This is a genomic window from Proteiniclasticum sp. C24MP (assembly GCF_043951855.1).
In the GTDB taxonomy this organism is placed as follows: Bacteria; Bacillota; Clostridia; order Clostridiales; family Clostridiaceae; genus Proteiniclasticum.
In genome coordinates this window covers 115,344-155,820 of record NZ_JBINJW010000004.1, presented here as the reverse complement: position 1 = coordinate 155,820, position 40,477 = coordinate 115,344, and the positions used below count along the sequence as shown (strand labels likewise).

Annotated in this window: 32 protein-coding genes; 8 read left to right on the top strand and 24 right to left on the bottom strand. The window is 42.6% G+C overall.

Going from position 1 to position 40,477, the window contains the following annotated elements:
• The 20 genes from ACHAL6_RS05605 to ACHAL6_RS05510 all read right to left on the bottom strand — a co-directional run.
• Positions 1 to 510: hypothetical protein (locus ACHAL6_RS05605; protein WP_395269262.1), on the bottom strand; the 510-nt coding region annotated here is incomplete at its 3' end.
• 357 nt (positions 511 to 867) lie between these two features.
• On the bottom strand, positions 868 to 1,602 hold the full coding sequence (locus ACHAL6_RS05600; RefSeq protein ID WP_395269261.1) for a nucleotidyltransferase family protein: 735 nt from the start codon (positions 1,600 to 1,602) through the stop codon (positions 868 to 870).
• Positions 1,603 to 1,611: 9 nt separating this feature from the next.
• On the bottom strand, positions 1,612 to 2,796 hold the full coding sequence (locus tag ACHAL6_RS05595; protein WP_395269260.1) for a galactokinase family protein: 1,185 nt from the start codon (positions 2,794 to 2,796) through the stop codon (positions 1,612 to 1,614).
• A gap of 20 nt (positions 2,797 to 2,816) precedes the next feature.
• Complete coding sequence (locus ACHAL6_RS05590; RefSeq protein WP_395269259.1) at positions 2,817 to 3,983, bottom strand: nucleotide sugar dehydrogenase; 1,167 nt, start codon at positions 3,981 to 3,983, stop codon at positions 2,817 to 2,819.
• Between the two features lie 68 nt (positions 3,984 to 4,051).
• Positions 4,052 to 5,065 carry an NAD-dependent epimerase gene (locus ACHAL6_RS05585; RefSeq protein WP_395269258.1) on the bottom strand — a complete coding sequence of 338 codons (1,014 nt, stop codon included), beginning with the start codon at positions 5,063 to 5,065 and terminating at the stop codon, positions 4,052 to 4,054.
• A gap of 79 nt (positions 5,066 to 5,144) precedes the next feature.
• The gene (gene galE / locus ACHAL6_RS05580; protein WP_395269257.1) at positions 5,145 to 6,146 is read right to left on the bottom strand and encodes a UDP-glucose 4-epimerase GalE; all 1,002 of its coding nucleotides are present in this window, start codon (positions 6,144 to 6,146) and stop codon (positions 5,145 to 5,147) included.
• A gap of 324 nt (positions 6,147 to 6,470) precedes the next feature.
• Positions 6,471 to 7,373, bottom strand: a complete 903-nt coding sequence (locus ACHAL6_RS05575) for a glycosyltransferase family 2 protein (protein WP_395269256.1) — start codon at positions 7,371 to 7,373, stop codon at positions 6,471 to 6,473.
• A gap of 24 nt (positions 7,374 to 7,397) precedes the next feature.
• Positions 7,398 to 8,846: a lipopolysaccharide biosynthesis protein gene (locus tag ACHAL6_RS05570; RefSeq protein ID WP_395269255.1), complete on the bottom strand. Its 1,449-nt coding sequence runs from the start codon at positions 8,844 to 8,846 to the stop codon at positions 7,398 to 7,400.
• Between the two features lie 52 nt (positions 8,847 to 8,898).
• Positions 8,899 to 9,852 carry a glycosyltransferase family 2 protein gene (locus tag ACHAL6_RS05565; protein WP_395269254.1) on the bottom strand — a complete coding sequence of 318 codons (954 nt, stop codon included), beginning with the start codon at positions 9,850 to 9,852 and terminating at the stop codon, positions 8,899 to 8,901.
• Between the two features lie 3 nt (positions 9,853 to 9,855).
• Positions 9,856 to 11,307: an O-antigen ligase family protein gene (locus tag ACHAL6_RS05560; RefSeq protein WP_395269253.1), complete on the bottom strand. Its 1,452-nt coding sequence runs from the start codon at positions 11,305 to 11,307 to the stop codon at positions 9,856 to 9,858.
• 22 nt (positions 11,308 to 11,329) lie between these two features.
• The gene (gene pssE, locus ACHAL6_RS05555; RefSeq protein ID WP_395269252.1) at positions 11,330 to 11,797 is read right to left on the bottom strand and encodes a PssE/Cps14G family polysaccharide biosynthesis glycosyltransferase; all 468 of its coding nucleotides are present in this window, start codon (positions 11,795 to 11,797) and stop codon (positions 11,330 to 11,332) included.
• Entirely contained in the window at positions 11,794 to 12,258 is a 465-nt protein-coding gene (pssD, locus tag ACHAL6_RS05550; protein ID WP_395269251.1) for a PssD/Cps14F family polysaccharide biosynthesis glycosyltransferase, read from the bottom strand. The genes pssE and pssD overlap by 4 nt, the downstream gene beginning before the upstream one ends.
• A gap of 31 nt (positions 12,259 to 12,289) precedes the next feature.
• Positions 12,290 to 13,330 (bottom strand): glycosyltransferase, encoded by a 1,041-nt coding sequence (locus ACHAL6_RS05545; RefSeq protein WP_395269250.1) that lies wholly within the window; start codon positions 13,328 to 13,330, stop codon positions 12,290 to 12,292.
• A 695-nt stretch (positions 13,331 to 14,025) separates the two neighbouring features.
• Entirely contained in the window at positions 14,026 to 14,883 is an 858-nt protein-coding gene (gene rfbD / locus ACHAL6_RS05540) for a dTDP-4-dehydrorhamnose reductase (protein WP_395269265.1), read from the bottom strand.
• Positions 14,884 to 14,885: 2 nt separating this feature from the next.
• Positions 14,886 to 15,446: a dTDP-4-dehydrorhamnose 3,5-epimerase gene (gene rfbC, locus ACHAL6_RS05535; protein ID WP_395269249.1), complete on the bottom strand. Its 561-nt coding sequence runs from the start codon at positions 15,444 to 15,446 to the stop codon at positions 14,886 to 14,888.
• 21 nt (positions 15,447 to 15,467) lie between these two features.
• Positions 15,468 to 16,490 carry a dTDP-glucose 4,6-dehydratase gene (gene rfbB / locus ACHAL6_RS05530; protein ID WP_395269248.1) on the bottom strand — a complete coding sequence of 341 codons (1,023 nt, stop codon included), beginning with the start codon at positions 16,488 to 16,490 and terminating at the stop codon, positions 15,468 to 15,470.
• Between the two features lie 14 nt (positions 16,491 to 16,504).
• Positions 16,505 to 17,383: a glucose-1-phosphate thymidylyltransferase RfbA gene (gene rfbA / locus ACHAL6_RS05525; protein ID WP_395269247.1), complete on the bottom strand. Its 879-nt coding sequence runs from the start codon at positions 17,381 to 17,383 to the stop codon at positions 16,505 to 16,507.
• A 389-nt stretch (positions 17,384 to 17,772) separates the two neighbouring features.
• Positions 17,773 to 18,339 (bottom strand): sugar transferase, encoded by a 567-nt coding sequence (locus ACHAL6_RS05520; protein WP_395269246.1) that lies wholly within the window; start codon positions 18,337 to 18,339, stop codon positions 17,773 to 17,775.
• Between the two features lie 694 nt (positions 18,340 to 19,033).
• The gene (locus ACHAL6_RS05515) at positions 19,034 to 21,670 is read right to left on the bottom strand and encodes an SH3 domain-containing protein (RefSeq protein WP_395269245.1); all 2,637 of its coding nucleotides are present in this window, start codon (positions 21,668 to 21,670) and stop codon (positions 19,034 to 19,036) included.
• A gap of 318 nt (positions 21,671 to 21,988) precedes the next feature.
• Positions 21,989 to 26,104 (bottom strand): S8 family serine peptidase, encoded by a 4,116-nt coding sequence (locus tag ACHAL6_RS05510; protein ID WP_395269244.1) that lies wholly within the window; start codon positions 26,102 to 26,104, stop codon positions 21,989 to 21,991.
• A gap of 457 nt (positions 26,105 to 26,561) precedes the next feature.
• Between ACHAL6_RS05510 and ACHAL6_RS05505 the strand changes: the two genes are divergently transcribed.
• The 8 genes from ACHAL6_RS05505 (at position 26,562) to ACHAL6_RS05470 (ending at position 33,151) form a co-directional block, all read left to right on the top strand.
• Positions 26,562 to 27,413 carry a hypothetical protein gene (locus ACHAL6_RS05505; RefSeq protein WP_395269243.1) on the top strand — a complete coding sequence of 284 codons (852 nt, stop codon included), beginning with the start codon at positions 26,562 to 26,564 and terminating at the stop codon, positions 27,411 to 27,413.
• A 240-nt stretch (positions 27,414 to 27,653) separates the two neighbouring features.
• Complete coding sequence (locus ACHAL6_RS05500) at positions 27,654 to 27,911, top strand: hypothetical protein (RefSeq protein WP_395269242.1); 258 nt, start codon at positions 27,654 to 27,656, stop codon at positions 27,909 to 27,911.
• Positions 27,912 to 27,933: 22 nt separating this feature from the next.
• Positions 27,934 to 28,596: a prolyl oligopeptidase family serine peptidase gene (locus tag ACHAL6_RS05495; RefSeq protein ID WP_395269241.1), complete on the top strand. Its 663-nt coding sequence runs from the start codon at positions 27,934 to 27,936 to the stop codon at positions 28,594 to 28,596.
• Positions 28,597 to 28,816: 220 nt separating this feature from the next.
• The gene (locus tag ACHAL6_RS05490; RefSeq protein WP_395269240.1) at positions 28,817 to 29,401 is read left to right on the top strand and encodes a sigma factor; all 585 of its coding nucleotides are present in this window, start codon (positions 28,817 to 28,819) and stop codon (positions 29,399 to 29,401) included.
• 177 nt (positions 29,402 to 29,578) lie between these two features.
• Positions 29,579 to 30,322 (top strand): NAD-dependent protein deacylase, encoded by a 744-nt coding sequence (locus tag ACHAL6_RS05485; RefSeq protein ID WP_395269239.1) that lies wholly within the window; start codon positions 29,579 to 29,581, stop codon positions 30,320 to 30,322.
• A gap of 238 nt (positions 30,323 to 30,560) precedes the next feature.
• Positions 30,561 to 31,601 carry an LCP family protein gene (locus ACHAL6_RS05480; protein WP_395269238.1) on the top strand — a complete coding sequence of 347 codons (1,041 nt, stop codon included), beginning with the start codon at positions 30,561 to 30,563 and terminating at the stop codon, positions 31,599 to 31,601.
• Positions 31,602 to 31,812: 211 nt separating this feature from the next.
• Positions 31,813 to 32,295, top strand: coding sequence for an ECF transporter S component (locus ACHAL6_RS05475; protein ID WP_395269237.1), 483 nt, complete (start codon positions 31,813 to 31,815; stop codon positions 32,293 to 32,295).
• A 178-nt stretch (positions 32,296 to 32,473) separates the two neighbouring features.
• Positions 32,474 to 33,151 (top strand): sortase, encoded by a 678-nt coding sequence (locus ACHAL6_RS05470; protein WP_395269236.1) that lies wholly within the window; start codon positions 32,474 to 32,476, stop codon positions 33,149 to 33,151.
• Between the two features lie 349 nt (positions 33,152 to 33,500).
• Here ACHAL6_RS05470 and recJ read toward each other — a convergent pair whose 3' ends face one another.
• The 4 genes from recJ to ACHAL6_RS05450 form a co-directional block, all read right to left on the bottom strand.
• Positions 33,501 to 35,258: a single-stranded-DNA-specific exonuclease RecJ gene (recJ, locus tag ACHAL6_RS05465; RefSeq protein WP_395269235.1), complete on the bottom strand. Its 1,758-nt coding sequence runs from the start codon at positions 35,256 to 35,258 to the stop codon at positions 33,501 to 33,503.
• Between the two features lie 217 nt (positions 35,259 to 35,475).
• Positions 35,476 to 38,280, bottom strand: coding sequence for an SH3 domain-containing protein (locus tag ACHAL6_RS05460; protein ID WP_395269234.1), 2,805 nt, complete (start codon positions 38,278 to 38,280; stop codon positions 35,476 to 35,478).
• Between the two features lie 369 nt (positions 38,281 to 38,649).
• Positions 38,650 to 39,231 (bottom strand): DJ-1 family glyoxalase III, encoded by a 582-nt coding sequence (locus tag ACHAL6_RS05455; protein ID WP_395269233.1) that lies wholly within the window; start codon positions 39,229 to 39,231, stop codon positions 38,650 to 38,652.
• Positions 39,232 to 39,377: 146 nt separating this feature from the next.
• Positions 39,378 to 40,328: a Gfo/Idh/MocA family protein gene (locus tag ACHAL6_RS05450; RefSeq protein WP_395269232.1), complete on the bottom strand. Its 951-nt coding sequence runs from the start codon at positions 40,326 to 40,328 to the stop codon at positions 39,378 to 39,380.
• Positions 40,329 to 40,477 lie beyond the last annotated feature (149 nt).

Here is a 40,477-nt window from a genome sequence, read left to right as displayed (position 1 = left end):
AACTTTAATTCCAGTCCCATTAACTTTGACCCCAGACACACTGCTTCCGTTACCATTATCAATGATTACGCCCTTATATGATCCGCCTATCATGGTAATAGTTCCGCTAGATTGGACTATGGTGTCATGTGCTTCAATATTTGAAATATTTCCCCCGTAGAAGTAATTCAGATTTAATGTGTCACCAGATATGATATTCAAGTCAGAAAGCAAATCAATTCGAAGATTGAAGTTAACATTAGTTTCATTCTCTGAACTGATATTCCATGAAAATCCATTGCCATTGATTCTCTTTTGATCTCCGTTAACCTCTATATTCGGAATCTCATTCGTTATGATATCATCCCCAAACCCAACAGCTGAAATTTCAGGATTGGATAACGCTTCAATAAGCTCAGCAGAATTGGTTACTATAGTTTCAGTATTAGCGTATACTTTACTGTTAGAAAAGAGAAAGGATGAAAAGAGAAGCAGCACCAACATAAGAGATACAACTTTTTTGACTTTCATAAATGCCCCCTTAAAATATATGATAGAGTCAGGCTTCTGGAGTAGATAAATTGCCCACTTAGTGACACATGAATAGCATGAACCCTAAAGAAAATGAGTGAATCTTGATATACGATTCTTTCTGATAAACATAAGCATACCCTCTCGTGAATTACTAAATCATGTTTATTTTACCAGAATATTTGATTTTTATATATAATCATACGTCACCAGATTAATAAAACCTAAGAATTGCAAAGTGCTATTCTACTCTCATATTTATCTCTACAGAATAGTAAAAATTGAAAGAGCATTCAAAGCTCCTTGCGTGGTCTTTCAATGCCCTTCTCATCAGTATGAATTTATACAAATATTAAATTACTTTTCCGAAAATACTCTCTGCACTTCCTTATAGCTTTCCAGTGTTCCGATGTCATATCGGTTTCCCTGAAAATGAAAAGCATGTACGGGCACTTTCTTCAGAAGCCACGATATAAGCATGCCAGGGGCATCCCCGTGGTTTCCTTCTTCGATGAAAGCACTGATGAGCGGCAGTGTCTTTTTCTGATAGATGTAGAACGGTGGCACTGCATGATTAGATTTTGGCTGTTCCGGTTTTTCTTCAAAGCTCAAGAGTCTCATATTCTCATCCAGTTCCGCAACACCGGTTCTTCTGATTCTCTCCATATCGTTGATGATATGGGTCGTGATGCAGTCCGTTTTCTTCTCCTTATAGAAAGAAACAAAGTCATCCAGCTCGAAATCAAAAAGATTGTCCCCTGCCAGAACCATGATGTCTTCGTTTATTTCCAGATCATCCACCGCCACCAGAATATCTCGTACTGCGCCCAGACGATTCTCATTGCTGGTGGTTCCATCATCCAGAACCGCCACTTTCTTTCCTTTGTATCTCTGCGCCCATGCTCTAAAAGAATCTATGAATTTATGGTTGGAGACAATGATGATTTCATTGATTTCTTCCACCTTTTCGATCTTTTCACAGATGCGGTCCAATATGCTCCTGCCCGCTACTTCCAGCAGCGGTTTCGGCATATTCTCTGTCAGAGGGTAAAGCCTTGTGGCATATCCCGCTGCTAAAATAATACACTTCATCTCATTCTCCTATATCTTCACGTATCTTGCGCCATCTTCCACTTTGCAGAAATGGACATCGTAGACATCCTTATACTGTGGATGCTTCACCGGATACACCGCATCCATTTTCGCTCTGATGCTCTCTTTATACTTCGGATCGATGAGGCCGATGCAGCATCCTCTGTATCCGGCTCCGCTGAATCTGGCACCATAGACCCCTTCAGTACTCTTCAGTGTCTCGTAGATGGTGATCAGTTCCGGACATCCGCACTCATACTGATACACAGAACTTTCTCCTGATTCATTCATGAGCTGCCCAAATGCCACCAGATCTCCACGGCTCCAGGCATCAATTCCCTTCTTCACTCTTTCCTGCTCGGTGAAGAAATGCGTCGCTCTCTTTCTGAATCTTCCAGGAAGCTCCTCCTGATGATTCAGAAAGACTTCTGGCGAAATGTTTCTCAGCTTCGCTTCCTTCAGATTGGGCACCTTGTTTTCCGAAACTTCATGAAGAAGCCAGGAAGCCACTTTGCATTCATCCACACGGTTGTTGTAGTCCGTTCCGATGAGTGCAGTGGAAATGCCGGAGTAGACCACCACGAATTCAAACTCCGGAGTATCTTCCGCCTTGTCCACCAGCTTGTATTCATCGGTGCTGCAGTCCATGACCATGAGTTTATCCTTCTCGCTTAAGATGTTGGCCGCCTGATCCAGAATGCCGTTCTTCAAGCCGATATAATCTGTTTCCACCCAGTGGCTGTAATGGACCAGATCCATTTTCTCCACCTCGATACCGTTCACATCGCATATGGCCATAAGATAGGCTGTGGTCACCGCAGCAGACGAACTTAACCCTCCTATAGGAAGTTTTCCGCTGATGATCGCACTGAATCCTGTCTTGATCACAAAATCTCTCTTAAGAGACAGAACAGCGCCTCTGATGTAGTTTCCCCAGGCACCTGGAACCATATCCGGGATATTGTCCACATGGAAGTATTCTTCATCAGGAAAATCCATGCTCTGGATTCTGATGTATCCATCCTCATTGGGTGTATACACCAGGTTCACACTGGAATCCAGCGCAACTCCTGTAACGATCCCACCCTGGTGGTCCACATGGGCACCCAGGGGGCATATTCTCAGTGGAGAAACCACTGCTCGAATGTCTTCTCCTCCGTATTTTTCAATCAGTCTGTCTTTTAAATCCTGCATATTAAACCCCTTCTGAATCCTTAATCTCTGCTGAACAGGTCTCTGGTATAGACTTTGTCCACCACATCTCTGATTTCATCAGAGAGTCTGTTTGCCACGATGACATCGGAGATCTTCTTGAATTCATCGAAATCCTTGATGACTCTGGAATTATAGAAATCATCCGCATCCAGTGCCGGTTCAAATACAACCACTTCAATGCCCTTCGCTTTGATTCTCTTCATGACACCCTGTATAGCGGACTGACGGAAGTTGTCTGAGTCTGTCTTCATGGTCAGTCTGTAGATTCCTACGATTTTAGGGTTTCTCTTCACGATCATATCTGCCACATGGTCTTTTCTCGTTCTGTTGGCATCCACAATGGCAGACATGATGTTCTGCGGAACATCCGCATAGTTTGCCAGAAGCTGCTTGGTATCCTTAGGCAGGCAGTATCCGCCGTATCCGAAGGATGGATTGTTGTAGTGGCTTCCAATTCTTGGATCAAGACCAACCCCTTCGATGATCTGCTTGGTATTAAGCCCTCTTACTTCCGCATAGGAATCCAGTTCATTGAAATAAGCTACACGTAGAGCAAGATAGGTATTAGCGAACAGCTTGATGGCTTCCGCCTCTGTGGAACCTGTGAAGAGCATCGGAATATCTTCCTTGATGGCTCCCTGTGCAAGAAGCTCAGCAAAGATCTTTGCACGATCGGACTCTTCTCCTACTACGATTCTGGAAGGATACAGGTTGTCATATAAAGCTTTTCCTTCTCTCAGGAATTCTGGACTGAAGATGATGTTCTGTGTATCGAACTTCTCCTTCACAGACTCTGTATACCCTACAGGTACTGTGGACTTGATGACCATCACCGCGTCCGGATTGATGGACAGTACGCTGGCTATGACCGCTTCCACGGTTCTCGTGTTGAAGTAGTTTTTTTCCGGATCATAATTTGTGGGAGTAGAAATAATTACATACTCTGCATCCTTAAAAGCTTCAAAATTATCTGTGGTAGCTTTGAGATTCAGCTCCTTTGTAGCCAGATACTCTTCAATCTCCGGATCCGCAATGGGAGATTTTCTGTCGTTGATCATATCCACTTTCTCTTTGATGATATCCAGGGCGATGACCTCGTTATTCTGAGCTAATAATATGGCGTTGGATAACCCTACGTACCCAGTACCTGCAATTGTGATTTTCATATGATATTTCCTCCTCAAATTATATAAGTCTTATATTATATAAGACTTATCATTGCTATTTCTTTTATTTATCCTTCTACATTATAATACGTCAGATACCAATCCACAAACCTTTTCAGGCCTTCTTCTATTGTGGTCCCTGGTTTAAAACTGATTTCTTTTTCCAGATCCGATACATCGGCATAGGTTCTCAGTACATCTCCAGGCTGCATATCCATGAAGATCTTGTCCGCTTCCTTTCCTAACGCCGCTTCCAGAGCATTGATGAATCTCATGAGTGGAACCGGATTGTTGTTCCCGATGTTGTAGATCTTATAGGGAGCAAAGCTTGAACTCAAATCATCCTTGCTTTCATCCCAATCCTTATTGGCTTCTGGTACATGAACTATGAGCTTTCTGATTCCTTCTACGATATCATCGATATAGGTGAAGTCCCTTTCCATCTTCCCATGGTTGTAGACTTTGATGGATTTTCCTTCCAGAATATCTTTCGTAAAGGAAAAATAAGCCATATCCGGTCTTCCATAAGGACCGTACACGGTGAAGAATCGAAGTCCTGTTGTTGGTATACCGTAGAGATGACTGTAAGTATGCGCCATCAGTTCATTGGATTTCTTTGTGGCAGCGTAGAGGGATACAGGGTGGTCCACATTATGATTGGTGGAGAATGGGGCCACCTTATTGCCGCCATAAACGGAACTGGATGAAGCGTAAAGAAGATGCTTCACCGGATAATTTCTGCAGGCTTCAAGGATATTCATAAATCCTATGAGATTGGAGTCCACATAAGCATAGGGATTCTCGATGGAATATCTTACCCCTGCCTGTGCTGCGAGATTGATCACGTAGTCTGGTCTATGGGATTCAAATAAAGCATCCAGCTCCTTTTTGTCCTTCAGATCCATCTTATGGAAAGTGAAATTCTGGTACTGATTCAGGATCTCCAGTCTGGACTTCTTCAGTTCAGGATCATAATAATCGTTGAGATTATCAAGTCCTATGATCTCGTTGTCTTCCTGCAATAGTCTTTTTGAAAGGTGGAAACCGATGAATCCGGCTGCCCCTGTTACTAGTATTTTCAATGTTCTCCTCCATTACGTACACTCAATTGAGATGAGTGGTCTTTCATTTTTTTCTGCAAATCAGTTAACCTATTTATTGTCACTTGCCTTCTGCCTGCTTCTTCTCAAATCTCCAGGCATCTCTGACCATATCCTCTATGGTCTTCTCTGCAATCCAGCCAAGCTCTATTCTGGCTTTTGAGGCATCCGCATAATAGGATGATATATCCCCCTGTCGTCTTTCTCTGATCTCATAGGGTACATCCAGTTCATTGACTTCCATGAATGTATGGACCAGTTCAAGTACTGACGTTCCTCTTCCTGTTCCCAGGTTGTAGATCTCAACTCCCGGTTTCAGCTTTTCAACAGCCATAACATGTCCTTTAGCCAGGTCCACTACATGGATGTAGTCTCTCACACCAGTACCATCAACCGTATCGTAGTCATTTCCGAAAATACTGAGCTTCTCTCTTCTACCACTGGCCACCTGCGTAATGAATGGCATCAGATTATTCGGCGCTCCATTTGGTTCTTCTCCGATGAGCCCGCTCTCATGAGCCCCTACCGGATTGAAATACCTTAACAGTGTTACACCGAAGCTCTGATCTGCTTTTACGGTATCCATAAGAATCCGCTCACTCATGGCTTTCGTTTCTCCATATGGATTGGTGGTCGGCAGAAGTTTCATGGTCTCTTTGAACGGAACTGTATTGTCTCCATACACGGTGGCGGAAGAACTGAATACAAATCTGTTCACGTCGTATTTCAGACTCATCTTCGTAAGGATCATGGTACTCACAAGGTTATTGTAGTAATAGCTCAAGGGTTTTTCTAATGACTCCCCAACAGCTTTAAGACCAGCAAAATGAATCACTCCATCAAGTCTGTGACTTCTGAAGATCTTTTCCACTACCTGTTCCTCTGTTACATCCACTTCATAAAAGAGGACGTCTTTTCCTGTAATCCTTTTGACCATTTCAAGAGATTCCTTCCTGCTGTTGCACAGATTATCAGCAACAATAACTTCATGACCTGCCTCAAGCAGTTCAACACAGGTGTGAGAACCTATATAGCCCGCTCCACCAGTAACTAAAATTCGCATTATCTTTTCTCCCTATTGATTATTCATCAGGCTATCACAAAGTGCACTGTTGTGATAGCCTGATTGTGCTATTACTCTTTCTCTATGATACAGCAAAATGCAAAAAGCGGCATCCCTAAGTAATGAAATAGATATATTATGTTTTATTCATCTACGGATTATCCTATTTTGAGTAAGTCTATAGATTCATTGATATTATTACTATACTTTGGTGATGTATTTCAAATCTTATAAGGTGAAATGCGATCATAACTGTAACATCAGTTCTAACCGCATTTTTAAACTTATTTATTCTCTTCCTTGCTTACTCCTATTATCATTCAACTAATATTCCACGTTTTTTGATTCCATGATCTTGAGATAAACATGAAGACTGTCGATATGATGTCTGTACTTGAACCTGCGCCTGTCTATACTGGAACTGAAGGAATTCTTTGTGGATGAATCCTCCTTATGATAGATTCTGATCTTAGGATAATATACTGTCTTAAGATTTTCCTTCTTCATGAGATGGAACAGAATATCTTCTTCCAGATACATGAAGGTACCAGGGTGCAGTCCATCATGGCGCTCTATGAAAACTGGAGAAAAAACCAGTGCACTTCCATGCAGCTGAATATTCTCCTGCACTTCTTCCGGATTTCTCTTCCTGCTGGTTTTAGATTTCCCTCTTCTTCTGATCTTGTCCTTTACTGCATAGAGAAACTTGATCGCCCTGAACGCATACTCATCAGCATGGATATAGCTTGTCCATAGACAGATCCGATTGATGACTAACGCAATCTTTGCACCTTTTCGATCCATTCCCTTGACTGAAGCCGGGTTCTGGTGGCCCTGATCCACCAGAGAGATGATATCAGGTCCAAGAATCGCAAATGGAGATTCTTCATAGTATGCAAAAATTCCCTCAATGAAATCTTCCTGTTCGATCACGGTATCATTATTGATCATGGCAATGAAATCCGTATGAAGCACATTCTTCGCATACTGGAATCCGACATTGTTTCCTCGAGCGAACCCCATATTCTCCCGTTGCAGTAGAATATGAACATGCTCATTTCCCTCATATCGTTCAGCAAGAATCTTTCCTGATCCGTCAGGTGAACCATTGTCTACAACAACCAGATCTTTTTCCTCATAACGGATATGATTCAGAATGGATTCAATGCACTCAATAGTGTCTTCAACGGCCTGGTAATGTAATATTACAAAACTGAAATGTCTCATATCTCTTCTCCCCATCTTCACTGGTTACTTCCGTCTCTTCAGGATCTTACGCAGATCCATACTCTTAATATAGGCAATTCCATCTTTGGTATCCTTTTTATAAAGCAGAAGCATAAAGAGGAACAGGGCAAATCCTGCGCCCATATTCAGCAATATACTTCTGGTATAGATGGAAAAAGTCGCATAGGCGAAGATCAGCGCAAGCATAAAATAAAACTGCAGCAGGTTCTGCTTCACTGGATAGAATCTGTTTGAAATCACTGTCCTAAGCGTAAAGAAAATCACATAAGCAAGGGCAGTAGAGATTGCTGCCCCAATAGCGCCATACTCCGGCACCAGAATTGCATTCCCGATGATATTACTGACGCAGGATGTTCCAGCGATGAAGATATGCCATTTGGGTTTCTTCATAAAGTTGATTCCCATGACTGTAGTTTCAGAAATGGTATGAAGCATCGGCATGAAAATGAGATAAGGCATGATGTTTGCCGCTGCTCGATAGTCCGAGCCTAAAAAAGCGATGATGATATCTTTCCCTGCTATACTTCCGATACCTACAGTAAACATACCTAGAGAGATTACTCTCATCATGCGTGCGTAAAACTCCGTATCATCTGGTTTTTTCTGATAATGCTCATAACAGACCGGTGTCCAGAAATTATTGAATGTGATCTGGAATACATGAACCAGCGCTACAATCTTAAACGCAGCAGAATATAATCCCAGCTCATCCAGTGTACTCCAGCTTCTGATTGCAATTTTATCAAAGGATTCAAATAGCCAGGTTATAAGAGAGGTGACCATGAAAGGCATACCAAAACGAAGAATTCTTCTTCGGCTATATGTTTCGGCCAACGGTTCACCCGTTTTCACGAACCAGAACCTCTTCTCCTTGAATACAGCAATTGCGAAAATTGCAAGAAGACTGATTACTGTGGAATAGATGATGATCTCATAGCTGGGTCCCAATAAATAGTAGAATCCAAGAAGTGAAACAAAACTGATGACCTTCAACAGCACTTCAAGAAAAGAATAGAGTGCTCCCTTCTGCTGCATTCTGATGACCAGACGAGAAAACCGGTCTCCCAGCTGCGCAGTGATTCCTATGACAAGCATTACTACTGCCATGGGGTTCTTCTCATCGAAAAGAAGTTCAGAAATACGCACTCTGAAGATCAGTAAAACCGCTGCCGTTATCAGAACAGAAATGACCGGTGTCTTCATGGTACGATAAAGAAGTCTGCCCCGCTGTTCTTCCTTCACTTCATAGAAGTAACGAATGAACGCCTGATCAGAGCCGAACATGATGAAAATCATTATGATATTGACTGCCAAGGTGAACATGGATGCCCGTCCGAAGTCTTCTGTAGCAAGAAGCCTTGTCGTGACCATGGTTGTCCCAAAGCCTATGATTAAACCTAGCCAGTTCCCATAGGAGAAGGCTAAAAACTTTTTAAATAAACTGTCTTTCAATTTTCTGCCTCTATTCTTTATAAACTTGAATCACTTTGCACATAAACATAATCTAATGAAGGATGCGATTTTTCAGCTGAAAAAGGAACGTATTCTTCATGAAATATCGCACTTCCTTATGTCCAGCCATTGCTTCTGCAAGAAGCTTCACTCCTTTGAGTTTCTTTCCTGATGCAATGGATTCTTTCCCTGAAATGAATTTTTTCTGTGCCTTATAAAACTGCTTCTTTTCATTTTCATCGTAATATCCATTCTTCATCAGGAACTTCTCCAGAGCTTCTCTCGTATGTTCTTTCTGAGTGTCCTTCCTGAATAGATTCTGCTGATATCGAACAATAAGATACAGTTTGAAAAGATCCTTATGAGAGACGCTTTTCTCTCGAACACGGTACTGAATCAGTTTTTCATTCATGACTCCGATTTTAAAGCCTTTCTTGACAGCCCTCAACCAGAGATCATAATCAACTGACATAGGGAAATCACGATAGCCCCCTGCCGACTCGACCAGTTTTCTTCGATAAAGGACACTAGGATGAATGATGAAGTTCACGTGTTGTATGAGTTTTGCCGCTTTCTCTGGTATTTCAGGCAGATTACGCGTTACATCTGCAGTGACTTCACTATCTTCATTGATGATGGTACGTTCTCCCGCAACCATATCCAGCTGATGCTTCTTTAGAAATGCCATCTGCCTCTCGATTCGGTCTGGAAGAGAAACATCATCCGCATCCATTTTGACTATGAAGTCCCCCTTCGCTTCAGCCAGGGAACGGTTCTGACTGGCAGATATACCTATATTCTTTTCATTGACGATGATGCGAACACGACCGTCCTTTTCCGTGTAGTTTTCCAGAAATACCAGAAGCTCTTCATCTGCCGGGTTATCATAGACAATAATGAACTCCAGATTTTCATAGGTCTGAAGCAGTATTGAATCAATGGCTTCCATAATCCATCGCTTTTCTTCGTTATAGACATTCATTGTGACGGAAACTAAATTATTCATATTTCACCTTCTATACGCGCTGTAGTTTAATTCTGATGATTTCGAATGAAATGACCGATCCTGACTTTCCACCCAGCTTACGATGATCATGGAAACAAAGATACTCACCGCGGGAGACACCAGCACATGTCCGGTTATCAGTGCGAAGGCCAGCATATACATCACCGACAGAAGAAGAACAAGAATTTCAGGACTTCCTATGACTTTTCGCCAATGCTTAAAAGCCCTTGTCAGTTCATTCAGAATAATGTATCCCATGGGTAACAGAATAATGAGCATGCCCAGGAATCCATGTCTGTAAAACAATGCCAGAAAGTCTATTTCAATCTGTGTCGATAGATCAATCTTTCCTGTTTCCCTGAAATATCCGATGCCAAGCATCTTCGCCGCTGCGCTCTGATCCATATAATGGATATGAACGGGCAGCGCCTTATCCAATCGATTGCTTAACAACCAGTTTGCAACACGATAGGTGGAACTTTCAGTGACTTCTTCCATCTCTTCATTTTCAGCATCCGTGAAATCATCCTTATCTATGACTTCTTCAATAGGATCTTCTACCACAACAGGTGGTGTCTCTTCCGTGCTTTGTTCAAATTTGAACTGCAGGACATTGAAGCTTTCTCCAATAGGTGTAAATTTCATGCTGACAAGCATCAATGCAACTAAGATCAGAGAAGTCGTGGATACTCCAATCTGAAAGACTTTTTTCTGGGAAAGAAATTTTATGCCATGATAGACTCCATAAATAAAGAAGAAAACCAGTGTACTGAAATAGATGGCTTTCGTCCCTATGTGCGTAGTGGAGAATACAATGAGAAAGAAATAGAACAGGATGAAAAGCCTCTTAGTGAGACTTCTGCTGTCTATAAACTGTGTCACAGTAACATGAAATCCTAGTGGAATCAGAAGTGACAGGATTGCCGTCAGATCATTTCCCGCAAAAAACCACCCCTTGTTTCCTGAAACTCTCGTACTATAAGCTGAAAAACCTGTTCCCGAAATAAATCCAAGGAAAATGATGAACATATAGATGAAAAGAACCTTAGAAAGTAGTTCTTTTCTGATGATGATTCTGCCTTCCTTGTACATCTGATAGAAATAGACAAGGGTCAGAGGGAAATATACGATTTTGAATAATTGCTTAATATTAGTGAATATAGTCCCGTTATCAGGTGTAATAATAATCAGACCTAAAAAAGAGATACAATAAAGGGCAAGAATGACGACATAAAAAACCGCCGCTTTTCTCTTCTTCCAATGTGGAGTGATGATAAGATCCCACATAATAAGACAGAGAAACAGGCTTCGTGCAACTACACCCACTGTTACACTCATCTTGAAATATATGATACCAAGTGATGTCAGAATATCAACCAAAGGCTGTAATAAGACGAACCATATGATAAACTGATTTCTTCTGGAGTTTTTCTGTATTTCTATTTGATTGTTCATAATGCTACACCTCTTCTTTTTGTCAATACGAGTCTATCTTCTCCTTCAACTTCTGGTTGAAGTTTGTGGAATTGCTGATGAATTCCTTCGGTTTAAAGCCGGGCACTTTTTCCATTACTTCATCCAGAGATTCGTTATCATGAAGCTCGAGTATGTAGCCATTCTGAGACAATGTACTGACAATTTCCAGCTGATGATCATCAAGATGCTCACTGTACTTCTTTAACCTTGCACAGGCAATGACGGTTTTCCTCTTCTTCAGTCCTCCAATGATGGAACCTGTCCCTCCATGGGTTATGATGATTCTTGCTTTCTCCGTAAGACTTTGCATTTCATCCATATCAATAAAGCCCCGGATTTCCATTTTACTGCTCTCGTAGGATGTATGTCCTGCCTGAACAATAATTTCTTCCTCAATCATGGATTTTTCGATGAGATCAAGTAGTCTTGTAAATGGCTGTATCTGTGTTCCTAATGTAACCAAAATCAATAAATCCACCCCCAACATTCCGCTTTCGGATAGAGTTCCTTCATGGATTCCCACTGCACTACAAACGTTGAAGCAATGGGGTAAACCATACGCCCGGAAAGGTTTCTTGAATGCTGCTTGGAAAAACTTTCAATAAAGATTATTTTTTTTCTGAAAAGCCATGCGATGTAGCATAGCGGAACCGCTGTATGCGTTCCTGTTGTAACAATGACATCCGGATTAAAGCGAAGAAAATACCACAGCGATTTGATGATGTTCCATGAAAATATGAATAAATAGGATAATAGGTGCTCACGTGTTCCGTGAACCAGATACCGAGTATCATATTTACCACTTAAACTTCCAGTGGAACCATTTTTTTCTGTAATTAGTATTGATTTATAGTGATTAAAAGATGGCGCCAACTGGAGGAGTTGTGCAAGATGGCCTCCTGCGCTGGCTACAAAAATAACTTTCTTCAATGAGATTCCTTCTTCCATTATTCATTATAGTTTAAAGCATCAATTCCTGTATTTCTTTTCGTACCTCTGAATTGTACTCTTTCAACTGCTGATATTCTTTTGTTTTTTTTGCTGCTTCAATCAGAGCCTTCTCAAGATCATCCACCCCGGATATCATCACATTGAACTTCTCCATCTGCCGGGTGGTAAAGATCTCAAGTCCAAGTATTTTTGCTTCTAGAAGTACAAGCCCTTGGCCTTCATAGCGTGGAGTGAATGCAAATCCATCCATGCGATCCATAATTGCATAGGGGTTCTTCTGATTGCCCCAGAATACAACGGAATCTGCTAACCCCAGCCTTTCTGCTTGTGCCTCAAGCTTATCCTTTTCCTCTCCATCTCCTATTAAATGAAGAACCATGTCCTTTCTGTGTTTCAATACACTGCTGAAAAGCTCCAGAAGGAGATCAAACCCTTTGCTGTGCACCATTCTTCCCATGGTAACCAGATGATACTTACTCGCATCCAGATTCATTTTCACTTGTTCTTCTTTCATTCGGAGAATTTTCTCTGCATCTACAAGATTCGGAAGGATTCGTGTTGGAATCTTATCTCCCAAGAGTCTCTTGAAGCTTTTTTCTGCTCCAGGTGAAACTACTACTGCCTGATCAAAACGAGCATACTTGCCTTTCATCATTCTCCACAGTATTCTGAACTTTTTATTGTACTTTATTCTTGTATCATAATCGCTGTGAACCCAGATAACGTGCTTTTCTGCATTGCAGCTTAGGGAACCATGGGCAGTATCGAAGGCATATCCATTGTAATCAATGACCAGATCATACTTTTCCTTATCAAACCTGCGTTTATTCATTGCGTGCGCAAAAGAAAACGGAATAAACTTAAATAAGGAGGAATATCTTCTCATCTTTCTGATACTGATATTGTTCCATCCTGAATGTGGTTCGATCATCTCACCTAAGAACAGGTCTATCTGCACTTCTTTGTGACTGAGCTCATCCAGTAATGAAATAAGTGAATTCTGAATGCCTCCGATTTTAAGATCTGTTTGAAAAACAGCTATTCGTTTCATCTCTATACCTTATCTTTCATCTATACAAAGTAGAATTTTTTTCTTTTTGTGGAATCATCTTCAGAACACATTATCCCATATGAGTACATCATTTCAAGACAATGCTTCTATTCATCGTGCTGCCGGTATCCACTTGAATACACTATAACTTGACTATTATGTATGGGTAGTGATTCAAAATCAAATTATAACATGATGATCATCAATAAAAGAGACAATACGATGACGTGATTTACTGCAATTCATACTCCTGATCCATTCTAAATAACAACATTCAGATCAGATCCTGATTTTTAAATGGTTAGTTCAGTAATTCATATCTTCTAATATTACTCTAACAGTCCAATTGACTTCTCATAATATTATACAGACAATTTCTGATAAAACAATAAATAATCAGAGTGTACTAAACTGAATAGTGAAGCTTCATGAAAAAAGGTCCTGTATTTGAATGCTTCTCCTTTAGAATCAGCTACAAGAAACAGAAGTCCTTGTCATATTTATTGTCAATACAGTTCCTTTCGTTTATAAGAAAGAACCGAAACAAATACTCCTATCTGATTTGTTTCGGTTCTCCTGTTTCATATCAGGAATTGCCCTGGATTGAATGAGCAAACTAATTAATCACTTCGTAGTGCGATTCAGATTCATTGGGATTATTTCCTGATAAACACGGAGTATAAACTACTATGCTCTTACTTATTATGATCAGAGATTTCTGAAAGAAATCTTTCCAGAGCATTTTCCCAGGTAGGAAGCTTTGATAGTCCGCTTCTCTGAAGATTTTCCTTGCTCAATCTGCTGTTCAGAGGCCTTTTCGCCTTTGTTTTGTACGCACTGCTGGGTACAGGCTCCACTTTAATATCCTTCATATCTGACAGTTCAAAAATCGTTTTTGCAAACTCATACCAGCTGCAGTACCCTTCATTGGTTGCATGATATATACCATAAACCCTGGAATCCAACAGACTCATCAGAAACTCTGCCACATCTTTTGTATAGGTTGGTGATCCAACCTGGTCATTAACCACCTGAAGCACTTTCCTGGTTTTTCCCACTTGAAGCATGGTTTTCACAAAATTCTTTCCATGAATACCGAATACCCAGGAAATTCGAACTATGAAATATTTATCAAGGAGGTTTTCTACGAAGGCCTCTCCCTCCGCTTTGGTTTTTCCATATACATTCTGAGGATTTCTGATGTCATTAACTTCAAAGGGCTTTTCACCTGACCCATCAAAAACATAGTCCGTACTGATGTAGATCATAGGAATGTCAAGCTCTTTACATGCCATAGCCACATGCTTTGTACCCAATGCATTCACTTCATGACATCGCTTCTCATCCTCTTCCGCATCATCTACAGCTGTGTAGGCTGCACAATGAATCACCGCATCCGGTGCCAGTTCTCTGAGCGTATTCAGTGTTTTTTCTTCCTCGGTGATATCCAGAAGTTCTCGGGTCAGACCAAGAGCCTGATGATCATGACGAAGTAGTGATCTCATCACATCATAGCCCAGCTGTCCTTCTGATCCAGTTACTACTACTTTCATCATCAAACCTCTCCATAAATGAAATTAACGTCAGAATCTGATAATAAGGGTGCATGAATGTCCTTTTCAGAAAGAACAGGCTTACTGTCGCCCCACTCTACCTGAAGTTCTGAGTCGCTGTATAGAATGCTTCTATCGTGCTCTTTGCTGTAAAGCTCATCCACCTTATATTGGACCTCCACGTCTTCTGTTAATGTGAGAAATCCATGCGCAAATCCCTTCGGAATCCATAACGCTCTCTTGTTATCTGCTGAAAGCTCCACTGCAACCCATTTCTTGTATGTAGGGCTACCTCTTCTTAAATCAACAGCCACATCCAGTATCTTGCCTCTCGTGCATCGCATCAGTTTGGACTGAGCTTTGGGCTGGTTCTGAAAGTGAAGACCTCGCAGCGTTCCTTTTGCTTTAGAATATGAGTGATTGTCCTGTACAAATTCCACCGTGATTCCTGCTTTGTGGAATACATCCTTATTATAGGTTTCCATGAAAAAACCACGATGATCCCCGAAAACTGCAAACTCAATGATTTTCACATCTTCTATTTCTGTATCTAATACTTTCATCTCAGTACCTCAATAGAGATATTAATACTTATCTCCATATAACCTTTCATAATCTTTCTGATATTCTCCACTTAGAATATTTTCCCACCAGTACTTGTGATCAAGATACCACTTTATGGTTATTTTAATTCCCTCCTCAAATGTGGTGTGCGGTTCCCACGATAATTCCCTTGAAATCTTTGCAGGATCTATAGCATATCTCATGTCGTGGCCTGCACGGTCTTTGACAAATTCAATGAGGGATTCCGGTTTGTCTAGCTCTTTGAGAATAGTCTTCACCACTTCAAGATTTGTCTTTTCATTGTGTCCACCAATATTGTAGACTTCTCCGACTTTTCCTTTACGAATGATCAGGTCAATGGCTTCACAATGATCTTCCACATAAAGCCAGTCGCGTACATTCTCTCCCGTACCATATACCGGAAGTTTCTCATCACGCAGGGCTTTGGAAATAATCAGTGGAATCAGTTTCTCTGGGAAGTGATACGGACCATAATTATTGGAGCATCGTGATATGGTCACTGGCAATCCATAAGTTCTATGGTAGGCCTGCACGAGAAGGTCAGCAGCTGCTTTCGATGCGGAATAAGGCGAAGATGTATGAATTGGAGTTTCTTCTGTAAAGAACAGATCCGGACGATCCAGAGGCAGGTCTCCATAAACTTCATCAGTGGACACCTGATGGTATCTCTTGACATCATATTTTCTAGATGCATCCATCAGTACCTGAGTACCTAATATATTGGTTTTGAGAAAAACATCAGGATTCAGAATGGATCTATCCACATGAGATTCAGCCGCAAAATTCACCACAACATCAAATTTCTCTTCGCGGAACAGTTTATCCACCAGTTCCATGTCCGTGATGTCTCCCTTCACAAATCTGAATCGCTCCACTTCAAGTGCTTTTTGCAAAGTAGAAAGACTTCCAGCGTAAGTCAGTGCGTCTAGACAAACCACTTCATCATTCTGATGATTTTCTAAAACATGATATATAAAGTTACTTCCTATAAAACCGGCACCACCGGTAACTAAAATTTTCATCTTCTCCTCCAATATCAATACTGTATTTCATTATTTGCAACCTTCTGAAGGTGAAGACCGTATGGAGATTTTCCATACTTTTTCGCTGCCTCCAGTAGTATATCCCGATCAATCCATCCATATCTATATGCGATTTCTTCCAGTGCAGATATCTTGATACCCTGTCTCTTTTCCACCATCTTCACGAACTCTGCCGCTTCTACAAGTGAATCCATGGTTCCAGTATCAAGCCATGCAAAGCCTCGGCCTAATAGTTTAACATCCAGGTCTCCTTGTTCAAGGTAGATGCGGTTGAGGTCTGTAATCTCAAGTTCTCCCCGTTTGCTCGGTTTAAGTTCTTCAGCGTATTTTATGACTCTATTGTCATAAATGTAAAGACCGGTAATGGCATAATTCGATTTTGGGTTTTCAGGTTTTTCTTCTACGGAAAGCACTCTCCCATTCCCATCAAACTCCACAACCCCGAATCTTTCAGGATCTTCCACATGATATCCGAAAACAGTGGCTTTCCCTCTGTTGTTCACTGCATCTTTCAGAATAGAACTGAAATTATTCCCATAGAAAATATTATCCCCGAGAATCAGAGTACAATCATCATCACCAATGAATTCCTTTCCGATGATAAAGGCTTGTGCAAGACCATCCGGCGAGGGCTGTTCAGCATAGGAGAGATTTATTCCAAATTGTGTACCGTCTCCTAAAAGCTTCCTGAAATTCGGAAGATCCTCAGGCGTTGAAATGATCAGGATATCCTTAATCCCTGCAAGCATAAGCGTTGACATGGGATAATAAATCATCGGTTTGTCATAAATGGGCAATAACTGCTTACTTGTAACTAATGTCAGTGGGTAAAGCCTTGTACCGGAACCTCCGGCTAAAATAATTCCTTTCATTGTGACCCCCTATAGAATATTAAATCTGGTATTCTGAAATATTTAAAATGGAAGTAGAATCCATCTTCCAGCAACCCTTTTTTTCAATTATCTCAATGATTCTTTTTACTGTTAATGTTTCCTCTACTCATCATTCTACCATAAAACACAGAAATCTAAGATTACATTTCTTTCTGCTTTTGATTTCCCGTCATAAGTGATGAAGCCTGAAATTTCTCTTCTCAACCGACTTCAAGATTACACCTCTATCGATTACTATATGCGATTCCTTTGCAAATAAAAAGAGAGCCACACTCTCAAAAAGAGAATCAGTCAGGCTCCTCATATGGAGACAATATTCAGTTCTGATTATCCGAGACAAAAATGAATAGTCGATCTCCCTCAATTAATCATTTCCCCTGAAGTCTCAGAATTGTCATGAGCATGATGCGAATATCCAACCACAAACTCTGATTCTCCATATAGTAAGATTCAAATGCCACTTTCATATCCTGATCCGTTATCTGGCGGTCCTTCACCTGAGCCCATCCAGTAAGCCCAGGCTTTAACTGATCAATCCCAAGTTCTTTTCTTTTTTCCAGAATCCATCCTTCTGCAAGGATTAGCGGTCTTGGGCCGACAAAAGACATTTCACCTTTCAGAATATTTAGAAGCTGTGGTAATTCATCAATGCTTGTTTTTCTTATCAATCTTCCGATTTTTGTTGTGTGCTCTTTTGCATCTATGTCCTTTGCAGGCACAACAGGCGCATCCGTACTCATACTTCTGAATTTGTAAATCATAAATGGACTACTGTGCAGCCCCAGCCGTTCCTGTTTGAAAATAACAGGTCCTTTATCGGTGCAGTATATCAGAACTGCTACGATCAGGAAAACCGGAGATAGAATCAGCAGTAAAATCACGGACATAACAACATCAACAAGTCTTTTAATTTTTCTGTAATTATTTTTTGACATAGTACCTATCCTCATCAAAGTGAAAACTTCATTTTATTTTTTTGTGGCAACGACTCATTATATCGAAGAAATCAAATAAATTCATTAAATAAAACTGTATAATACTTTAAATCATCTGAAGAATCTTAATAGGTTATTCCTGTAAAATAATACACTTATAGAACTAATATACGTCACAGATGTGAATATCTTTTAAAGGAATGGCTTAACCCATAAATTAAAACTATTTTAAGCAGATTCTGCTCTTGTGCATCTCTTCTACCTTTTTACACTATTTCCCAGCTTACTTCATAAACCCCTGAGTAACAGGTTAAAACATAATCCATGAACTTCTTCTCAACATTCTAGTCTTTTTCATTATAAACCCGAATAGAGAAATAGTCATCCTAATATATCTTGTTAGACAGGTTACTCTATTCTACCTTGAGTCAATATGCATATTCCAACTAAGTTATCGTTTCATTCTAAGCCTTGTATTATGAACCTAATCATATCATCAATGGATGACGTAGATTTATGAATCTGATGCAAAAATAAAAGCCGATACAAACAAGTTTCATTGATTATATCGACTCTATTTTCTGCAGGAAATCAGGTTAATACCAGCATATTAATTTTTCAATGTCCGAATTTATCAGAGTTCGAATGATTCATCCTCAATCTAACAGTATGAGTCAAAGAGCAGCAATATTTACTATTTCATAAATGATGGAACCACAAATTTCAGTTCTTCATTGACACCCATAAGGTCAAACTGTTTTTTTATTGTGCTTGCTTGCTTATATGCCCATGCAGGGTCAGTAGCATACTGATGAACCATATTTCTGCTTAAATTGAACCTCATCTTGTACAAAGTGTTCTGACCGGCTTTCACTATATAGTTGTCTGCGATCCATTTGATGCCACCGGCGATGGCTTCTTCTGGACTGAACCATTTCAGCGTATATGCTCTTTGTGCACCCCATAGATTCGCATTACTGTCGTATGCACCGATGCCGAACATATTATAGACCAGTTTATCTTTGTCTTCTTCCGGAACAGGTGTCTGCTCGGAATTGATGTCTCCGAACTTCGCATAGATGACTTCCACCTTCTGACCGTTGGCCAATACTGAAGTTCCATTTCCTGTTTCAAGCAGCGTATGGGCTACAAGGTAGTAGGGATTTACTTTATGCTCAATGGCAGCAGCCAGGAATATCTCTCCTGTACCATCCAGTATGCCTTTCCCTGCGAGCATCTGATCCAGAATCTCCACAGTCACCGTAAACATGGATGGATCATAACCCAGGTCCAGGAACATGTATTTGTACGTATCGTGGTAGATAAAGTTAGAAGAATCCATGTTCTTCTTGAGATCCAACCATACAGCCAATCCGCTCCTACCTACTTTCAATGCGTTCTGATACTCTAGATCCACATAATCATTCAAAGTCTTACCATAGGCTTCAAAAGTGTAGCTGCCTGAGTTTGCCCCCTTCAGCATCACTGATGCGTACTCAGTTGAATTGTCATGTCCGACTACCTCAACTTTAACGGTATTGACGGGTTTATTAAGCAAAGCCTTCTGAAGCGTGAATGCATATCCACCATTTGTGATGTTCTCATACCCAGGATATGTACCAGCATCTGCCGTCAGTCCATACTCTGCCTGTCCTTTAAGAACTCCGTTCACATAGTAGTTCACAGCTTTTACCCCTTGAGGACTCAGAGCGATTCCAGTTACCTTTACATCTGTATCCGGAATCAGCTGCCCATCTGTAAACCCATCAATCTTCACAACAGAAGGTGCTTTTGTCATGGAGAAGGTATGCGTCTTTATGATTTTAGTATAATCATTTCCTGTGGCTGAAATAGTGATTTTATGGCTTCCATGGGAAATCACATCTCGACTGATGTTCGCTTCAAACCCCATATTACTAAGGTCGGGATATCCTTTATATTGCGTTTCAAGATCAGGACGGTCCTTTCTTGTCACTGCAATGACTTTATCATCCAGCATGACACTGAAATCCTGGACTCCGCTATAAGAAAGCACAATTCCACTGACGAGAACATCTTCATTCTCATAAGTCGCTTTAAGTTCGGAGACTTCCAGTACAAGCGGTAAAGGATCTGCGACGACATCTCTAACAAATGCAAGATACCAGGCGGCAAGATAACCTGTTTTACCGTTATACTCCGCATATGCCCAGTCGTTACTGTCAATACTGAACACTTTGACTTCTTCTCCTCTTGGTATGCTTCCAATGATGGAAGAGGAAATAGAAGGCGCACTTCTGAAATTCAGCGATGCGGCATCAACCTTATATATACTGTAACTTATTCCAGGTTCTGGTTGTGGTTCCGGATCTGGTTCGGGAATGATAACAGGCTTTTCATACAGTCTGACTTCGATGGCCTCTAATCTTTTTTCCTGACCAACTGTGCCTGATACAGCGCCATCTCTTGACCATGAAGACCATCCTATACCCTGAATATGGGTACGGTACTCTATACCATAGGTGTTTGAGATCTCACCCTCTAGCCTGACCTTTACTGCCTCCACACGTTTTCTGAGACCTGTAGTGCCACTAAGCGAATTGTCCCTGACTTCTTTCATCCATCCAAAGGACTGAACATGTGAAGAATAAACCACTGATCCGCTTGGAAGCGAATCTGAAAGCCTGATCTTAAGTGCTTCCATTCTTAACGCTTCTCCTTCTGTTCCACTCATGGCACCATCAGAGACTGCATCAAGCCATCCATATCTTTCAACATGAGAGGTATACACCACATTCCCTTCCGTTGTTCTTTCCATAAACGGAGTGTCTGTCAATCCACCGATGGAAGCACCTTTCGATACCAGTTTAACCTCAATGGCTTCCACTCTATAGGCATAACCGGCTGAACCTGATGCATGGCCGTTTTTCGCCCAATCCAGCCAACCGAACTTCTCCACATGAGTACGATAATATACATCATACTTATATGCATCTGAGCCTGTCAGTTCAATCTTAATAGCTTCCATTCTGAGTTTTCGCCCTTCCGTTCCAGCAAGCTCATGATCCGTTACATAGTCCTGCCAGCCGATACTCTGAACATGGGCAGTGTATCTCAACTGCAGATTGTCATTTCCTTCAACGGAAAGTTTCATGGCTTCCATCCGTAAGGCAGATTCTGTAGTTCCACTGGTCTCTCCATCCTGCACGGGTGAGGTCCATCCCAGCTTTTCTACGTGGCTTTCATAGCTGATTGTCGGTAAGGTTGCAGCACTCACATTGAAACTACTTCCTGAAAATACTATTACAAATAAAATTGCACTCAATATCAACACTCTAATTCTCTTTGTCATTTAGTCCCCCTAATCAATAACATAATCTCTACCATCCTAAAAATTAATCGTTCAAAAGTTCATTTAAATTAGGACTTATCTATACGAGTCCTAATTTATATACAATATTATCATAATTGCAGTTAAAACTAAACGGCTTACATCCAAGTCTTGGAAATTCACATATTTAGTTGGCTGAACGATCAAAACACAATAAACATATAATCATATTTTATGTAAAATCATTTGAAAAGGAGGTTGCTTATTTAATCTATATATTGAAAATATAAAATCCCTGGTAGCAGAATGAACTGCTGCCAGGGACTTTACCGTTTAAATTTATTTGCTTATAAATGGTCTGACAGTGCTACCAGGAGCAGGGGCACCCTTAGGTAGAACTAAGATTTTTATTGCTTCTAATCTCTTAGCTAAACCAGCAGTTCCTGCCTCTTCACCATTCTTAGCCCAATCAAGCCATCCATAGGTCTGAGCGTGAACCTGATAGTATACATCATAGAGCGCTGCATCTTCACCAGTCAGCTCTATAACTATTGCTTCAAGTCTCTTTGCTTCACCAGTAGTTCCGCTTTGTTCACCGTCAGCCACAAAATCAAGCCATCCATAAGTCTGCACATGAGTTTTGTATCTGACACCAAGCTTTTCATTACCAACAATATTGATATTGATTGCTTCAAGTCTCTTTGCTTCACCAGTGGTTCCACTTTCCTCGCCATCACTGACATATTCCTGCCATCCATAAGTCTGTACATGAGTTCTGTACTCAATTGACTGTTCCAGGACAACTGGCTCTGCCTTTGTTATTGTAACAGTCTTGGTTGTTTCATGACCAGCTCCATCAACGAGCAGGAACTCGAATGTGTTCTCGCCATCAACCAGTGTTACGTCATAATCAAACACCTTTTCTGTCTGTCCACTGATGACCAGGTCAGCTTCATACTTGAAGATCTGGCTGTCAGCTTCAAACAGTGTCAGGTATCCAAGGTTATCAGACATGGTCAGTCTGATGGTCGCCTCTGAAGAATTGGACTCTCTGTCTAAAACTTCTGCTTCAAGTACTGGAGCAGTCGTATCTACGTAGAATCTTCTTGCAAGACTTCCTTCAGCGCCATTTTCTGAAATCGCCTGAATGGTCATTTCCTGATATCCATCTTCAAGTTCAACATCTGCTGTATACTTGAATGCTGGCCCTTCGTATAATACGGAAGAATCATCAGGATGTAATACTGTTGCATTTTCCATGAATTCCAGTGTAGCTTCAACAGTTCCGTTGATCAGCACTTTTTCAAGGAAATTCACGTTTGTAACATATCCTTCAACATGTACTGTGCTTTCTGTGTACATTTCGAGAAGAGCAGGTTCCAGAATATAGATATATGGCTCTTCATCAAACGGAACATTCACTGAATAGCTTGCCATATTAAGAAGTGCGTCAGCCGCTACAACTTCGATTGTAGTAACATCAGGAGCTTCTTCTGGAAGTGTATAGGTATATGTATCTACTCCATCTTCAGCGTAGATGATTTCTTCGCCGATCATAAATGCATAGAGCCCTGAAGCCTCATCTGTTGCTTTGAATGTAAGGGTTCTTGTAGCTTCATCATAAGCTAAGAATTCAACAACTGGTGCGGTAAGGTCAACCGTTACAGGCATCTGATAAGTCTGGTATTCACGATCTCCCTGAATCTTTGCAGTGATTTCATAGAAATACTGACCTTCTTCAACCACTTCACCCTTGACAGTACCATCCCATAATCCATCTAGAATGATGGAATAAGGATTGTATCTTCCGCCATCAGTAAAGTCTTTTCTTTCGAACTGACTAGTATAGATGTTTCTGAGTACAGTACCTTCTGCATCAGTGACTCTGTAATTCACTTCTTCCGCATTTCTCATAAATGAAAGAATCGGGAAGGTGTGGTCTGTTCCTTCTGCAGCTCCGATTTCTGTACCAGGATTGATGAAGATTTCCTCTGACTCGTTAAAGTAGATTCCATCGTTATAAATCAAACCGAATCCTGAGAAACTAAAGTAGGAAGGTCCGAATGCGCTGCTTGTTGCTAGTCCATCTATGATGGCTGGTTCTGCCCAGTCTCCATAGAATCCAACGAATGGAACACTTACGGTAGGATTATTGTCGGCTGGGTCTACCAGTCTGACAAAACCTTCTACAAACATGTTTCTTGCAATAGAATCCGCTGAGAAGTCAACAGCAACTGTAAAGGAAGCAGTTCCATTTGCAGGAACAACCACTTCTTCAGGTGCATTTACAACTGCGTTTACATAGTCTGAATCCAGACCAGTTACAGGAATGCCGCCATAGCTTGCTACATAGTCCTTAAGAACTGTAGTATCAAGTGCATAAGTAAGTTCCACATCACTGTAGTTTCTTGCGGTGAATTTCATGGAGAAAGTCTTTGCGTCAAAGTCTCTCAGTTCAACCTTTGCTTCGCCTGTTACTGCGCTTTCCAGTGTGACTGGTGTTGTAACAGCTCCGAACAGATTCATAAGGCCTGAACCCTGTGATCTTGGAGACATTTCAACTTCATAGCTGTCATATACTGGTGTAGCTGTATTCATAAGAAGCTTTTTCACCATTTCGGATTTTTCCTTTGGTGAAAGGTTCGGGAACACTTCATCCACATATTCCATGACCAGCGCTGATCCACCAGCAACATGAGGTGCTGCCATGGATGTTCCACTCATGACACCATAGGAGTCATTGTTCATCGTGGAGAAGATCTGTCCGCCAGGAGCGGTGATTTCAGGTTTCAGTTCCAGTGTAGGTGTTGTTCCCCATGAAGAGAAATCAGACATCTGACCGGCTGCAGGATTGGCTACCTGTATGGTTCCTGTTTCGAAAGTCACAAGTTTTGTTTCCAGATTCATCATTTCCACACCAGCGGTGTTTCCGATGAATACTGCAGGAATGGTCAGACCTGCTGGATACTGCATGTTGATCAGATCATTTCCGCTGTTGTTGAATACGATGACGGCGATTGCGCCAGCATTCTTGGCATTGGTGATCTTCTCAGTAAATGCATAGGATCCTCTACTGATTAAAGCAACCTTGCCGGAAACTTCAGTCAGCTCTTCTGGTGTTCCAAGTCCGCCATAAACATATTCCAGATCTGCTGGAAGTGTTGCAGGGTCTGTAGGTCCTGCAAGTGTCATGGCCGCTTTCATTTCTACACCATCAACCATATAGGTGAGGTATCTAGCCTGCTGATTTGTATTTTCAACGGAAGCTACCTGCAGCGTTGGAGCGTTTAGTCCAGGTGCGCCTACAACACCCACATCAGGGTTTGCTGCCCATGGATAAGGTCCGTATGTTGTAGTATTTCCATAGTTGATTTTTCCGGAGTTACCTGCAGATACTGCAGCAACGATTCCATTGTCCACTGCGTTCTGAAGCGCAACGTTCTCAGCGGAATCCGCAACATAGAAACTTGCAGTTGATCCTAAACTCATGTTGATGACATCTGCACCAAGCTTGATGGATTCATCAATCGCCACAAGATAGATATCTGAGAAAGTGGTAGCATAGATCGGATCGTTGGAGAACACCTTCATAGCCAGAAGCTGTGACATCGGTGCGATACCTCTGATTCCGCCATTTTCCACATCACCGTTTGCACCAGCAGTTCCTGCTACGTGCATACCATGCATGGATGGGTCTGGTCCCTTGTCTATAACTTCATTATTAAGATCATAATAGTTATAGCCATAAGGTACTTTATTCGTGAAGTATTTACCTTTCAGTGCCAGTGCATTCACTTCAGATTCAGTAAGTGCAACTTCAGTTCCTGCTGGAAGAACCATATCTTTATGTGTGTAGTCAATCCCTGTATCAAGGATTGCCACAACCTGTTCTTCACCTTCAAATTCGAGCTGCCAAGCCTGTGATGCGGTTACCATGTCTCCACTTGTAACCATATCGATGGTTGTTTCTGGCTTCTCATATTCGTTTGCCAGATAAATCTTCTTTACGTTAGGAATTCTTTCAATGATTTCAATTTCGCTGAACTTTACAATTCCGCTGAATCCATTCATGGCAACAGTAAAACTGTTTTTGTACTCCATGCTGATGGATTTTGACTGAATTATATTTTTAACTGTCTGCTGTTCTGCCAAAAGATTTGTGGAAATCTGATTCTTTTCGCTTACAGAAAGCTGTTCATAGCTGATATTTCTTGATGAAGCGATCACGATCCCTGGTTTTGACTCCAGTTCCACGATGATACGTACTTCTTCCTGAGCATCAAAGAAACCATCAAGTGTATCTGATAATTTCCTGGATGTCAGTGATTCTTCATACTTGGCTTTCAGCTCTTCCACTAAAGGATTCGTGTCAGCAAGTGCCTGTTTCGGAACAAGAGCTCCAGAAAAAGCGAGTAAAAACGCAAGTACTGCTACCGAAAATTTCTTGATTTTCAAATTACTTCCTCCCTTTGAATGTATTTTCAACAACGTATAACCCCGATCCTCCTTTCAAATTAATAGTAATATTCGGACTATTATTAATTATAAGGTGAAGCTGAAATCATTTCAATAGAATTATTGCAAATTAGTTACAAAATTACACTTTGTGTAAATAATATGACAAAATCCGTCACATTTATTAAACGAAATCTAGAATTTCAAAAATTCTTAACATTTAATTTTCGATATATTCATAATGTGCTTTGACTATTAAAACAATTTACGATTTTATCTATAAATAGATAGTTGTCCTTCATAAATTTTTATCATTTTGTATGCAACATTTTTGAATAATGGGAAGTTTTTTAGCCGTTTTTCTGTTATCATAAAGTAAGAAGTCAGAATAATGAAACAAACTGACTTGTCGCTGCTACACAAAGTATGTTTCTTAATATAAAGGAGAGGAATTAGCATGAAAATTGATTTATCTAACCCACGCGTAATCTTAGCTAAGGAAATACGAGAAAAATTAAGAAACGTAGAATTCGAAGGACCTGAACTCATGGCCATGGCCGTTGGAGGTTCCGTTTCGAGAGGACAGGCAGACGCATTCTCTGATCTTGAGCTCCTGTGTTTCTGGGATATCTTCCCTGACACCGAAACAAGACATGCTCTTGTGGAAGCCATCGGGGCAGGACTGATCTTCCCCATCGATGATGATCAGAATGAAGACAATCTGATCCTGAAGGATATCCAGATTGACGTCATGCACAATACCGTAGACTACTACGACAACATGATCTCCGACGCATGGGAATTTCATCTGGCAGATTATCAGACTCTAGGTTTTCTTGATACCATCACGTATGCATATCCGCTCTTCGGAGAAGATATACTGAACGTATGGAAAGAAAAAACCAATGTTTATCCTAGAGAACTGGCCATCAATGTGATCTTCGACAATCTGGTGAAACTCCATAACGGAAACATCGAGCTTTTCATACAAAGAGATAATCCCACGGAGTTCTATGCTCAGATGGTCGCCATCCAGAGAAAACTGTTCAATATTCTATCCGCCATCAACAAATCCTATGCAGGTGGATATAAGTGGATGTATCCCGAACTGGAAAGCATGGAAATCGCCCCAGTGAACATCGCTGTACGATTCAAGCAGATGTTTGTGGAAAACAAATTTGAAGCGGTCGAAGATCTCTATGCACTGGTATTTGAAACACTATTCCTTGTCAAACACAACTTCCCGGAAATCGAATTCAATGTGGAAGAAACCTTTGACAAGTTCATGATCAAGAGGCTACCACTTTAATACACATGATCTTTCCTCAAGAAGTCCCTACAGACTAACTAGCAGTTCTGTAGGGACTTCCATTTTGCCTGAGATCTCTCTGCTATTACATTCCTTCTCTGATCCCCCTCTGCAGCAGCTGATCTTTTCAGAAACAATGACGCCATGGCAGACTGTACAAACCCATCGGAAAATGAGTATAATCTATTTGATGAGCTTTTAGCTGATACAATCCACTCTGCCGATGACGAGGTGAATGTTATGTTTGATTTCCTAATACAGTTATCTTTTATAGGACTCATGCTGCTTATGGGTCTCTTTGTATTCTATATGCTGTTTTCCTCAATCAGAAACTCCACAACGTTTCAGAAACTGAACCGTTTTACACTGCTGGCTGTGATATCAACCTTCATAGGGCTGATTTTCCTGCAATACAGTCTATTCAATTCACTGCTGGGTGCCATCCTGGTCCTTCTGCTGATCAGGATCTCCTATGTGATCTACATAGACGCTGAATGAACATGAAAAGGAGTAGCTACTCATGAAGAAAGAAACTTTTAAAACCACCATAACAGAGGAACTGACCCTCAGCTATCTTCTGGAACTTCCCAAGGAGTACACGCATGATAGCAGTGATGGCTTCCCTCTCCTTCTTTATCTCCACGGAATGGGGCAAAGAGGAAGCGATCTGGAGCAGCTTTATGACAACGGCATTCCAAAGCTTCTACAGGAAGGCAGAAATCTTCCCTTTGTAACCCTCATGCCCCAGTGCCCGGAGACCACTTTCTGGACCGAAGAATCCAGGTCCCTGAAACTGCTCGTGGATGATATCACTGGGAAGTACAACATCGATGCCAGCAGGATCTATATAACAGGACTGAGCATGGGTGGCTACGGCACCTATGAGATGCTGACAAGGTATCCTGACCTGTTTGCTGCAGGCATTCCCATCTGTGGGGGCATCGGCAGCATGTATGCACGCATGAATATGCCGGTACTGAAAGAGATCCCTCTATGGATCTTCCATGGTGAAAAAGATGATGTGGTTCCAGTGGGAGAATCCAGGGAAATCTACGGTTTTCTGAAAAGCATCGGACATGAAAATATTGACCTGACAGTTTACCCGGATCTGATGCATGATTCCTGGACAGCCACTTATGAGAACAGCGCTATCTATGACTTTCTTCTGAAATACAGAAAATGATCTTTTACGACAAAATAAATATGTTAATTTTATAACAATCACTTTATTCGGATAATAAAGTGATTGTTTAATTTTAGACAATTTATCGTATCTACAAATTTCGCTAATATACGTATAATTATTATCACTTTATATTATAATAGTAATAAATTAGCAATATGCTTTTGTTTCGAATCACGCATATTTAAATATTGCAGGTATAATTTAAATAGGAGGACGAATGAATGATAATATTTTTCTATTAGCGAAGAACGGAAATAAAGATGCTATAGAGCTCGTAATTAGTACGGTGAAGCCATTTATCTTCAAACAATGCGGTAAAATGAAACTTCAAGGATACGACTTCGACGATCTTTGCCAGATCTCTTATGAATCCGTAGTCAAGAACATCCCGAAAATCAAAAAGGACCATCTGGATACTGCACCTTCATTTCTGATGAAGTGCATCCATAACACACTGAAATATGAAGCCAGAAGAGCACTTTCAAAACCTGAAGCCGCCAGCATCGAGGCGGAAGACAAGGACGGAATCAGATATTCGGAGAAACTCGTCTCCGAGGATGACACCGAGAAAATATTCTTCCGGGATTATCAGAGCTCTGTTGTGAAAGAAGCTTATGCAAGCCTCAATCTGGAAGAAAAAACCATCCTGTCCTTCTTCATCACAGACCCCTATGGGGGGCTGAAGCGTTATTCTGAGCTCTATAACACGGATTATCGTAAATCCAGATATCTAAAGGATAAAACCCTAAAGAAAATGAAAACCTTCCTGGAGTCATCCAGTGATGATGATTTTGATCTTTAATTTCCGTCAGGGATAAGAAAAATTAGCAATGGCAAATTGTATCTGCATTTAAATAGAATTCAGAAACCTGGCGACGTCTCGCCAGGTTTCTGTTTATACCGGAACAGTAAACTCACAATGTCCATATGGATGATCTTTTATGCTCTGTGGTAAAATAGAAATGAGAGGAGCATTGCTATGGATAAAATACAGAAAATAGTGGAACTCATATTGAAAGCGGATCACATTGTCATTCTCACCGGAGCCGGTATGTCCACCGAATCAGGCCTCAAGGATTTCAGGTCAAAAGACGGACTGGCCAGCAGAACCTATGAAGGCTATTATCCCGAAGAAATCCTATCAAGAGATTTCTTCCATAAAGAAACCGCACTATTCTATCAGTACCTGAAAGAGAAACTCAATGTCACTGGAATCTCGCCCAACAAAGGACATCTGATTCTGGCCCAGTGGGAACAGATCAAAGACATCACCATCATCACACAAAACATCGATTCCCTTCATCAGAAGGCGGGAAGCAGTAAGGTCGTGGAAATCCATGGTACCCTTGCAAAGTGCACCTGCACCCGCTGCAAAACCACAGTTCTGTTGAAGGAAGTCCTGAGAAACGGATACCAGTGTCCCTGTGGCGGCATATACAAGCCAGACATCGTTTTATACGACGAGGAAGTGAATCAGATCGGGGAAGCATTCAGACTGGCCAGAGAAGCCGATCTCATGATTGTGTTAGGCACTTCTCTTAAGGTCTATCCTGCTGCCAGTATCCCCTCCGTCTATGGCGCAAGCCAGAAAGGGCTTGTCATCATCAACCGTGATGAAACGCCCCATGCCCATGATTATCGAGTCATTGAAATCAACGAGGGAATCGGAGCGACACTGGAAAAAATCAACAGACAGCTGAAGCGATCCCCCGCCCCAATATAAGAGATTACGGATTCCGGAAATCTGCCGAAAAACATGGCGGACTTCTGGAATCTTTGACTTTCCTTCCTGAATTCACCTGTAAGCAGTTCATGACATGTACGCTCCTTTTCTTCTTATTATTCGCTTAAGAATTCTTAATTTATCTGTTTTGTAATACATTTCCGGAAAAATACAGTATAATTGGTAAGTGAATTATAAAACAAAGAGTACATTCGTACATACCATGGAGGTATTTCAATTGAGCAGAAGAGAAAAGAATAATTATAAGAAGAAAAAGAAAGGCGCTAAAACAGGACTGCTGATCGGTCTTGTCGTTCTACTGTTTCTGGTAGGATTCGGTTATTCCTATATCAGCAATCTGTTGAATTCCACAAACCAGGAAGCCATTACAGAAGATGATGACCAGCTCGGTATCGGAGACAAGGAATTCAATTATGATGATACTGAAGAGGAAATCCCCGGAGAAGATGAAGGCGAAGAACAGGAAGGCCTTCCCTTCTATTATGAAGATGTCAAAGGCGTCACCAACATCGCTCTGTTCGGAGTGGATGCTCCAGTAGGCCAGAGAGGCCGAAGCGATTCCATCATGATTATCACAGTAGATAAAAACTCAAAGAAGATCAAGATTTCTTCCATCATGAGAGACAGTTACGTGAACATCCCGGACAGAGGAATGGACAAGGTGAATCACGCTTATGCATTCGGTGGTCCAGAACTGGCACTTCGCACACTGAACTCGAATTTCCATCTGGATATCAGAGATTATGCCACTGTGAACTTCACAACCCTACCTAAAATCATCGATATTCTGGGAGGAATCACCATTTCCGTCACCAGCGCAGAAGCCACAAAGATCAATGGAATCAGCGGTGCGGGAACCTATAACCTTACAGGTGCACAGGCACTTGATTATACAAGAATCAGGAAGATCGATTCCGACTTCGCAAGAGCTGGAAGACAGAGAACCGTCATTGAAGCCATCATCAAGAAGATGCTGAATAGTCCAGTGACATCCTATCCTGGGATCCTCGGTAAGGTGCTGCCACTGGTGACAACCAACCTGAAGTCCAATGACATTCTGAGTCTGGCAGGCAGTGTCGTGACCAACGGCATCCGAACCATCGAGCAGAACAGATTCCCGCAGGAAGAAGTCTCAGAGGGGCAGACCATAAAAGGTGTCTACTATTACGTCTTCGATAGAGAACAGACCATCCATAACATGGGTAAGTACATCTATCTGGATGAGACTGAAGATTCTTCGGAAACACCTTCAAATTAACCGTTACAAGAGCACCTGAGATTTTTTCTCAGGTGCTTTTAAATTTCCTAATATTAGCCGACATAAAATACTGATTGCATCTGTTATCTGTTCTATATGATATCACTTTGATGAATCCGTAGAATAACACTTGAATTCAGCATCAAAGAGATTATACTGGTTTTAGATAGTAGACAAATGAAATCTGTACATCAGCGAAAGGACTGCAAAGATGAATAAATATCGCAAACTCACTTACGGTGGCCTTGTCGGCGCACTGGTTTTTCTCGGTACCTATATATTATCCTTCCCCATCCCCAATGGGTATCTGAATCTGGGAGACGGGTTCATCCTGATCAGTTCAGTCATCCTTGGACCCTATGCAGCTGTGCCAGCAGCCATCGGGTCCATACTGGCAGACATTTCCGCCGGTTTCGCCATGTATGTTCCCTTCACCTTCGTGATCAAAGGACTGGTAGCCTTTGTTCCTGCAATACTACTGAAGGGAAAGAAAATCACATGGAAAACCATGATCCTGCCGTTTGCTTTAGCGGAACTGATCATGGTAGCAGGATACTTCATTGCCGACACAGTCCTCTGGGATCTGGGCGGCATTGCAGCACTTCCTTTCAACTTTCTCCAGGGACTTTTCGGACTCCTCATCGGTATCCTGGGATCCGTGGTGGTTCTGAAAAGCAGAATCAACAGGTTCTAGTATTTCATCCGTACACCGCCAAGCTCAATGATTCATTTCATTGAGCTTTTTTCCTGTCTTTTCGACTACTGGTTGCATCCTTTGCAGATGAATACCAGTCCCTTCCAGATTCCCCCGCATTGATAGAACTGCTAAATAATGCTATATTAAGTTCAAGAAACAAAGTGAGGTAGATGCTATGAAAAAGATATTCGCCATACTGCTGATCGTACTGGGCTTTGTGCTCATCCTCTCTCCGAAGGTAAAGGATGAAGTCGTGGAAAAGACCGTGAAAGATACAGTGGAGATCATAGAAACAATCACACCGGAAGAAATCAGAGTCAATGAAGAAAATGAGGAAGCCGAATTCGACTTCTCCATTGTGGAGGACATCAGTGTTACCGGAACACTCATGGAATCCGCCAAGATCAACCCCAACCTTCTGGTTGGGCAGCTGGTGATTCCCAGTGTGGATATGAACATACCTATATTCAGAGGAATCAACAATGCAAACCTTCTCGCAGGTGCCGCCACCATGAGAAGCGATCAGAAGCTGGGCATCGGAAACTATCCTCTTGCCGGTCACTACATGAAGGAGAAGAACGTTCTCTTCGGATCGCTCATGGATGTGAAGGAAGGCGCTGTCATACGCATGACGGACAAAGAGACCATCTACGAGTATGTGACCTATGAGGTGCTTCTGGTACCAGATACCGCGCTCTACATCATCGATGATGCGGAAGCCGAAAAAAGAGGAAAACCCATTGTATCCCTTATGACCTGCTACTACTCCAGCAGCACCGGACAAAGATATTTCGTCATGGGCGAACTGGTGGACTCCTACCCTTACACAAAAGAAGCGTTCCACAAGAAATAGTGAAGCTTTTATAGAACCTGAAACCTGAAGAGCCTTCAGTAAGATCTTTCTTGATCTTTCTGAAGGCTCTTATGATATGTGGATCGTTCATTCTGCTTCACACGATTCTGCGTAGCGCTTATTTTCGCAAGAAAGGAACCTGGAAAATGCTTACTTCAATCATCACGCAATAGATAGAGGTTTTTCGCATTTCTTGTTCCAGGTTCCAGTGGCATGATAGATGCACTCACCTTCCGTTATTTACGGAAAATGAAATAGTCAACATACAACTTACCACAATGATAAATGTACCATAACCGATACCACTTTACAATAAAAATTATAACCTACATCTGTGTATAATTGTGAATTAGGCAATTCTGAAATCCGTGATCTTCAGCTGAATCTTGCTCGTCCCATTATAGGTGTTGATATCAGGATAATAGAGAATATCACATTTCATGTTCTTCAGCTCCTGTGAAAGGTCTCCGGCCTCTCTGTGATGCACTTCTCTGAAGTAGTCCAGAATGTGCCTGACCCCATAGAAGTAGACCCCTTCCACATAGATTCCATCCACGTTGAACACCAGCTTCATATGATCCTTGTCCTTGCCCATGAGATACACCTGCTGAATCAGCAGATTCTTCTCCGCAAAGATGGGCTTCGGATTGGCCTTGCCGAAGGGCTCCAGTCTCTCCAGGCTTTCCACGAACTTTTCTGTGATCACAGCAGGATTGAGCCTTGCATCAATGGTCACCTTGGGAACCAGGTCTTCTTTTCGAAGATTTGCCTTATGCTTGAGATCCTCTCTGAAGGAATCCAGTTTATCCTCATCCAGGGTGAGCCCCGCTGCCATGGGATGACCGCCGAATCTTGTGAGAAAGTCCCTGGAATGGTTGAGCCCTTCGAAGATGTTGTATTCCTCGATGGATCTGGCAGAGCCTTTCAGGCCGTTCTCCGTCTTTGTAAGGACGATGGTGGGTCTGTAGTATCTTTCCTTCACGCGTCCGGCAATGATGCCTGCAAGGCTTTCATGGACATCCTGAAGCTTCACTACAATGACCTGGTCCTCTTCTCTTTTATGCGTCCTGATTTCTTCCTCAGCCAGAATCATCCCTTCATCGGTCATGGCACGCCTGGTCTGATTGAGCTCATAGAGTTCTCTGGCAAGACTTTTCGCTTTCTCTCCTTCTGCAAAGAGAAGATCCACCGTCATCCTGGCAGTGGAAAGTCTGCCCGCCGCATTGAAGCAGGGTCCCAGCACAAATCCGATGATATAGGTGCTGATGTTTCTGATGTCCACCTTACTGGCTTCCGCCAGAGCCAGCAGTCCTTCATTCTTTATGTCTTTCAGCATCTCCAGTCCATGTTTCACGATGATTCTGTTTTCCCCTGTCAGGTCCACGATATCGCCCACTGTGGCGATGGCAACAAAAGGAATATATTCCAAAAGCTCTTCCTCTGGAATACCCAGCTCATGATACAGCCTTGAAACCAGCTTGTAAGCCACTGCGGCGCCGCAGAGCATCTTATAGGGGTAAACGCACTCCTCCCTCTTAGGGTTCACCACAGCGTCCGCTGGGGGGAGAACCTCTTTGCGCTCTCCTTCTTCCAGAATATACGGCACATCATGATGGTCCGTGACAATGATCTGGAGTCCGATTTCCCTGGCATAGGCCACCGCCTCCATGGCGGAGATCCCGTTGTCGAAGGTGATGATGAGATCCACCCCATCATCTTTCGCCTGCTGCACGATCTCCTTGTTGATGCCGTAGCCGTCTTTGATTCTGTCGGGAATCTCGTAGTCCACATGGGCACCGGCCTTCCTGAGCGCCGAAAGCGCCACGAAGATGCTCATGGAGCCGTCAATGTCGAAGTCCCCCACAAGCCTGATCTGTTTCTCCTCCTCAATGGCAAAGAGCAACATCTCTATTGCCACATCCATGTCCTTGAGCAGTGCCGGATCGTGAAGCCTTTTCAGATCCGGCTCCAGATAGTCCCTGATTTCCTCAAGACTTCCCGGACACCTGTTGATGAGACATCTGCAGATCTCCTCCGGCAGCCCTATGGTGCTGCTCAGTCCCTTATAGTCGTATTTGATATTCTTGATCAGCCATTTACTTTGCATAACTTCCACTTTCTCCTGTCTTTCAGTTCTCTTTCCGTATGAGCCGCCAGTCCTTTCAGTGAAGCGTTCTTCCGTCCTCTTTCACTGGCACCTTGCTTCTGCTCTTATACTCATTATTCCGTTTCATCTCCTCATTATAACTGGAAATCTCCATTAATCCAAAAAGAAGTTCGCTGTCACTTTCGTGCGGCGAACTTCCTGAACTTTTTTATTCCTTCTATCTGAATGTAGGATAGTAGAACTTGAGATCCAGTTTCATATCCGGATTCTTTGCCATATAGGCCTCAATCTGTTCCTTGATCCTGCCTGCCTGCTTCTCTGCCCAGCCAAGGTCTGTGGCATACTCGTGATTCATGTCTTCAGGGAAGTTGAATCTCATCTTGAAGAGCGTATTCTGACTGGTTGCTCGGTTGATGTAGTTTGTGCCGATCCACTTGGCTCCGCCCATGATGGCTTCCTCCACGGAGAACCACTTCTCCTGGTAGGCTTTCTGTGCGCCCCAGAGATTGGCATTGCTGTCCCATGCACCGATACCGAAGACATTGTAGACCAGCTTGTCCTTGTCTTCTTCCGGTATGCTGTCCGGAATAATGGAGGATTCGTCTCCGAATCTGGCATAGGTTGCTGTGACCTTCTGTCCGTTGGCCAGCACCGATGTGCCATGTCCTGTCTCCAGGATGGCATGGCTTGCCAGGTAGATCGGATTGACGTTGTAGGTCTGCCCTGCCAGAAGGAACGCTTCTCCCATATCATGGAGAACGCCCTTTCCGCTGAGCATGTTATCCAGCTGCGCCGCTGTGACGCTAAGCTCCTGATCATATCTGAGATCCATGAACATGTATTTATTGGCTTCATCATAGATGAAGTTTCCAGGATCCAGATGGTACTGGATTTCATTCATGGTGGCATTGACAAATCCGTTTCGTGAAATCTTCGGCCATACGGACTTCTTCGTCTCGAGCACCGCATATTCATCTCTTGTCCTTGTCTGCTGCTCCATGATGAACCGGTCTGTCTGAGATCCTCTGAGTATATAGGTTCTGGAATAGAGTGTTCCGTCTTTTCCGGTCATTTCCACGCGTACGGAATTCATTCCTGTGGCGGATAGATCCGCTGTGCTCAGCGTAAAGGAATAATCCGCATTCCTGTATCCTGTATAGGTGAAGTAGTTTCCGGTCTGAGAGGATGCGGCTCCATAGCTTACAGCCCCCTTATCCTTTCCGTTGACATAGTATTTCACACCCGAAACACCATCCGCCTGAACGGCATAACCGCTGATGGTGACATCGGAGGAAGGCACAGCCTGTCCATCTGTGATGCCGCCTATGGTCATCACGGGTGCAGGTTTTGTCATGCTGAAGGTGGATGTGACTTTCTTCACTGAACCGTCTTTGGCAGTGGCTGTGACCACTAAGGTATGGCTGCCCACCGAAAGACTTGCCTTATCGATGGAGAACCTGAAGCCCAGCTTATCCAGCGTGTATCCATCGCTGTAGAGCGTATGGAGTTCTGGTCTGTCATATCGCTCCACCGTGATGGCTCTGCCGTCTATGGTGGCCGTAACGGAAGTTACCCCATCCATGGTGGCGGCTCTGCCCACCACATTCACATTCTCGTTGTTGTAGGTGGATTTCAGATCATCTATGAGAAGCACCGCAGGTTTCTTCTCCACCACTGGCGTTTCTTCCTTGGGCTCCTCCACTACCGGAGGTACAACACTGACCATGGTGGTCAGATACTGGCTGGAGACCCAGCCCTTCTTTCCATTGTAGGTCACATTGGACCAGCCGCTTACTGTGGAATAGATGGAAACCTCTCCCCCCTTTGGAATGGTGAGGATGATAGCGTTACTGGTTCCTGCTCCTGTTCTCATGTTGAGATTCACCGTGGTTTTGCTGGTACCGATGATACCTGGTGTCTCCGGTGTCGGAGTCGGAGTAGGAGTAGGAGTTGGAGTGGGTGCTGGCGCCGGTACTGGAACCACTGCGGTCAGATACTGACTGGAGACCCAGCCTTTCTTTCCATTATAGGTCACATTGGACCAGCCATTTGACGTGGAATGCACCGTAACGGTGCCTCCTTTAGGTATGGTGAGAATAATTGCGTTTCCTGTTCCCGCCCCTGTTCTCATGTTGAGATTCACCGTGGTCTTGCTGGTACCCAGATCGCCAGGGGTCTCCGGCGACGGTGTTGGTGTTGGAGTCGGAGTCGGTGTCGGCACTGGAACCACCGTGGTCAGATACTGGCTGGAAACCCAGCCCTTCTTTCCATTGTAGGTCACATTGGACCAGCCGCTCACTGTGGAGTGCACCGTAACGGCTGCACCTTTGGGAATGGTGAGAATAATCGCATTTCCTGTACCAGCACCTGTTCTCATGTTGAGATTCACCGTGGTCTTGCTGGTGCCTGTTGTACTTGGCGCCGTAGGTGCTTCAGGCGCCGGTGCCGGCGTCGTCACCGTGGTGATTCCGGTCAGGTACTGGCTGGCGACCCAGCCTTTCTTTCCGCCATAGGTCACATTGGACCAGCCGTTGGAAGAAGAATGGATGGTGACGCTTCCTCCTTTTGGAATGGTTAATAGGATTCCGTAGCCTGTTCCGGCTCCCGTTCTCATATTCAGGTTCACTGTAGTCTTTCCCGTCTTCACTGTCTCCTCAGTATCTGCAGGAGGCTGCATGATTGTGGTTCCACCTGCAGCCTGGAAGGACACATAAGCCGGATTGGCTGAAATATACAGGCCATTGTCCAGCCGATACATTTCACTGTCGGAAACATTCAGCTTCTGAAGGACATTGAATTTTGTCCCCTGATTATATATTCTGGTTCTGGCATCCCAGTCCGCACTGGAATAAGTCCAGATGGAGGAGACCTTCACCATCGCAACGCCCTGGGTTTCATTTATCACTGTAGCCGCATAAACAGTCACGGGTTCTCTGTAATTCACTGCCACCACTGAAGTCATACCAACCGTGAGTGCCACCGTCGTCTTCAATATGATATTTCTTGTATTCTTACTCAGCATATCTCTTTTCCTCCTGATTGATGAATCATTCGCATACGCTTCCATGTCATTATAACAACGCTAAACAGAAGTATTCCTTTGCAAGGATTATCCATACATTAGAGATAGTTATCTATCATAAATTATAGCACTACTGGAGAATTTGTGAATCGATTTCATTGTATGCATAATTATTTATTGAAAAATTCACAATTTCACCACGAAAACCATGCTTCAAATACTGTTCTGAGGGGATGACACAGCGCTGTGGCAGAGCTGAAAATCACCATAAGAAAAAGAATGCCTGAATCATCATTTCTTCAGGCATTCTTTCATGCACGATTCTATACCATTTAATGATCGGTCATTGCGCGAAGCGCTTCACACTTTCTATTCGTTCACATGTTCAAAGAGGAAGTTGTACTGCATATCTTCACGAAGCTGATCCGATTCTTCCTTGAGACCTAAGGTTTCAAGAATACTGAAGCCCATTTCCATGGACGTTCCGGCGCCTCTTGACGTCAGGATGTTTTCTGAAGAGACGAATACCTTATCCAGGTAGGACTTCGGTGAGATTTTGTCTCTGAAGGTCGGTGCGGAAGTCGCATCATGTTCCTTGAGAATGCCAGCCTCATTCAGCACCCAGGGTGCTGCGCAGATGGCTCCGATGTAGGTTCCGTCTTCATCATACTTCTTAAGCAGTGCTATGACGTTCTCATTTTCAGCCAGGTTGTTCACACCTGGAACGCCACCTGGAAGATAGATCAGGTCATACTCGTCATTGTAGATATCGATGAAATCCAGTCTTACGTCGCTTTTTATGGTGATGTTATGCGAACCTGTGACATATTCCTTCTCCGTGGTACTGCAGATCTGCACATTCACCTTCGCTCTTCTGAGAATATCAATGACGGATACCGCTTCAATCTCCTCAAAACCAGGTGCAAGTAGTACCATTACTCTTTTACTCATTTCTTTCAAAACCTCCTGTGTAATACCCTTCTCCAGGTTTTTATTTAGCTATTCGCTATAGATTAGCTACATTATACCATGATTGGGTAAAATACATAGAAAATATAGAGTCAAATCGTAACATAGCCGCCAATTTTCTGTTAATTTTATAATACCTGGAAGATATAATCCAGAATCCTTGCATTCAGAATGCTCTCTTCCTGTGTCAGCATGGGTGCTCTGTTTTCCAGTATGGCAGAGGAGAAGTCTTCAAACTCCAGTGTATATCTGTGGCATGCCGGTACATGGATTTCCTCTTTCCCTTCACTGGTGTGAAGGGTCAGGGTGCCTTCATTATCCAGAAAACTGTCCGGAATCTCCAGTCTTCCTTCCGTACCTAGGATCTCGCTGTGGTTCTTTCCGAAGGCATTGAACCCCGCATGAAGGGATGCTGTTTTACCATCCTTATACTCTAGCAGTGCCGAAATCTGGACATCCACCTGATCCTGGATCTTCGCCGCTGCAGAGATCTTCACCGGCTCCTCCTGCATGATCATGGTGGCGAAATTCACCGGATAGCAGCCCACATCATAGAGTGCCCCTCCGCCCAGTTCCGGTTTCATCTTGATGGTTCCTTCCCTGTTCAGGAAGAAACGGAAGGTGGAATCCACATGACGGATTTCTCCAAGAAGGCCGCTGTTAAGGACTTCCTGGACCTTCCTGGTTCTTTCCGTATATCGGTACATGAAGGCTTCCATGAGAAGCACCTTGTGCTTCCTTGATGCCTCCACCATTTCTCTCACTTCCTCTTCGTTTAAGGCCAGAGGCTTTTCACACAGTACATGTTTTCCCGCCTCCATGGCTTTTATGGCCCACTCCTTATGCAGTGCATTGGGAAACGGTACATAGATGGCATCCACCTTCTCATCTCTTAGAAGCTCTTCATAGCTTAGGTAGAGCTTCTCCGGATGAAAGAGTTCCTTCGCCTCCGTGAGCTTCTCCTCGTTTCTTGAAGCCACGGCATAAAGGCTGGCAGACTCTGCTTCCAGTATGGCCGGAATTCCCTCGTTCTTTGCAATCCTTGCAAACCCCAGTACGCCCCAGTTGATTTTTCTCATTAAGTTTTCCTCCTGAATTCTATCCTTCTTATTTTGTCTTTATTGCACCTTGTCGTTTCTTATGTGTTTTTCTATCATCCATTATACAGCAATTGTGATTGCTCCTGCTGAAAAAGAGGCTTCTTACAAATAAGAAACCTCTTTTTCAA

Excerpts from the sequence above, each read along its gene's own strand:
- ACHAL6_RS05450 (WP_395269232.1), bottom strand. The coding sequence starts at position 40,328 with ATGAGAAAAATCAACTGGGGCGTACTGGGGTTTGCAAGGATTGCAAAG.
- rfbA (WP_395269247.1), bottom strand. The coding sequence starts at position 17,383 with ATGAAAGGAATTATTTTAGCCGGAGGTTCCGGTACAAGGCTTTACCCA.
- recJ (WP_395269235.1), bottom strand. The coding sequence starts at position 35,258 with ATGCAAAGTAAATGGCTGATCAAGAATATCAAATACGACTATAAGGGA.
- ACHAL6_RS05590 (WP_395269259.1), bottom strand. The coding sequence starts at position 3,983 with ATGAAAATCACAATTGCAGGTACTGGGTACGTAGGGTTATCCAACGCC.
- ACHAL6_RS05470 (WP_395269236.1), top strand. The coding sequence starts at position 32,474 with ATGAAAAAGATATTCGCCATACTGCTGATCGTACTGGGCTTTGTGCTC.
- ACHAL6_RS05520 (WP_395269246.1), bottom strand. The coding sequence starts at position 18,339 with ATGTCAAAAAATAATTACAGAAAAATTAAAAGACTTGTTGATGTTGTT.
- ACHAL6_RS05600 (WP_395269261.1), bottom strand. The coding sequence starts at position 1,602 with ATGAAGTGTATTATTTTAGCAGCGGGATATGCCACAAGGCTTTACCCT.
- ACHAL6_RS05565 (WP_395269254.1), bottom strand. The coding sequence starts at position 9,852 with ATGAATAATTTAGTTTCCGTCACAATGAATGTCTATAACGAAGAAAAG.
- ACHAL6_RS05595 (WP_395269260.1), bottom strand. The coding sequence starts at position 2,796 with ATGCAGGATTTAAAAGACAGACTGATTGAAAAATACGGAGGAGAAGAC.
- ACHAL6_RS05500 (WP_395269242.1), top strand. The coding sequence starts at position 27,654 with ATGTTTGATTTCCTAATACAGTTATCTTTTATAGGACTCATGCTGCTT.
- ACHAL6_RS05485 (WP_395269239.1), top strand. The coding sequence starts at position 29,579 with ATGGATAAAATACAGAAAATAGTGGAACTCATATTGAAAGCGGATCAC.
- galE (WP_395269257.1), bottom strand. The coding sequence starts at position 6,146 with ATGCGAATTTTAGTTACTGGTGGAGCGGGCTATATAGGTTCTCACACC.
- ACHAL6_RS05560 (WP_395269253.1), bottom strand. The coding sequence starts at position 11,307 with ATGAACAATCAAATAGAAATACAGAAAAACTCCAGAAGAAATCAGTTT.
- rfbC (WP_395269249.1), bottom strand. The coding sequence starts at position 15,446 with ATGAAAGTATTAGATACAGAAATAGAAGATGTGAAAATCATTGAGTTT.
- rfbB (WP_395269248.1), bottom strand. The coding sequence starts at position 16,490 with ATGAAAATTTTAGTTACCGGTGGTGCCGGTTTTATAGGAAGTAACTTT.
- ACHAL6_RS05575 (WP_395269256.1), bottom strand. The coding sequence starts at position 7,373 with ATGAGACATTTCAGTTTTGTAATATTACATTACCAGGCCGTTGAAGAC.
- ACHAL6_RS05455 (WP_395269233.1), bottom strand. The coding sequence starts at position 39,231 with ATGAGTAAAAGAGTAATGGTACTACTTGCACCTGGTTTTGAGGAGATT.
- ACHAL6_RS05515 (WP_395269245.1), bottom strand. The coding sequence starts at position 21,670 with ATGACAAAGAGAATTAGAGTGTTGATATTGAGTGCAATTTTATTTGTA.
- ACHAL6_RS05495 (WP_395269241.1), top strand. The coding sequence starts at position 27,934 with ATGAAGAAAGAAACTTTTAAAACCACCATAACAGAGGAACTGACCCTC.
- ACHAL6_RS05490 (WP_395269240.1), top strand. The coding sequence starts at position 28,817 with ATGAATGATAATATTTTTCTATTAGCGAAGAACGGAAATAAAGATGCT.
- ACHAL6_RS05475 (WP_395269237.1), top strand. The coding sequence starts at position 31,813 with ATGAATAAATATCGCAAACTCACTTACGGTGGCCTTGTCGGCGCACTG.
- ACHAL6_RS05545 (WP_395269250.1), bottom strand. The coding sequence starts at position 13,330 with ATGAAACGAATAGCTGTTTTTCAAACAGATCTTAAAATCGGAGGCATT.
- ACHAL6_RS05505 (WP_395269243.1), top strand. The coding sequence starts at position 26,562 with ATGAAAATTGATTTATCTAACCCACGCGTAATCTTAGCTAAGGAAATA.
- rfbD (WP_395269265.1), bottom strand. The coding sequence starts at position 14,883 with ATGAAAGTAGTAGTAACTGGATCAGAAGGACAGCTGGGCTATGATGTG.
- ACHAL6_RS05460 (WP_395269234.1), bottom strand. The coding sequence starts at position 38,280 with ATGCTGAGTAAGAATACAAGAAATATCATATTGAAGACGACGGTGGCA.